The organism is Microbulbifer mixtoriginis (SeqCode) (genome assembly GCF_052466865.1).
In genome coordinates, this window is sequence record NZ_CP174293.1 from 1,710,357 (window position 1) to 1,763,963 (window position 53,607).

At 46.4% G+C, this 53,607-nt stretch carries 76 protein-coding genes (2 of these 76 running past the window's edge); 72 read left to right on the top strand and 4 right to left on the bottom strand.

Annotation, left to right across the window (positions count from 1 at the left end; all coding sequences use genetic code 11):
• The 20 genes from ACJJJA_RS07710 to ACJJJA_RS07805 all read left to right on the top strand — a co-directional run.
• On the top strand, nt 1-682 hold the 3' end of the coding sequence (locus tag ACJJJA_RS07710; RefSeq protein ID WP_444904219.1) for an IS4 family transposase. Its footprint begins 683 nt before the window's first position; the window shows 682 of its 1,365 coding nt (coding positions 684-1,365); its start codon lies off the left edge, out of view; it ends in the stop codon at nt 680-682.
• A gap of 62 nt (nt 683-744) precedes the next feature.
• On the top strand, nt 745-1,845 hold the full coding sequence (locus ACJJJA_RS07715) for a saccharopine dehydrogenase family protein (protein ID WP_444904220.1): 1,101 nt from the start codon (nt 745-747) through the stop codon (nt 1,843-1,845).
• A 270-nt stretch (nt 1,846-2,115) separates the two neighbouring features.
• Nucleotides 2,116-2,523: a phage tail terminator protein gene (gene gpU / locus ACJJJA_RS07720; RefSeq protein ID WP_444904221.1), complete on the top strand. Its 408-nt coding sequence runs from the start codon at nt 2,116-2,118 to the stop codon at nt 2,521-2,523.
• 26 nt (nt 2,524-2,549) lie between these two features.
• Nucleotides 2,550-2,963, top strand: coding sequence for a phage tail tube protein (locus tag ACJJJA_RS07725; protein ID WP_444904222.1), 414 nt, complete (start codon nt 2,550-2,552; stop codon nt 2,961-2,963).
• Nucleotides 2,964-2,965: 2 nt separating this feature from the next.
• Nucleotides 2,966-3,391 carry a phage minor tail protein domain-containing protein gene (locus ACJJJA_RS07730; protein WP_444904223.1) on the top strand — a complete coding sequence of 142 codons (426 nt, stop codon included), beginning with the start codon at nt 2,966-2,968 and terminating at the stop codon, nt 3,389-3,391.
• Nucleotides 3,391-3,657 (top strand): phage tail assembly protein T, encoded by a 267-nt coding sequence (locus ACJJJA_RS07735; protein WP_252084517.1) that lies wholly within the window; start codon nt 3,391-3,393, stop codon nt 3,655-3,657. The genes ACJJJA_RS07730 and ACJJJA_RS07735 overlap by 1 nt, the downstream gene beginning before the upstream one ends.
• Nucleotides 3,658-3,660: 3 nt before the next feature.
• Nucleotides 3,661-5,877: a hypothetical protein gene (locus ACJJJA_RS07740; protein ID WP_444904224.1), complete on the top strand. Its 2,217-nt coding sequence runs from the start codon at nt 3,661-3,663 to the stop codon at nt 5,875-5,877.
• A gap of 3 nt (nt 5,878-5,880) precedes the next feature.
• Complete coding sequence (locus ACJJJA_RS07745) at nt 5,881-6,276, top strand: hypothetical protein (protein WP_444904225.1); 396 nt, start codon at nt 5,881-5,883, stop codon at nt 6,274-6,276.
• A gap of 2 nt (nt 6,277-6,278) precedes the next feature.
• Nucleotides 6,279-11,120, top strand: coding sequence for a Hint domain-containing protein (locus ACJJJA_RS07750; protein ID WP_444904226.1), 4,842 nt, complete (start codon nt 6,279-6,281; stop codon nt 11,118-11,120).
• Between the two features lie 8 nt (nt 11,121-11,128).
• The gene (locus tag ACJJJA_RS07755) at nt 11,129-11,512 is read left to right on the top strand and encodes a hypothetical protein (RefSeq protein WP_252084521.1); all 384 of its coding nucleotides are present in this window, start codon (nt 11,129-11,131) and stop codon (nt 11,510-11,512) included.
• Between the two features lie 316 nt (nt 11,513-11,828).
• Nucleotides 11,829-12,119 (top strand): hypothetical protein, encoded by a 291-nt coding sequence (locus tag ACJJJA_RS07760; RefSeq protein WP_444884524.1) that lies wholly within the window; start codon nt 11,829-11,831, stop codon nt 12,117-12,119.
• The gene (locus ACJJJA_RS07765; RefSeq protein ID WP_444904227.1) at nt 12,103-12,225 is read left to right on the top strand and encodes a hypothetical protein; all 123 of its coding nucleotides are present in this window, start codon (nt 12,103-12,105) and stop codon (nt 12,223-12,225) included. The genes ACJJJA_RS07760 and ACJJJA_RS07765 overlap by 17 nt, the downstream gene beginning before the upstream one ends.
• Before the next feature lie 85 nt (nt 12,226-12,310).
• The gene (locus ACJJJA_RS07770; RefSeq protein ID WP_444904228.1) at nt 12,311-12,814 is read left to right on the top strand and encodes a hypothetical protein; all 504 of its coding nucleotides are present in this window, start codon (nt 12,311-12,313) and stop codon (nt 12,812-12,814) included.
• Nucleotides 12,807-13,292 (top strand): hypothetical protein, encoded by a 486-nt coding sequence (locus ACJJJA_RS07775; protein WP_444904229.1) that lies wholly within the window; start codon nt 12,807-12,809, stop codon nt 13,290-13,292. The genes ACJJJA_RS07770 and ACJJJA_RS07775 overlap by 8 nt, the downstream gene beginning before the upstream one ends.
• A gap of 85 nt (nt 13,293-13,377) precedes the next feature.
• Nucleotides 13,378-13,935 carry an alpha-ketoglutarate-dependent dioxygenase AlkB gene (locus tag ACJJJA_RS07780; protein ID WP_282953155.1) on the top strand — a complete coding sequence of 186 codons (558 nt, stop codon included), beginning with the start codon at nt 13,378-13,380 and terminating at the stop codon, nt 13,933-13,935.
• 79 nt (nt 13,936-14,014) lie between these two features.
• The gene (locus tag ACJJJA_RS07785) at nt 14,015-14,485 is read left to right on the top strand and encodes an SMI1/KNR4 family protein (RefSeq protein WP_444904230.1); all 471 of its coding nucleotides are present in this window, start codon (nt 14,015-14,017) and stop codon (nt 14,483-14,485) included.
• Between the two features lie 88 nt (nt 14,486-14,573).
• Nucleotides 14,574-14,960, top strand: a complete 387-nt coding sequence (locus tag ACJJJA_RS07790; RefSeq protein ID WP_444904231.1) for a hypothetical protein — start codon at nt 14,574-14,576, stop codon at nt 14,958-14,960.
• 97 nt (nt 14,961-15,057) lie between these two features.
• The gene (locus ACJJJA_RS07795) at nt 15,058-15,402 is read left to right on the top strand and encodes a DUF7957 family protein (RefSeq protein WP_444904232.1); all 345 of its coding nucleotides are present in this window, start codon (nt 15,058-15,060) and stop codon (nt 15,400-15,402) included.
• 91 nt (nt 15,403-15,493) lie between these two features.
• Nucleotides 15,494-15,787 carry a hypothetical protein gene (locus ACJJJA_RS07800; RefSeq protein ID WP_252084522.1) on the top strand — a complete coding sequence of 98 codons (294 nt, stop codon included), beginning with the start codon at nt 15,494-15,496 and terminating at the stop codon, nt 15,785-15,787.
• A 103-nt stretch (nt 15,788-15,890) separates the two neighbouring features.
• A complete protein-coding gene (locus ACJJJA_RS07805; protein ID WP_444904233.1) occupies nt 15,891-16,199 on the top strand; it encodes a hypothetical protein in 309 nt (102 codons plus the stop codon).
• A gap of 441 nt (nt 16,200-16,640) precedes the next feature.
• Here ACJJJA_RS07805 and ACJJJA_RS07810 read toward each other — a convergent pair whose 3' ends face one another.
• On the bottom strand, nt 16,641-16,982 hold the full coding sequence (locus ACJJJA_RS07810) for a helix-turn-helix domain-containing protein (RefSeq protein WP_444884993.1): 342 nt from the start codon (nt 16,980-16,982) through the stop codon (nt 16,641-16,643).
• A gap of 214 nt (nt 16,983-17,196) precedes the next feature.
• Between ACJJJA_RS07810 and ACJJJA_RS07815 the strand changes: the two genes are divergently transcribed.
• From ACJJJA_RS07815 to ACJJJA_RS08070, 52 genes are all read left to right on the top strand, one after another.
• Nucleotides 17,197-17,406: a hypothetical protein gene (locus ACJJJA_RS07815; RefSeq protein ID WP_444884992.1), complete on the top strand. Its 210-nt coding sequence runs from the start codon at nt 17,197-17,199 to the stop codon at nt 17,404-17,406.
• A 117-nt stretch (nt 17,407-17,523) separates the two neighbouring features.
• Nucleotides 17,524-17,913: a LexA family protein gene (locus ACJJJA_RS07820; protein ID WP_152451359.1), complete on the top strand. Its 390-nt coding sequence runs from the start codon at nt 17,524-17,526 to the stop codon at nt 17,911-17,913.
• A complete protein-coding gene (locus ACJJJA_RS07825) occupies nt 17,914-19,167 on the top strand; it encodes a Y-family DNA polymerase (protein ID WP_444884991.1) in 1,254 nt (417 codons plus the stop codon). It abuts the gene before it with no gap.
• Nucleotides 19,168-20,281: 1,114 nt separating this feature from the next.
• Nucleotides 20,282-20,581, top strand: coding sequence for a hypothetical protein (locus ACJJJA_RS07830; protein WP_444904234.1), 300 nt, complete (start codon nt 20,282-20,284; stop codon nt 20,579-20,581).
• A 96-nt stretch (nt 20,582-20,677) separates the two neighbouring features.
• Nucleotides 20,678-21,034, top strand: a complete 357-nt coding sequence (locus ACJJJA_RS07835; RefSeq protein WP_444904235.1) for a hypothetical protein — start codon at nt 20,678-20,680, stop codon at nt 21,032-21,034.
• Between the two features lie 162 nt (nt 21,035-21,196).
• Complete coding sequence (locus ACJJJA_RS07840; protein ID WP_444904236.1) at nt 21,197-21,868, top strand: type I restriction enzyme HsdR N-terminal domain-containing protein; 672 nt, start codon at nt 21,197-21,199, stop codon at nt 21,866-21,868.
• A 76-nt stretch (nt 21,869-21,944) separates the two neighbouring features.
• Nucleotides 21,945-22,229 (top strand): hypothetical protein, encoded by a 285-nt coding sequence (locus tag ACJJJA_RS07845; RefSeq protein WP_444904237.1) that lies wholly within the window; start codon nt 21,945-21,947, stop codon nt 22,227-22,229.
• 138 nt (nt 22,230-22,367) lie between these two features.
• On the top strand, nt 22,368-22,562 hold the full coding sequence (locus tag ACJJJA_RS07850) for a hypothetical protein (protein ID WP_444904238.1): 195 nt from the start codon (nt 22,368-22,370) through the stop codon (nt 22,560-22,562).
• Between the two features lie 422 nt (nt 22,563-22,984).
• Nucleotides 22,985-23,371, top strand: coding sequence for a hypothetical protein (locus ACJJJA_RS07855; RefSeq protein ID WP_444904239.1), 387 nt, complete (start codon nt 22,985-22,987; stop codon nt 23,369-23,371).
• A gap of 100 nt (nt 23,372-23,471) precedes the next feature.
• On the top strand, nt 23,472-23,747 hold the full coding sequence (locus tag ACJJJA_RS07860) for a hypothetical protein (RefSeq protein ID WP_444904240.1): 276 nt from the start codon (nt 23,472-23,474) through the stop codon (nt 23,745-23,747).
• Between the two features lie 78 nt (nt 23,748-23,825).
• Nucleotides 23,826-24,224, top strand: coding sequence for a hypothetical protein (locus ACJJJA_RS07865; protein ID WP_444904241.1), 399 nt, complete (start codon nt 23,826-23,828; stop codon nt 24,222-24,224).
• 94 nt (nt 24,225-24,318) lie between these two features.
• Nucleotides 24,319-24,564 carry a hypothetical protein gene (locus tag ACJJJA_RS07870; protein WP_444904242.1) on the top strand — a complete coding sequence of 82 codons (246 nt, stop codon included), beginning with the start codon at nt 24,319-24,321 and terminating at the stop codon, nt 24,562-24,564.
• Nucleotides 24,565-24,681: 117 nt separating this feature from the next.
• The gene (locus ACJJJA_RS07875; RefSeq protein ID WP_444904243.1) at nt 24,682-24,972 is read left to right on the top strand and encodes a hypothetical protein; all 291 of its coding nucleotides are present in this window, start codon (nt 24,682-24,684) and stop codon (nt 24,970-24,972) included.
• A 168-nt stretch (nt 24,973-25,140) separates the two neighbouring features.
• Complete coding sequence (locus tag ACJJJA_RS07880; RefSeq protein WP_444899925.1) at nt 25,141-25,383, top strand: hypothetical protein; 243 nt, start codon at nt 25,141-25,143, stop codon at nt 25,381-25,383.
• 112 nt (nt 25,384-25,495) lie between these two features.
• Nucleotides 25,496-25,861 carry a hypothetical protein gene (locus ACJJJA_RS07885; protein WP_444904244.1) on the top strand — a complete coding sequence of 122 codons (366 nt, stop codon included), beginning with the start codon at nt 25,496-25,498 and terminating at the stop codon, nt 25,859-25,861.
• A gap of 164 nt (nt 25,862-26,025) precedes the next feature.
• The gene (locus tag ACJJJA_RS07890; protein WP_444904238.1) at nt 26,026-26,220 is read left to right on the top strand and encodes a hypothetical protein; all 195 of its coding nucleotides are present in this window, start codon (nt 26,026-26,028) and stop codon (nt 26,218-26,220) included.
• Between the two features lie 91 nt (nt 26,221-26,311).
• Nucleotides 26,312-26,614 carry a hypothetical protein gene (locus tag ACJJJA_RS07895; protein WP_444904245.1) on the top strand — a complete coding sequence of 101 codons (303 nt, stop codon included), beginning with the start codon at nt 26,312-26,314 and terminating at the stop codon, nt 26,612-26,614.
• Between the two features lie 128 nt (nt 26,615-26,742).
• On the top strand, nt 26,743-27,189 hold the full coding sequence (locus tag ACJJJA_RS07900) for a hypothetical protein (RefSeq protein ID WP_444904246.1): 447 nt from the start codon (nt 26,743-26,745) through the stop codon (nt 27,187-27,189).
• A 71-nt stretch (nt 27,190-27,260) separates the two neighbouring features.
• Complete coding sequence (locus tag ACJJJA_RS07905) at nt 27,261-27,551, top strand: hypothetical protein (protein ID WP_444884524.1); 291 nt, start codon at nt 27,261-27,263, stop codon at nt 27,549-27,551.
• A 115-nt stretch (nt 27,552-27,666) separates the two neighbouring features.
• Nucleotides 27,667-28,059 carry a hypothetical protein gene (locus tag ACJJJA_RS07910; RefSeq protein WP_444889686.1) on the top strand — a complete coding sequence of 131 codons (393 nt, stop codon included), beginning with the start codon at nt 27,667-27,669 and terminating at the stop codon, nt 28,057-28,059.
• A 105-nt stretch (nt 28,060-28,164) separates the two neighbouring features.
• Nucleotides 28,165-28,545, top strand: a complete 381-nt coding sequence (locus tag ACJJJA_RS07915) for a hypothetical protein (RefSeq protein ID WP_444904247.1) — start codon at nt 28,165-28,167, stop codon at nt 28,543-28,545.
• 573 nt (nt 28,546-29,118) lie between these two features.
• The gene (locus tag ACJJJA_RS07920; protein WP_444904248.1) at nt 29,119-29,517 is read left to right on the top strand and encodes a hypothetical protein; all 399 of its coding nucleotides are present in this window, start codon (nt 29,119-29,121) and stop codon (nt 29,515-29,517) included.
• A gap of 73 nt (nt 29,518-29,590) precedes the next feature.
• The gene (locus tag ACJJJA_RS07925; protein ID WP_444904249.1) at nt 29,591-29,875 is read left to right on the top strand and encodes a hypothetical protein; all 285 of its coding nucleotides are present in this window, start codon (nt 29,591-29,593) and stop codon (nt 29,873-29,875) included.
• Nucleotides 29,876-30,385: 510 nt separating this feature from the next.
• On the top strand, nt 30,386-30,745 hold the full coding sequence (locus tag ACJJJA_RS07930) for a netrin-like domain-containing protein (RefSeq protein ID WP_444904250.1): 360 nt from the start codon (nt 30,386-30,388) through the stop codon (nt 30,743-30,745).
• A 73-nt stretch (nt 30,746-30,818) separates the two neighbouring features.
• Nucleotides 30,819-31,094, top strand: coding sequence for a hypothetical protein (locus ACJJJA_RS07935; RefSeq protein WP_444904251.1), 276 nt, complete (start codon nt 30,819-30,821; stop codon nt 31,092-31,094).
• 547 nt (nt 31,095-31,641) lie between these two features.
• Complete coding sequence (locus ACJJJA_RS07940; protein ID WP_444904252.1) at nt 31,642-31,860, top strand: hypothetical protein; 219 nt, start codon at nt 31,642-31,644, stop codon at nt 31,858-31,860.
• A 184-nt stretch (nt 31,861-32,044) separates the two neighbouring features.
• Complete coding sequence (locus ACJJJA_RS07945) at nt 32,045-32,443, top strand: hypothetical protein (protein WP_444904253.1); 399 nt, start codon at nt 32,045-32,047, stop codon at nt 32,441-32,443.
• A 108-nt stretch (nt 32,444-32,551) separates the two neighbouring features.
• Nucleotides 32,552-32,827 (top strand): hypothetical protein, encoded by a 276-nt coding sequence (locus ACJJJA_RS07950; protein ID WP_444904254.1) that lies wholly within the window; start codon nt 32,552-32,554, stop codon nt 32,825-32,827.
• Between the two features lie 41 nt (nt 32,828-32,868).
• The gene (locus tag ACJJJA_RS07955; protein WP_444903084.1) at nt 32,869-33,297 is read left to right on the top strand and encodes a hypothetical protein; all 429 of its coding nucleotides are present in this window, start codon (nt 32,869-32,871) and stop codon (nt 33,295-33,297) included.
• Between the two features lie 104 nt (nt 33,298-33,401).
• On the top strand, nt 33,402-33,764 hold the full coding sequence (locus tag ACJJJA_RS07960; protein WP_444904255.1) for a hypothetical protein: 363 nt from the start codon (nt 33,402-33,404) through the stop codon (nt 33,762-33,764).
• Between the two features lie 525 nt (nt 33,765-34,289).
• Entirely contained in the window at nt 34,290-34,733 is a 444-nt protein-coding gene (locus ACJJJA_RS07965) for a hypothetical protein (protein WP_444904256.1), read from the top strand.
• Nucleotides 34,734-34,805: 72 nt separating this feature from the next.
• Nucleotides 34,806-35,989, top strand: a protein-coding gene (locus tag ACJJJA_RS07970) for an IS3 family transposase (RefSeq protein ID WP_444902689.1) whose coding sequence is annotated in 2 segments (ribosomal slippage) — nt 34,806-35,088 and nt 35,088-35,989 — 1,185 coding nt in all. Because the reading frame shifts where the segments join, the coding sequence is not laid out codon by codon here.
• Between the two features lie 92 nt (nt 35,990-36,081).
• A complete protein-coding gene (locus ACJJJA_RS07975) occupies nt 36,082-36,417 on the top strand; it encodes a hypothetical protein (RefSeq protein ID WP_444904257.1) in 336 nt (111 codons plus the stop codon).
• Between the two features lie 85 nt (nt 36,418-36,502).
• Nucleotides 36,503-36,874: a hypothetical protein gene (locus ACJJJA_RS07980; protein ID WP_444904258.1), complete on the top strand. Its 372-nt coding sequence runs from the start codon at nt 36,503-36,505 to the stop codon at nt 36,872-36,874.
• Nucleotides 36,875-36,988: 114 nt separating this feature from the next.
• Nucleotides 36,989-37,528 carry a class I SAM-dependent methyltransferase gene (locus ACJJJA_RS07985; protein ID WP_444904259.1) on the top strand — a complete coding sequence of 180 codons (540 nt, stop codon included), beginning with the start codon at nt 36,989-36,991 and terminating at the stop codon, nt 37,526-37,528.
• 571 nt (nt 37,529-38,099) lie between these two features.
• Nucleotides 38,100-38,495 carry a hypothetical protein gene (locus ACJJJA_RS07990; protein ID WP_444904260.1) on the top strand — a complete coding sequence of 132 codons (396 nt, stop codon included), beginning with the start codon at nt 38,100-38,102 and terminating at the stop codon, nt 38,493-38,495.
• Between the two features lie 94 nt (nt 38,496-38,589).
• Nucleotides 38,590-38,991 (top strand): transposase, encoded by a 402-nt coding sequence (locus ACJJJA_RS07995; protein WP_444904261.1) that lies wholly within the window; start codon nt 38,590-38,592, stop codon nt 38,989-38,991.
• Complete coding sequence (locus ACJJJA_RS08000; protein ID WP_444904262.1) at nt 38,940-39,782, top strand: IS3 family transposase; 843 nt, start codon at nt 38,940-38,942, stop codon at nt 39,780-39,782. The genes ACJJJA_RS07995 and ACJJJA_RS08000 overlap by 52 nt, the downstream gene beginning before the upstream one ends.
• A 500-nt stretch (nt 39,783-40,282) precedes the next feature.
• Nucleotides 40,283-40,750: a hypothetical protein gene (locus ACJJJA_RS08005; protein WP_444904263.1), complete on the top strand. Its 468-nt coding sequence runs from the start codon at nt 40,283-40,285 to the stop codon at nt 40,748-40,750.
• Nucleotides 40,751-40,873: 123 nt separating this feature from the next.
• Complete coding sequence (gene lepB / locus ACJJJA_RS08010; RefSeq protein WP_444904264.1) at nt 40,874-41,524, top strand: signal peptidase I; 651 nt, start codon at nt 40,874-40,876, stop codon at nt 41,522-41,524.
• 288 nt (nt 41,525-41,812) lie between these two features.
• The gene (locus ACJJJA_RS08015; protein ID WP_444904265.1) at nt 41,813-42,649 is read left to right on the top strand and encodes a hypothetical protein; all 837 of its coding nucleotides are present in this window, start codon (nt 41,813-41,815) and stop codon (nt 42,647-42,649) included.
• 136 nt (nt 42,650-42,785) lie between these two features.
• Nucleotides 42,786-43,214: a hypothetical protein gene (locus ACJJJA_RS08020; RefSeq protein ID WP_444904266.1), complete on the top strand. Its 429-nt coding sequence runs from the start codon at nt 42,786-42,788 to the stop codon at nt 43,212-43,214.
• Nucleotides 43,215-43,326: 112 nt separating this feature from the next.
• Nucleotides 43,327-43,638: a hypothetical protein gene (locus ACJJJA_RS08025; protein ID WP_444904267.1), complete on the top strand. Its 312-nt coding sequence runs from the start codon at nt 43,327-43,329 to the stop codon at nt 43,636-43,638.
• Nucleotides 43,639-43,825: 187 nt separating this feature from the next.
• The gene (locus ACJJJA_RS08030) at nt 43,826-44,188 is read left to right on the top strand and encodes a hypothetical protein (protein ID WP_252085146.1); all 363 of its coding nucleotides are present in this window, start codon (nt 43,826-43,828) and stop codon (nt 44,186-44,188) included.
• Between the two features lie 170 nt (nt 44,189-44,358).
• A complete protein-coding gene (locus ACJJJA_RS08035) occupies nt 44,359-44,748 on the top strand; it encodes a hypothetical protein (RefSeq protein WP_444904268.1) in 390 nt (129 codons plus the stop codon).
• Nucleotides 44,749-45,496: 748 nt separating this feature from the next.
• Nucleotides 45,497-45,964, top strand: coding sequence for a GNAT family N-acetyltransferase (locus tag ACJJJA_RS08040; protein ID WP_252085148.1), 468 nt, complete (start codon nt 45,497-45,499; stop codon nt 45,962-45,964).
• Nucleotides 45,965-46,396: 432 nt separating this feature from the next.
• Nucleotides 46,397-46,912, top strand: coding sequence for a hypothetical protein (locus ACJJJA_RS08045; protein WP_444904269.1), 516 nt, complete (start codon nt 46,397-46,399; stop codon nt 46,910-46,912).
• A gap of 421 nt (nt 46,913-47,333) precedes the next feature.
• Complete coding sequence (locus tag ACJJJA_RS08050) at nt 47,334-47,858, top strand: P-loop NTPase family protein (RefSeq protein ID WP_444904270.1); 525 nt, start codon at nt 47,334-47,336, stop codon at nt 47,856-47,858.
• 377 nt (nt 47,859-48,235) lie between these two features.
• The gene (locus ACJJJA_RS08055; RefSeq protein ID WP_444904271.1) at nt 48,236-48,607 is read left to right on the top strand and encodes a VOC family protein; all 372 of its coding nucleotides are present in this window, start codon (nt 48,236-48,238) and stop codon (nt 48,605-48,607) included.
• 171 nt (nt 48,608-48,778) lie between these two features.
• On the top strand, nt 48,779-49,117 hold the full coding sequence (locus ACJJJA_RS08060) for a hypothetical protein (protein WP_444904272.1): 339 nt from the start codon (nt 48,779-48,781) through the stop codon (nt 49,115-49,117).
• A gap of 184 nt (nt 49,118-49,301) precedes the next feature.
• On the top strand, nt 49,302-50,045 hold the full coding sequence (locus ACJJJA_RS08065) for a sporulation protein (protein WP_444904273.1): 744 nt from the start codon (nt 49,302-49,304) through the stop codon (nt 50,043-50,045).
• A 146-nt stretch (nt 50,046-50,191) separates the two neighbouring features.
• Nucleotides 50,192-50,461: a VOC family protein gene (locus tag ACJJJA_RS08070; RefSeq protein WP_444885616.1), complete on the top strand. Its 270-nt coding sequence runs from the start codon at nt 50,192-50,194 to the stop codon at nt 50,459-50,461.
• 106 nt (nt 50,462-50,567) lie between these two features.
• On the opposite strand, the gene ACJJJA_RS08075 is transcribed toward ACJJJA_RS08070, so the two are convergent.
• The 3 genes from ACJJJA_RS08075 to ACJJJA_RS08085 form a co-directional block, all read right to left on the bottom strand.
• Complete coding sequence (locus ACJJJA_RS08075) at nt 50,568-51,620, bottom strand: NAD(P)H-dependent flavin oxidoreductase (RefSeq protein WP_444904274.1); 1,053 nt, start codon at nt 51,618-51,620, stop codon at nt 50,568-50,570.
• A gap of 237 nt (nt 51,621-51,857) precedes the next feature.
• Nucleotides 51,858-52,595, bottom strand: coding sequence for a TIGR04219 family outer membrane beta-barrel protein (locus ACJJJA_RS08080; protein ID WP_444885614.1), 738 nt, complete (start codon nt 52,593-52,595; stop codon nt 51,858-51,860).
• Between the two features lie 209 nt (nt 52,596-52,804).
• Nucleotides 52,805-53,607, bottom strand: the 3' portion of a protein-coding gene (locus ACJJJA_RS08085; RefSeq protein ID WP_444888434.1) for a LysR family transcriptional regulator. Its footprint extends 70 nt past the window's final position; the window shows 803 of its 873 coding nt (coding positions 71-873); its start codon lies off the right edge, out of view; it ends in the stop codon at nt 52,805-52,807.

A 53,607-nucleotide genomic window follows, 5' to 3' on the forward strand; every position in this document is an offset into this window, starting at 1 on the left:
TTGGGACTATTTGACCAAACAGAAGTCCATCGGAAAATACACAGTAGGTATCCCCAAAAGAAATGGAGAGCCAGAAAGGGAAGCTAAGGTCAGTGTATCCATTGCAGAAGTAAGATTGCAGGGAAAAGGAAAATCAAAACGACCTCTTTCTATCTACGCAGTTTTTGCTAAGGAATTAGGCCCACCAGAAGGCAAGAAAGGTATTGAATGGATGCTGCTGACCGATCTTGCAGTTGAGGACTTTAAGCAAGCAAGGATTATCATTGAGTGGTATCGAAGTCGATGGGAAATTGAAACCTATTTTAGAGTGGTGAAAGGCGGATGCCAGATAGAAAGTAATCGCTTTAGAACCGAGCAGCGAATGCTGAACTGTATTGCAATCTATATGATTATTGGGTGGCGTCTACACTCCATGACAACACGAGCACGAACGCTTCCTGATACATCGTGTACGAAAGTCTACTCTGAAAAAGAGTGGCGTATGATATGGATAATGCAGGCTAAAACCTCCCCACCAAGTGAAGCTCCAAGTATGAGAGATATAACTCGTATGCTGGCAGGACTTGGAGGCTTTCTGGGGCGGAGCGGCGATGGTGAGCCTGGAGTTAAAACCGTTTGGCAGGGGTACACTAAACTTCTCCATTATATGGAGGCAGCGGAGGCTTTAAATGGACTTAAATGATGTGTATAAAACACAGGCGCGGCGTTATGCGTCAAGAACCAAATGTTATGCTCGAAAATTAAATGAAATCTGAAACCATGACACCCCTATCAAGCAGTGGCAGAGTTCTAATCGTTGGTGGCTACGGTCAGGTTGGGCGATCAATCGCGGAGCGACTTGCGGTCGGCTTCCCTGATCGCGTGACGGTAGCTGGCCGCAACATGGACAAGGCTAAGGCTGTCGCTGCAAAAATTGGCTATGGAACCGAAGGACGAGCGCTCGACATTTTCGGCTCAAACGATCCGAGTGTGCTTGCCGATGTATCGCTCGTGATAGTCTGTCTCGACCAGACAAATACTCGGTTCGTCGAGCAGTGCCTCTCGCTTGGAATCCACTATATCGATATCACCGCAGATTACACATTTCTATCAGAAGTGGAGAAGCTTGATAATCTCGCTAAACAGGAGGGCGCTGCAGCAATACTTAGCGTTGGAGTTGCACCAGGGCTTACCAATATGCTTGCTGCACATGCACGAGATCAAATGGAGAGGACGGATCGGATTGACATTCTGCTTGAGTCTGGGCTTGGCGATCGCCATGGCCAGGGTGCGATCGAATGGATATTGGACAATCTCGATGTCTCTTATCAGGTGATGGAGGGTGGTCACACCATTCCTGTCCGGAGTTTTGGCGACAGCACAGACCTTCGCTTAGCAGGGCAGGACCAAAAACTCCCAGCCTATCGGTATAATTTCTCCGATCAGCATGTGCTCAGCCGCACCCTGAATGTCCCCTCGGTCTCCACATGGGTGCGCTACGACAGCCGCTTTGCCACATGGCTGTTTGCCGTGTCATCGCGTATTGGTCTTGGAAGGCTGCTGCGGAGGCCGGTCTGGCGGAAAAGCGTGGTTTGGCTGTTTATGAATCTTCATATGGGCACTGATATCTGCGGCATTTCCGTAAGGGCAGCCGGTCGGAAGGGGTCGGAGCCCGCCGAAACAATTGTCGGCGTTACTGGCCGCAAAGAGGCACTGATGACCGCGATTGTCACTGCCGAAACGGCTCGTCAGGTTCTATCGAACAATCCAGCACCGGGAGTGCACCATAGCGAACAGGTGATTGCACTAGATCCGGTCGTCACTGCACTCAGGAATGAGCTGCCGGATCTCGTTGTCGCACTGTAGGATTAATCTCCTTGGGGGGAGGGAAGATGGCTACTGTGGGCGGTAATCAGAACACCCAAAGAGAAATAGATTTATTTCGAATTTATAAGTAAATGACACATAACAAGTGACTATAAGTAAAGCTGTCCATTTTTTTGATTTGCATGGTTCTTTGAGATTTAGGTAACTATCAAAGAGAAGATTGTTAGTTCAGTAAGCATTGCTGCACTTTAAATAGACAAACCCGCACTAGCGGGTTTTTTTATGCCCAAAATTCCTAGAGGTTCTCCAATGACCCAACGCATGGCAATCCGCGATACCGTTTTAAGCAAGCTGCAAACTCTATCCAGCTACACATTTCCACCCCCTGGCACCACAGAAGAAATCGATCCAGAAAATCTACCGGCCATTGTGGTGGGCTTTGCTACTGAAAACACGGAACACGAAATGCATGGCGGTACAGGTCGGCAGTTGGACTTGACTGTCGCCGCGGTTGTGAAGAGTCGCGGCGATGTGTATGCCGCACTGGATCAGGCGGCCGAAGATATTGAGCTTGCATTGCAGGACTCTGATTTAGACAGAACCTGTGACTTATTCCTACTCAGCCAAACCCAGTTTGCCCTGGATCAGGACCACCCACTGGGCGAGGTTCGATTGACCTATAGGGCCCAGTATTCCACTGAACCCACAGAACTTTAATTGAGCTACCCACAGAGGGCACAACGATGGCACAAGGTTATAAAACAAAATTTTCCCGCAGCGATGATGGCAACTCCTATACGCCAGTAGCTGGGATGCTGGATATTGATCCTGGTGAGGAGTCACGCGGTTCTGTTGAAATGACGCCGATTGATGGCACCAGTGGGTATATGGACTATGACCCCTCTGGCTTACGTGATGCCGGCGAGGTATCCATTACTTTGATCTGGAAAGAGACAGATAGCGGCCAGCAGGCACTGCGGGCAGATTACGACTCCGATACCAATAAGTATTACCAGATTGAATATCCTGAAGGTACTAAGGTGGAATTCACCGGCCATATTACCGGCTGGGGTAAGGCGGTGCCCAAAGATGACAAGATCACCCGCACCGTGAAGTTCAAAATCTCTGGTAAACCCACAGTAACCGCAGGCAGCTAACAATGAATTTGGTTCCTACTCCTATTTTAGAATCCGAAACAGTTGTATTTGGACAGCAGGAAGTGGAGTTGTTTGAGCTGAGCGCCTACCACCGCTGTGAATATCTGCAGAAGACTACCGAAGATATTCCATTGCCGCAGGATGAAGAGTTACCGGAAACTGAGCTGGAAAACTTTGGCCAGCTTTGGGCGTTTCGTGCAGGGGAGGTGAGCAAAAAATTACTGCTGGTAGCCTATGCCATCTGGATGAAGCCGGATTGCCAGGCATCACTGGAGCAGATCCATCAGGGCTTAATCCGCAGCGTTACTCCTAAGTTGATTGACCGGCTCTATATCCCTGCTGCCAAGCTGTCCGGGCTTTTCGTCGATGTCCAAACTGAAAAAGCGGATAGTGAAACAGAAAGCGAGGAAACCGAAAAAAAAGGCTAGTGCCGGGTTTTCACTTTGCCCGGCAGCTCGCACGGGATTTTAACCGTCCCGACTATTTCAATATGTTGCGCTCCATGAGTTCTACCGAGTTTGACCACTGGTATGAATATCACTCGGAGCGTCCCCTAAATACCGAAGTTCAGCAGTGGCAGCTAGCCCACATTGCCGCCGGCACCCTGGGAGGCAAAGTCTCTAACTTCCTACCTCAGCCGCACAAGCCCAAAACCGTGCAGCAACAAATCGCAATCTGGAATTCCATGAGCTGAGCAATGGCAAAACAAACTTCCATGGCCACCATGGTGGCGAACCTGGAGCTACGCTCCACCCAATACAAGCGCGAGATGGCCCAAGCGGCCGCGCGCAATAAACAACTCACCCGTGAAATAAAATCCACCAGTGCCGCTGGGGATGTGTTTGGCCGCTCCATGCGTGGTGCCGCCCAAGGGGTCGCCACTATCGATGGTCCTTTGGGCGGTGTTTCCGGTCGAGTCGGTGCGCTTAATGGCCTGTTGACCAGCGGTGCCAGCAGCTGGGCATTGTTTGGTGCAGGGGTTGCCGGTGTGACAGCCGTGTTCTATCAGAGCATTCGCGCTGGTGAGGAGATGGAGCGGCAGCAGCTCAAAATCGAGGCGCTGCTTAAAGCCACCGGTAGCGCCAGTGGTCGCACAGCACAACAACTGGATGATCAGGCTCGATCGGTTGCCCGCGCTACCCTGGCCAGTGTCACCGGCATTCGTGAAGCCCAAGGTGTGCTCATAACCTTTAAGGGCGTGCAGGGGCCTGTCTTCGATGATGCTATCCGGTTGAGTCAGGATTTATCGGCTGTGATGGGTGGCGATGCCAAGAGTGCCGCTTTGCAGCTCGGTAAGGCGTTAGAGGAGCCATCCACTGGCTTGACCGCCCTGAAGCGCGCCGGGGTCAGTTTTACTGAGCAAGAAAAAGAGCAGATTAAAACCCTGGAGCAGTCTGGCCGTGTGGCAGAAGCCCAGCGCATGATTTTGCTTAAGCTGGAGCAGCAGGTCGGCGGTGCCGGTGCGGCTGAAGCTGGAGGTCTTACCGGTGCTACTGATTCTTTAGGACAGGCCTGGCAGGAGTTTTTGGAAGGCCTCAGTGAAACCAGCGGCTCGACCAGTATCGCCACGGCAGGGATTCAGAAGCTCACCGGTGTAGTGGATACCCTGCGTCGAGGGCTTGCACCCACTGAGGAAGAAGAGCAGCGCAATCAATTTGCCAAGCTGCACAGCCAATATGTTTCGCATCAGCATCTTCTGGCCAAGGCAGAAGCTGAAGGTGTTCAGGTTCAGATAGAAATCCATCGCTACAAATCGGAGCAAATACGCCGCCAGCTCGACGAACTGCAGAATGCACAAATAGCCGCACAGAAAAAGCGGCAGGAGGAAGAGCGGAGAGCCGAGGAGGCTGCCGCAGCGGCCAGGGAGCAGGCGGACCGCGATCGCATCGCCCAACAGCGTGCCATGGCGGAAGAGGCCGGTGGTGCTCAGTTAATCCAGCTGGATCAATTCCTGGCTGACCAGCAAGGAAAAATCCAACTCGACCATGAGCAGAGGCTACAGCAAATCGCCGCGCTTCAGGTTGCCGAGGAGGAACTGACAAAGCGGGGATTCGAATCTATAGAGGCGCTAAGGGCGGAATATTCTGAGCGCGAGACGGCCCGCTATCAAATGGCGCTGGCAGAAGAGCAGGCACGGTCAGCCAATGATGGCGGGGAAGGCAGTCAAGTCGGGGCTGACGGCCTAACCGATGCGGAGCGCCAGCGAATCACTGCACGCTTAGAAACGCTCCAGCTTTCCTGGCTCACCGAAATGGAACAGCTGCAGGTTCAGCAGGATGAAGAAATGGCCCTGCTGGATCAGGCCTACGCCAAAAAACTTATCAATCATGATGACTATGAGCGCAAGCTTACTCTGCTGGAAGGTAAGCACGCTAAGCAGCGGGAAAAGCTCGAACAGGCCAGCAGCAAGAACCGTTGGAAGGCGTTCGGCGGTGCGATGGATATGATGCTGGGTATCTCCAATACCGGCAGTAAAAAACTCTTCAAGATTCAGAAAGCGCTCAGTCTGGCCAAAGCTGCCGCAACCCTCCCGAGTGCAATTATCGAGTCTTATAACAACAGTGGGGGGTATCCCTGGGGTATTCCTGCAGCGGTCGCAATGGCTGCAGCTGGCGCGGCTCAAATTGCTCAAATCAAAAGTGCTTCCTTTGATGGTGGTGCTAGCGCTTCCAGTGTGAGTACTGGCGGTGCGGTAGCGAGCACACCATCAGAGAGTTTTGCCGCTTCTAATGATGACGGTTTTGTAGAGGGCGATTCACAACAGCCTGGCACGGTTGTGAACCTGACGATACAAGGCGATTTAATCGGAGATAACGCACAAACCATTGCCGATAAATTAACAACCATGTTTGCGGAGCAGGATTTGGTAGCAATCCCCGAGGATAGTCGCCAAGCACAAATACTCAGGGGATAGAAAATGCTAATTCAATACACACCTACACGGTTATTGGTGGGTGATGGTAGTGATTATCAGATTGAATCAAAACTGAAGCGTTATGACTGTAACGATCGCCCCGAGGGTAAAGAACACACATCGCTCAGCGGTAAAACAGAATACACAATCTACCGTCTCGAAGAGGAATATTCTTGTCAGACAGTACCGCTAAGCCTCACCCATACAGAGTTAGCGCGTTGGCGAGAGTTTAAAAGAAGCTGTGCTTTCGGTGAATTTTTCACCTTCGATGCTTATGGCACTGCGGTTATGCCCGATTTTCCCCAACAAGTTCAACTTAAATATAAATCCTTCAAAGAAAAGCGCGAGAAAGACGGCCGCTTTATTTTTTCTTTTACTACCGTTCAAGTCATCGCTTAACTATGCGCAACAACTCAGAAACTTTTGACCTGCACAATCAGGCTGCACAGCGTGAGCTGCGCCTGGTCATCGAGATTGGTTTTGATCTGCCGCTGTATATCACCAGCCACAACGATATTCCCAGTCTTCCTGCCAATGCCGTGCTTGGTGCACTTAAAAAATGCAGTGCCACCAGCCAGAGAATTATTCCTGAACAAGGGCGTGCAGAGATTGGGGCTATTTCCTTTGAAGTGGTGGATATCAATGGCCAGCTGTCTTATGTGCTCCGTGATGAGCTGGAACAAGGGAACGGCATCAAGGGTCGCACAGTACGTTTGTATCAAGGCTTTGCCGGGCTCGACTGGGATGATTTCCGTTTGGAGCAAACCCAGATTGCCGAGGAATCTATTGCCTACGCCGAGGGTGTTTACCGGGTGCGCTGCCGGGATATTCAGCGGGAGATGCGCCGCGATATTTTTGTGCCCAATAGCACGCGCCTGGCGGCCAATTTCTCCAAGACAGCCAGCACCTTGTGGGTATTCGATACCAGTCCTTTTGAACCTAATCCCCATACCGCGGCTTATGGCGATGCCCCTAACCAATCGGTGTATTACCTAAAGATTAAGTATCAGGACGGTTTTGAGATTGTGCGCGCCACCGGGAAGACAGAGAATAGTTTCACCGGCTGTACTCGTGGCTTGTTCGGCACTTTTGCCCGTGACCATACCTTGCCAGAAGAAAGTGGAGACGAGAGCGGCGTTGAGGTGGAGGAATTTGTCTATCTGGAAGGCCCTGGTCCCCAGCTTGCCTATGCGCTTTTAACCGGGAAAATTCTAGGCACCAATAACTTACTGCCCAGCAACTGGCACCTGGGCATAGATCCCGCCTTTGTGGTGTTGGATGAGTTCGAAAATATCGGGGCAGATTGGTACAAGCCCAGTGACCACCGCAAGGGCAAGATCCTGCGCTTTGACGGCCTGGAAAAGACCGATGGCAAGAAGTTTATCGAGACTGAAATCAATTTATTGCTCGGTGCCTTTATGCCGGTCAATGCCGCCGGCCAACTAGGGTTTCGCCGTATGGCCGGGGTGCTGGCTGAATCCGGTACAGTGGCTACCATCACTCCCGATGATGTTCACAGCCTGGGGGAATTGAAGTACAACTTAGCCGGGGTAAAGAATGCCTTCTCGGTGCAGTGGAGTTGGTTTGAACAGCCGGGCTTCGATGGCAAGTTCCTGCGTTCAAATAATTTAATTGATGCAGATTCTATTTCCATCCATGGCGAGGCCAAGCCGCTTGCTCTGAAGTTTCGTGGGCTGCACAATTCCCGGCATACCTATACCACCCTTAAAAATACCTTTGATGCCCTGCGCGATCGGTTCGCCGGGCCTCCCCTTACACTGCGCCTGGGATTGTTGCCCAGCAAAAACGATCTGGAGGTGGGCGATATCGTGCGGGTTAGTCTGCCGCAATTGCGCGACCACTCGCAAAATGTGTCGGGTGGTATTTTAGATCGCGCCATGGAGGTTCAGCGCTTCAATGTCGATCAGGTCAGCGGAGCGGTGTCCGTTGATTTGTTTGGCAGCTACCAGCCTGCCTCTGCGGTGCCCGACCAGCCCAGCGGCAGCAGCTCCAGCGGAGAGCTTCCCGACAGCTGGTATAGCGCAGAGGGCACAGAGATGACCGCCGCCGGCCTCGCTGTCGATGCCAGTGGCTTCCTCACCGCTAACGGCACCCTGTACGGTACGGATAACAGCCGCACGATATTTTATTACCTGGGAGACTTAACCATCCCCGCAGGCCGCACACTTTTTGTCAGTGACAATGTTGAATTACATGTGCGCGGTGTTCTGCAAATAGACGGTACTTTGCGCGGTGTCCCTAGTAATGGGGGGCGTGGTTTTCTGGGCTCTTGTCGCGGTGGTGGTGGGCGCGTATCTGGAATTGGCGCCACCAACCGCACTATGTACAACCGTATTCGCGGCCAAATTGTGGTCGGTCGCAATGCCGTCATGCCACCGCTCAATATTGAGAATAATGGCGGAGAGCTGCAAGGTATCCCCGAGGATATGCGCGGTACCGGCGGTGCCCGTGGCGGAAATAGTTATTACTACCTGCGCGGCGATCAGAGCTATGAAAATAGCGGCTACGGTGGTTCTGGCGGGCAGGGTGGGGCGAGTGTGGTTATCGTCGCACGGGGTATCGCCTTGGGTGTGAGTGGAACCATTAATACCTCTGGGGGCAATGGCAGTGGTGGCAGTCTGGGAACTGGTATCCAGAAGATTCCCGGCGGTAGTGGTGGCGGTGGTGCGCCTGGCGGTATTGTTTTATTAGTGGACGGTACCCAAAACCCCATGCCGGTACTGACCAATAGCCGCATAGTGGCCTGTTATGGCAGCAGCCCGAGCAGTCCCGGTACTGCCGGCCAGGGGGGCACCTGCTTAGGCACGGCGGCCGCGCGCGTATTATTTGTGCCCAAATCCCGCACGCCCTACCCAGATCCAGAAGATCCCGCGCTAGACCCAGACTTACAGGCTGCGCTAGAGGCTGCAGAGGAAGCCAAGGCTGATGCGCAAGAGGCCCTTGAAGATCTCGGCAATATCTCTGCAGATGGTGTGTTGCATACCAATGAAAAACTGCAGCTGATCCGCGAATACAGCCAGCTAATAAACGATCAAGTGAAGCTGGATGCGCTGGCCAGTAATTTCGGCACTGCGCTCGATGCCAAACGGGCGGCGTTTACGAATGCTTTGACCGCGCTGACAAGCTATCTGCAAGGGTTAACCCCGGCCTGGGATAACCGCCAGGAAAATACCCCGGTAAGCCGCACCCTATTTGATAGCAATTGGACCTACGCCTACGACCAAAAAACAGCACTGCATAATGCTGTAGTGGAGGCGACCCGCAGCAAAGCCTTTGACGCTACCCGCAATATCATTGGCTTTGACGAGGCCAGCGGACAATTCACCGATAACGGTATCTTGATCGGCAATATGCAAAGCGTACGCAAGGCACAGTTGCGCGCTCAGCAGGCTTCGGGCTCGGTGTTTTTTGAGGCGTTTACCGATACCACGGCTGCCGATGATTGGGTGGTCTATGCCGGGTCTGACTCAGGATACCTTTACGAAGTGAGGCCGGATACCGACAAGGATGTGGCGGGCGGAAATGTGTTGCGCGTCGGCCAGGATGACAAGGCCTCCAATGCTTGGCTTGAGTATAGGGAAAGGTTTCCTTTCGACCCGGACAAGCTGTACCGGATTAAATTTCGGGTGTGGGTGGGCTCTGGGGGCGATGCAGACCGGTCGCTGTATCTGGGTATTAATTGCTTTGATAAAGATGGCAAGAGGGTCAATGCTAGCGGCAGTGAGACCCATTCGGGCTCTCATTATATCGCTGCGCCTGGTGTAAAGGCGTCTGGTGCGGGCTGGAAAGAATACACCGCATATTTTCAGGGCCGAACGACGGGTAATGCTAGTTACCAATCTACCGTGGGGCACAACACCATAGCCCAGCCGGCTCAGCTGCAGGCGACCGTCAGACAGTTTACGCCGGTGATTATTGCTAACTACGACGCGACCAAGAAAGGGGTGACCCAGATTGATTATGTGCGCATCGATACGGTTGAACCAACTGGCAACGGCCTTTATTTAAAGATCAATAGCAATTCGAGCCTGGGCGATAATGCCAGCCCGGGGGAAGCGCGGTTGTGTGGCTTTGATGCAAATGGCAACCCCGATGGCACTCTGCCGGGCTGGTTTTACTGGGGTGGCAAGCGGATAAAAATTCCACCGGTGGAATTAAATCCAAGTCTTGGAGGCCTGTTTTATATCGTCACCGAGACGGATGGAGTTTGGATTTCAGCGGGTTCGGCCTTGTCGGTATCCATTGAGCGCGGAGCCTATAGATACCACTATTACGATGGCGCTAGCTCAACAACCAAACGCGGCTATTTCTCATCAATAGAGAACAAGCTGATTATCGGAGAGATTTTCCTTTCTGGATCGGAAGTCGTTAAAAGCGGTGGTATTTACCAAAATCCGCGGCCATTGGGTGGGTTCTCTGCCTATCTCAGCGGACTTAATGAAAAAGGCGCTATCAATGAACAGCGTAGCCTTCCGCATATCCAGTCCGGTATCTCTTCCATCACGAGCGGGGGCGCGCCGCTTACCGCGAGAGATGACGGCTCTACTGCGAAAATCACGGTTGCCTCGCATACCGTGCAGTATGGATTTGGGGCGGTCTCCTATAACAGCGGCAGCATTACCGGCCTGTCATTTTCCAGAAAATATTATGTGTATTGCGATGATGAAAACTACGCAGGCGGCGCGGTAACTTACAAAGCCACCACAAGTTTTACCGTCCTGGCTGCAAATACCCATCGCCGCTATGTAGGCACAATCACGACCCCGGCGAATGGTGGTGGCGGGACCATACCGACAGATCCCTGGTGCGTAGACTATGACACTTTGCTGCCGGATGGCCGCTATGTGCGAGACCTACAGCCTGGGGATTTGGTGGAATGCATCGATGTCGGCACCGGTGAGCGCGGCGTATTCCCGCTGCGCGCAATGGGTTCCGGTGAGGAAGTGTGTTACAGCCTGCGCACCCCTGAAGGTGCGGAAATCTGGCAATCGGAATCCACACCCATGGACCTGCCGGACGGCTCAATCGTGCGCACCCCGCACATGCTAGGCAAGCCGGTGTATGTGCTGTGCCATGGCGCTTCTCAATTATCGACGGTTACAGAAATCCGCAAACTGGGCCCGCGGCGCGTGCTAAAGCCTGATTTTGGCGATCGTATGTTTTTCGCCGGGCGCCAGGCAGAGCTAACCATGGCAACCCACAACGCAAGACAAAAACCATAGGAGGCACCATGCCCAGCTTTTCCCCGAAAACCGTGCCAGGCCTTGAAGCCTGGCAGTTCACCTACACCATCGACGACGGCCACAGCGCCGGCACTATTGTGCGCGCAACGGTAACGCAAACTACCGAACCGGCATCCACTGAAGCCAAAGCCGCCGCCGTTTTAAAATGCACCATCGCGGTGATTGATGACCAAAACAAAGTACAGATTGACGGCGCTGGGGACGAAATGCGTAGCGTGTATGTAACGACCAAAACCCTGCAGACCGATGCGGGGCAGGCCATCAATGTTGCCGACCATGCTGCCGATCTTGTAGCCGACTGTATTGTTGAAGTGGCGAACCGCCTAGCGGTGCATAGCTCGATTGCGGCTATGGCGATTCCGAGTGGGTGATACTGGCTTCGGTTTTCAGTAGTGGAGAGAGCGTGTCGCCGGTGCGAAGGCCCGAATTATAGAGCCATGGCTTACATCTACAGAAAGGTCCCCCTAACTTATTGATTTAATTATGGGTAAAATGTGTTCAAGAGCGGGAAGTTGAACCAGGCGTCTTGAGCCAGTGGCTCACTATCCCTGGTTACTATTTAGACAGTGGTTTATAACCTGCTGTAAATAAGGACTTTTTTGTGGAGCTTGAAGGCTCCATCCCAGAAATAGTAGCCAAATGGATAGTGAGCCACTGGCTCTTTAATAAACTGTTATAAGTAAGAGTATGGGCAAGAAATTACCTCCAGAAGAACTAGAACTCTACAAAGCCATAGATGAAATTTTATGGTGTGACTGGGACCCTATTGGTGTAAATGACATGCCAGAAGCTCGCGACGAGTATCAGAGTTATCTGCCACATATTTTTCGTCTTGCGGTCGAGGGTAAAGATGCCGAGCATATATCCTCGTCACTGGTAGCAACAATAGAGGGCAATATTGGTTTGGGTGCTAGCAAAGAGCATTGTCTTAGGGTTGCACGCAAAATTGTCGGTGCTAAAAATGAAATTATTGGGTAGCGTCACTTATAACAAGGCCAAGCAGCAACGCGCACTGCGTGCGCTGGACAGCTTTTCCGCGGCTTCGCCGCTGCAAAGCTTCCGCTGTTGGCAGCGTTATACATGAATGAGCTCCGAGCATGAACCCAAGGTTTCTTGAATGTACAGAATGTAGTGAAAGGCATTATTTCCCTTCAGAGGATAGGGCCTATTTGCTTACAGATGATACGTGTCAGAAAGCCGTTAAGGACTCCGATATATTAAGCATGTTATTAACTCCAGCATGGTGCTTCATTTGTAACAAGCCATCTTGGGTAGAGGAAATTCCTTCTCTTCGATTTCTCGAAAATCTCTCTATAGTTATTAAATCCGGCGAAAAAATTGAATTTCCCTTTGATAATAGCTTTATGTCCGAACAAGAAGCACTTTCTCTATTAAGAGATTATTGTAGATGGCTCGCAAAGCGGCGCACTAAGGGGAAATGTGTAGAGTGCGCAGGGCAAAAATATTCGTTGCTTGGCGAAGAACATGAAGTAAGACTGAAACACGAGCACTGTGATTATGGTGTGTTTAAGCCCGGTTACATGTTTTTTAGTAGTAATGGTCCAATGCAAACACGAATGTATAGCGTTGAGGGTAACCCCCTTGGAAGGTTGTCCCATTGGGATGACAATCTAGGTGGGTGGTCCTTAATTAAAGATAATGGCAATGTATAACAAACGCGTGCATTTGACCTCCACTTCGCTGCGGCAAATGACGCGGGCGTTATGTGAATGGAGAGTTATGGCATTAACAAGCCTATCATTACAGATCATTCTCGAAGGTGGAGATACTTCCAACGCTATCGAGTATTTTCGAAATCTGGAATCACCAGATATAGAAAATCTATTTGTTTCTAGTACGGGCTATGAGGCGTCAAGAATCGAGCTGATTTATATAGAGCCAACAATGGATGAAGATTTATTTGATGATAGGCTAAAAGGAAAGCTTACCAAGGCTACAAACTGGCTTGCTAAACAGCCCGCTGATCTCCTCGAGTGCATAGGCCATATTTGTAAAGCTTCCATTTTAATCGGCGGATGGCTTGATGATGGAAACCAGATGGAAAACCTGGTATTGCCTCCTAACTTTCTTCTGCAAGTTTCAAGACTTGGGATGCCTATCGAGTTTCTAATCAATGACTATCATCGCTAATCACATAACAAAAAGGTGCATGTGACAGCCACCGCGTTGCGGCGTCTGCACATGACCTTAGCGTTATACATTTTACGAAAATAATATGATTCACGGTTTAACACACATAGAAGAGTTTATCTCCAAAGAAGAAGAGCAATTTCTACTAGATTCTTTGGATAATGAAGTATGGCTTACGAGTTTAAAGCGACGAGTGCAGCACTATGGATATCGATACGACTATAAGGCTAGGTTCGTTGATAGCTCTCTTTATCTCGGGGCACTCCCTGAGTGGTCTGCCAAAATTCTATCTCGCTTACATGCCAAAGAGTTTATTTCAGAAACCTTTGACCAGCTTATCGTCAATGAATACGAGCCAGGTCAAGGAATATCAGCACATATTGATTGTGTGCCATGTTTCAAGGAAACAATTGTTTCTCTAAGTATTGGATCACAAGCAGAAATGGTATTTGGCAATAAACAGGTCGAGAAGCAAACCATTTTGTTAAATCCAAGATCGGTAGTAATACTCCAAAAAGATGCTCGGTATAAATGGACGCACAGTATTCCAAATAGAAAAAGTGACTTAATAAACGGGCAGAGAGTTCAAAGGTCGCGCAGAGTTTCTTTGACGTTTAGACAAGTAATCAAAAAAAATGTATAACAAGGCACTCAAGTTGATGCCAAAAGATCCGCTTTTAGCACAATTTAGTGCGGCGTTATGATTTTAAAAGAAATGAACAATGATTAAGAAAATTTTCGAGCAACTAGACTCTTCCTTTAAAGAAAATTTCAAGGATGTTTTTGATTCTCTTCAGCCGGGAGCGTCCGAAAAAGATCTAAAAGAGCTTCAAGAGAAATGCTTCAAAGGTAAAGATTTGCCACCTGATTTGGAACTTCTTTACAAATGGCACAATGGCCAAACTGGATATGGCTCACTGAATCAAAATGATAATCGGACATTTCTACCGATTGACGAAGTTATTGATGCATGGGAATTTTTAAATGGTTCTATGACAGATATACAGGGGCCAATGTCAAAGTCCTGGATTCCAATTGCTTACAATGGTGGTGGAGACTACTTGGTCTATGAATCAGAGGGCGAAAATGCCGGAATGGTAATTGCGTACTGGCATGACGATGACAGTCGTAAAATAGAATATCGTGGGCTTCAAGAATGGCTCACAGCAGCATTAGAGGCATCAAGATCATAACAAGCGCATGTTGTACGCCGCTATCGCGGCCGGACGGCTTACGCTACGCTCCAGCCGCCGCAAATACGAACGTTACATGCCCTAAATCATGAGTATCTACGAAGAAGAATTAGAAGGCAGAGAGTTCGACTGGTTCGCTATAGATAGTGAAGGAAATATCGGCTTATTCTCTACCGCTGGCGAAGGAAAGATTCCAGGCCCAGTAATGGAGGCTTACTCTGAGCATGATAATATTTCAGAACAACTCGAATCGCCCAATTGGGGGAGTTCTGAAGTTTGGTCAGATTATGCTGTATTGGGGCTATATGTCTACGATTGGGATCTGCCCGGTGGGCCATATAAGCGAGTGCGTGCGCCGTCTAAAGCTATGAGTGACGAACTTAAAACAAAGTTATTAAACATGGGTAGCCTTTACAGCATTTCCACTAAGTTTGTGGAGCTAAAGGAAATATCCTGTGTGCTACTCAGCATGTAACAAGTGGGTGATGTTCGTTCCAGCCACTGCGTGGCTTCCACTGGACGGTCCACGCTTTGCGCGGCCCGCCGCATACCCAGGGCGTTAGGCGCACGAAATGATCGAGTTCGAGAGCAAGCAAATAGTAATAGATGGGAAAAAGTTTTCTCTCCCACGCTCTATTCTTGATGCAGAAGAAATAAATGGAAAAATCTTTGTGGTCTACGACTACATGGAATATCCAACTGGCGAGGCCGCAAATAATCTAGTGTGCCTTGATAAAAGTGGCACTGAATTATGGGTGGCAAAGAACCCCACCAATCAAGGCAATGATGGGTACACTAATTTCAGTCGTACCACAGTCTCTGAGGCTGGTTTTATCGCCGTAAATAACTTTGCGGGCTATGTTTGCCAAGTAAATAAAACAAACGGTGAGCTGGGTCATGTACAGTTCACTAAGTAATCGCCTAACAAGGCCAAGCAGCATCGCCCCTACGGGGCTGGACCTCGCTACGCTCGGCCGCTGTTGGCGGCGTTAAGCACCAGAGAGAAATATGGTCCAGGCTATTGATCTAACAATGTTGCTAACCATCTACGGAGGTTCCGCGTACTTGGCATATCGCTATGCTTTGCGTGGCCTACTCGCTGGCGTCATCTTAGTTTGGTTTGGTGGTATTCTCTCAATGGAGGTCTTGATGCTTCTTGATCCAGACTACAGTCCCGGGGTGTTGGGAGCTGCAAAATTTCTTTTTGGTGGGGTGGTTGGTTTACTTTGGTGTGCCCCTTTTTATGCAATTAACATTGCGGTAAAAAAACTAATTAAGCGCAAGGCAAAAAGGCATGCTTAACAAAGCCAAGCACGGACGCCAGCAAAGCTGGCTGGACCTACATTCCGCAGCTTCGCTGCTTCATTTCGGCCCGTGTTGGCGGCGTTATGCAGAATAGAAGACGATGAACTTTGATGAAGAAAAATTGATTCAATGTGGTGTGAAGTTGGCAGAAATGCATGATTTGCCCGCGCCTCCCCATGAGCTTTTCAGAAGAAAAATTCATGAGCTTCTTATTGAGAGAGAAAATTACGAAGGGGCATTGAAGGGGATTATCACACGAGAGGAGGCTGCATTACTGGTGTTACAGCATTTCCAAACATTAATCTGTCATAGTGCAGGAAAAAACGAAGTGTCGTTGGTAGAAGACTGGAGTAGTTTAGTTGAGCCCGTTACTTCGGCATTATTTGTGAAGTCAACTGGAAAGGCATAACAAGTTGCGTCAGAAGGACGCAGCGAAGCTGCGCCTCTGCGCAAGGCGTTATCATTTGTGGCTTTTGAAAATTTAGGGGCAGCTCATGTTTCATTTACTTGATCAAGCTCAATGGTTGTATGAAAAGCGTGCTGCGAATTGTCCTCACTGCGGAGCTGCACACGAGGAACGAAGATTTGATTGTCATCTTTGTCACATTGATTTCAGTAGCGATGAAATAGAAAAAATGGATGAGCAACGGATAATGAGTTTCAAGCGTTCCGCAATTTCTGGTTTGATATTTTTCCCTATATTTATCGCTCTCTTTATTTTGTTTCTAACTAATTACCGGTAGTACATAATAACAAGTTGCTGCATCCGACCACCTACACTCTGCTCGCTTTGTACTGTACGCTACGCTAGCACAAAGCGGCTCCATTCCGGTGGCGGCTGAGCAAGGTGTTATTGCCTCCCTTTCCAAAGCTGATAACTACTCTCAATCACTCGGTGAATATGCCGACGAAACTCCTGCGGCAGCTGCGCATATAGACGAGCTATAAGTGGCGGAAAGGGAATCTGTGCAAAGTGGTGCAGGTTCTCGGCTCCGTACACCTCGGCCAAAGTAATCCCCACCGCCTCACACCAGGCCGGCAGTAGCTCCGCCAGTATCTTCTGCTTGCCTGTTTCCATTTTCGAAACTTGAGATGGCCCCAGCCCCAGCTGCCTGGCCAACTGTGTGATCGTCATCCCCTTCAATTTCCGTGCGTTGCGCAGGCGTTTGCCCAGTGTCCCGGCCTCAAACATCTAGCCGTTTCAGCTACTCCTGTAATAACAAATTTTCGATTTTCGAAATAAAACCGCATTTTGCATTGCTAAATTAGAAATAATCCAGAATATCCGTTTATAAGTTGAGAAATAGTTAGTAGTGTCCCGGTGTTTGTCGCCAAAAGCCCGAATAAAGTGCTGAATTCGTTCGGCGGCATTAGTGAGGATTTGTAGTTCCTACAGGAGGTGGACCATGCCAATGACTGCTCACATTCAACAACTTCACCACGTCAACAATCTATGTGCCGGCCTGGAATGGGTCGCGGATTGTCCCAATCAGAGTGCGCGCACCGCCTTGCTGCAGCTGATTGGTGAGGAGGTGGGGTTCGTGCTTCAAGGCGTTATCTGCGCTTATGAGCAAAAGATCCCAGGGGGAAGACCTGCAGTTGAAGAGCCTGCCTGATTGCTTTGTAGAGCCGGTGCCGTGAGTGGTACCGGCCTCATAGTCATCCATTGCCCTTGCCGGTTGCTACCCTCTAGCAATAAACTGTATGTATATACAGTATCTAGGGTTTCCAGAATGAAGCTTTCCCCACTCTACGGCCACGGCATTGCCTGTGGCTTTCCCTCTCCCGCCGATGACCACAAGGAGGCGGCCCTCAGCCTGGATGAGCACTTGATCAGCAAGCCGGCGGCGACCTTTATGGCGCGAGCGAATGGGGATTCCATGATGGGGCTCGGTATCTTCGATAAGGATTTATTGATTGTCGATCGCTCGCTAAAGCCTACCCATGGCGATGTGGTGGTGGTGGCCCTGGATGGCCAGCTCACCTGCAAGGTGCTGGACCAGCAGCAGGGGCGGCTGCTCTCTGCCAATGATGACTACGCCCCGATCCCAATTTGGGAAGGGCAGGAATTGATTGTGGAGGGGGTGGTAAAGGCTTCGGTGCGTTACCACCGGCCGCGCTGAATGCTAGTACTGGTGGATTGCAACAGCTGCTACGCCAGCTGCGAGCAGATATTCCGGCCGGACCTGCGCGGGCGCCCAGTGGTGGTGCTCTCCAATAACGACGGCTTTGTAGTGGCGCGCTCCAAGGAAGCAAAGCTATTGGGCATCGGCGACCTGGAACCTTTCTTTAAGGTTCAGCACCTGCTGCGCGCACACCGGGTGGCGATCTTCTCCAGCAACTACCCACTGTATGGCGATATTTCCCACAGGGTAATGACTACTCTGCGCGAGTTCGGCCCCAATGTGGAGGTCTATAGCATTGATGAGATGTTCTTGGACCTGCACGGGCTGCAAGAGGATTGGCAGGACTACGGCCGCAAGATCCGTAACACGCTCTGGCGCAATATCCGTATGCCTGTTGGTGTGGGTATCGCCCCCAGTAAGACACTGGCCAAGCTCGCCAACCGCGCGGCCAAGAAAATCCTCAAGTGCGATGGTGTCTGTGCGCTGGACACGCCGGAGAAGTGGCAGTGGATGCAGCGCCGTACCGCTGTGAATGATGTGTGGGGCATAGGTCGCCGCCTTACCAAGCGCCTAGCAGATTTCGGCATAGAGACGGCCTATGACCTGGCACAGGCCAACCCAAAAATCTTGCGCCGCCGTATCAATGTGAATATTGAGCGCACTATTGAAGAATTGAACGGGATTGCCTGTCTGGGCCTGGAGGAAGAGCCCCCAGCGAAGAAACAGATCTATTGCACCCGCTCTTTTGGTGAAAAGCTCACCGAGCTAGCGCCGATACTACAGGCCGCCACCCTCTACGCCAGCAGGGCCGCAGAGAAACTGCGCGCGCAGAAGTCGCTGGTAAAGTCGATCCATCTATTCCTGCACACCTCACCCCATGAGCCCAACTACTACAGCCGCAGCGCCGTAGTGCAGACCCCATACCCCACCGACGACACGCGGGTAATTGTGCGGCTGGTGAGAGAAACTATTGCCGATTTATACCGCCCCGGCTGCCGCTTTATGAAAGCAGGGGTTGGGCTAATCGAGATAATCCCCTGCGCGCTCGGTCAGGGTGATTTGTTCACCCCTGGGCAATCGCTTAGGGCAGGGCAGACCATGCAAGCGATGGACCGAATCAATAAAAAGTTTGGTCGCGGGACTTTGTTTCTAGGGGCCGAAGGCATCCAGAAAAAATGGAAGATGCGGCAGGCGTTTACATCGCCTGCCTATACCACTCGGTGGGGGGATTTGCCCAAAGTGACAACATGAGATGATTGTACCAATTAGATCCCGAGAGCTTTGATACTTTGCAAAGCCTCAACAGGTTGAGTTTAGGGTGCCTGTATAAATATACATGAATTATTTAAGCGCCAAAAAATGTCTAAGATTTGCTCCTAACTCATTGATTTATATAGAGCAAAATTGAGTAAAAACAGGTAGTTTTCTTAGACAGCGATTTCCCGGAAAGCTAGCAACCACGGGGGCTGGAGGTTGTTTTATAAACTACTGCTGCATCATGGGGGTGTGTTCGGGTTTCGCGGCCTTAGTCTTGTTTGCGGTTTTTGGCATTTTTCTCTAAGAAAATCAGTAAGTTACAAAAGTGTTCGCAAACCCCAAGAGCTCCGCAGGAGTGGCGGTCGGCTCAGATTGGGGTAGGGGGCAGGTTTCCTGGGGGCTTAATGAGCAGAAGCGTTCGATCAAATAATGAACGGCAAGCCCAAACCTGATGTTCTTGAAGCATGCAATCGGGGTAGATCTGAACAGAAAGGTCCAGGCCAAAGTTCGAAGAGCTTCTTTATAGGGGGCGCAGAATAGCAGAGTGGAGGACAAACCACTATGGATGGCTTATCAAGCGCTGGAGAGATGGCTATTAGCGACCCTGTGATTTTATGAGAACTTTAATAGAGAAGCGGGATGTTTTGCTTTTGAGGTAAGGGCTTTCACTTTTCTTTACTCCAAAAAGACTGTTGTTGAATTTTTCAAGGGGGGTATCCGACTCTTCAAGACCGTGTACTAAGAAAGCCAATTTTCTACTTGGTAGTGCATCCTTCCAGTTAGGACATGTGTGCATAGTAGGTTGGTGAAATACAGTACTGATAGCTAAGCCCTGCTTCGTATACCAGAATTCAAAAGACGCTTCTCCTATTTCTAGGGAAAATTCTATAACTTGTTGATTTTTAACGGATGTGAAAAGTGATATAAAGCAGGGAGAGCGTGGAATTATAAAGACGCTGCTATATATCTACCTGTTTTATTTTGTGACACTCAATGTAGTTCTTTGACTTTACTAGCTTTTTAAGTTGGCTTTGATTGAGGACAGCAGAATTATATAGAAGGGTGATATGTAGACGCTGCTTTTGAATTAACTGTTATGTTTCGAATCATGGTTAAAGAAGAACTTAAGATCGCATTACTTGAAGCCGCTAGTTACTTTCGGTCTCGTGGTGTCCGCGAATGGGAACTTGAAGCCCTAGGAACGGTAAATAAAATAGAGAGAAATGACTTTAGCTTTTTAGAAGATCTTTGGATTAAATATGCACCAACTTGTGATATTGACGATTTGCTGGTCACAGAATATGCAACCGAAGATGAAGATAAGGTAAATAAGCTAAACACCCAGTTAGCAGAGATCGCAAATAAAGTGTTTGCGTTACTAGAAAGAGTAAAGTGTGAAAATACATAACAAACAGCAGCACGATCGCCCGCAAACTACGCGGGCTGGACGGCCTACGCTTCACTTCGGCCGCCCGTGTGCAGGGCGTTAAGCATCAAGACACATATGCCTAAAAGAATTCAGCCCTTTTTTATCGTTTTGGCCATTGTCAGCGGCGGCTATGCAGCGACATCTGCTGTCTTGGGTGAAGTGATTGCATATCAGAGAGCTGGACTATCCGAGACTATTAATGCTTCAGATAATCCGGAAAAATTCTGGGGTGTAGTACTAATGTATACGGCCATAGCCTTTGTCTCTGCCACCCTTGGGGTGAAATCCTATTTCCATCCTAGAATACAGGCGTTTCTCAACTTTGGAATGGAGACGAAGCTTTCTCGAGTGCAAGTCATATTCATCTTATCCTTTACGTTCGCTGTGTTTATGAGTATTACTTGGATGTCCGGTGTCCTAGCAAATGCTTAACAAACGCAAGCAGGATACTCCGGCCCTTCGGGCCTCCGCGGGACGCCCAAATCTGTGCACCTTTTGCGCGGTCGCTTCGCTCCCATTATTGCGCAAAAGGCGCACAACATTGGTCGCCCCTGTTGCGGGCGTTAGCTGCTGAAGCACGAATTGAGACTTCAAATGGAAGAGAAATACCACTCAAAGCTAGAAAAGAGTTTTGCAGAATATTTAGTTACTTTGGGCTATCCCAAAGATTCTATAGTCTATGAGCCAGCTTTTCTTGCTACTGATGGTAAGCGCGCTTACAGGCCAGATTTTGCGATTGTTGACCCTGTCAAAAAAGAACGATTGGCAATTATAGAAATTAAAGGTCGCCATTTAAAAGATACTGAAAATACTTACCGTCAGTTGACTGCCTATAGCAAGGCTATAGAGAAAGAACGCATACCACTATTTTTAGTAACTGAATCAGATTCACAACAGAGTCTCTTTCCATTTGATCTTTATGTGTTTAGCGAGGAAGGTGCGTTAATAAAGTCTGATTTCGCCTTGTTTCCCACTTTTCCAGCGCTAACAGCAGATGAGTCTGCAGAGAGGAAAATAGGCATCAGGAAGGAGAAGACTGAGACAATAGAAAGCTTTCAAACAGTTTCTTGGTCTCTCGCAGGTGTATTGCTATCAGTTGTAGTCGCCGATTTTATTTTTGCTCAATATGACATGGAGCTGCTAACCATGGAGAGAATGGCTTTATTGGGAGCATGTGTTGCCTTAGTCGTAATTCCGTTCGCACAAAAATTCAAAGGGCTCGGCATCGAGTGGGAAAAAGCCAAGAATGAACAAGATCGCAGCTAACAAAGCGCTGCTAGGGACAAACCTACGCTGCGCTTCGGTTTGCCCCAGAGCGCGGCGTTATAAATAGGACTAAGTAATGAGTAGCGAACCAAAAGAAAAATCAAAATTGCTGAAGGTTATTCAATCTATTTGCTCACTATCTATAGTTGCCGTTATTTGCTACAGCATAATCTATGGAGTTGAATTGGTTTCTTCAGCTATTGCTGTGTCCGCAATAGCTGGCCTTGTATTACCGACTATTATTTCCGAGTCTACCGTGGGTATCGTTGAGATTTTAACTGGTGTTTTGGAAGCCTTCGTAGAAGGTTTGGTTGGTGCCGTTACGGGTGTGCTTGAGGCTATTGGTTCAATTTTTAGTTAGCATCATAGAAATTTATAACAAGTTGCTGCATCCGACAGCCTACACTCCGCGCACTTTATGCTATACGCTACGCTAGCACAAAGCGGCTACATTTCGGCAGCGGCTGAGCAAGACGTTATACCTCATGAGGCAGATCCGGTGAGTAATGAACCCGAGTGGGTAACTAGAGGAAAAAGTATCAAAGGCCTAATTAAAGAACTCCAGTCCTTTGAAGATCAAGATTTAGAGGTTCGTCTATCAATTGATGGCGGTGATACTCATCATTGCATTAGTCTTGTCGGCAAAGTTGACGGCAAAGCAGTCCTCATGAACTGCGAAGACAGCGATGAATAATAAAGTAAGGTATAACAAGTTTGGCAAGCGGGACAAATTAAAGCGTGGCTTCGCCACAATTTGCCCCTTCCAAAGGCGTTAAATGCCCACAAGACCTATGAAACACGAACTTTGGATGGAAGATGAAAATTCGCAGACATTTTGCCTAGCGGGCCCCCATGGTGACAGTGCACGCAATATGCAAGAGCCCGGAGCAAAACTTACATGGACATGTGAGGCTTCATCATATTTCGAAGCAATGACAAAGTACTATGCGTACATGGGGTGGGGAGAGTACAAAAGTGACTATCCCAAAGAAGATAAAAAAACATATTCGAAGTTAGGCTGGAAGTAATATGTATTTAACAAGCAAAGGCAGCATCGCCCTGCGGGCTGGACGCGCTAACGCGCGCCGCTGCTTTGGGCGTTACATGCCCTAAATCATGAGTATCTACGAAGAAGAATTAGAAGGCAGAGAGTTCGACTGGTTCGCTATAGATAGTGAAGGAAATATCGGCTTATTCTCTACCGCTGGCGAAGGAAAGATTCCAGGCCCAGTAATGGAGGCTTACTCTGAGCATGATAATATTTCAGAACAACTCGAATCGCCCAATTGGGGGAGTTCTGAAGTTTGGTCAGATTATGCTGTATTGGGGCTATATGTCTACGATTGGGATCTGCCCGGTGGGCCATATAAACGAGTGCGTGCGCCGTCTAAAGCTATGAGTGACGAACTTAAAACAAAGTTATTAAACATGGGTAGCCTTTACAGCATTCCCACTAAGTTTGCGGAGCTAAAGGAAATATCCTGTGTGCTACTCAGCATGTAACAAGTGGGTGATGTTCGTTCCAGCCACTGCGAGGCTTCCACTGGACGGTCCACGCTTTGCGCGGCCCGCCGCATACCCAGGGCGTTAACTTCGAAATACGATGAAATATATATCTGGCGAATCAGTAGAGCTATACGACATTGTCGAAAGCAATGAGGGTGGAACTTGGGTTCAAGCTATAGTCGTTTTTATTGCTGATACAAAGAAAGCAGCTAAAGAATGCCAGTGGCTTTTAGATGAAACACCTGAGTGGGCAGAGGATTCGATTGCTATCTGCTGGAATTACTCTCAAGAACTAGAAGACATCGATGATAGATTACTGTTCACCGATACAGAAAATAACGATGAACTTAGGTTTATCAGAAGACAAAGTTAACAAGTCAAAGCACACGGACCTTCGGCCTGGCGGCCTCGGCCAGTGTTTGAGGCGTTATGCATCGGATAAATTGATTTCATGAAAGTTGTAGCATTTGGCCCGGAACATACAAAAGACAAACATGAAAGTGATATTTTCAAAGTTAGTGACGATGAAAATGGTTTAACAATTACTGTAGATACGGTTGATGTAAAGGGAAGCCGTATGTACCTCATTGTAAATTTTGAATTCGTTCGCGGCTATCGCTATCTAGATGAGGGCGATCTAATGTGCTACTGGGAAAGTGATGCTTTTACTTCACCTGTTCACGTCTTTCAAGTTTTGGCTGGCGGTTGGAGCAATGGAGAAGCTTGCGAGCCTGGGGTGCTAAATGTAAGTAAAGCTATAGACATTAAAGAGTGGTTTGTAGGTACTACAAATGGTTGCATTTCTATACTTTCTGATGCAATCCCAACGATCGTGAGTAAAAATGCATAACAAGCACCGGCACAATCAGCCACTTCATGGCTTGGACTTGCAACAAGTTACTCGCCCGTGCGGTGAGCATTATGTGCCTTAAAGGAAGCTGAATGTGAGCTACTTAGAGTTAAAAGACGATAAGTTCTCTGAGAAAATATCTTTAAGAGACTCATGCGAATTGATGTATCAGTTTGTTCTAGAAATACATAAGCGCGGAGAGGTGGATACATCATGGCTCCTTGGCTCTCTAGGTGTTTGCGGCGATGGCTCCAGCACTGATCCAGCTCAGTTGTATGACTATATAAGCGTTTTCAGTGAGCTAAAGAATCAGCGCAAGTTCTTTGATAGTAATGGCTAAGTCAAAGCACATAACAAGCGGCTGTAGTTGCCCCTTCGGGGCTGGGACGGCTTTTCCGCTGCTTTGCAGCTACAAACCCGCCCCTAAGCCGGGCGTTATGCATCTTAGAGAGTTGAAGTGAATAGTATAGAAATGGAAGAAAAGAAGAAATTTCCTAAGGAAATCGCAATTGCATTGGCTGTCATCGGCGTACTAGTTTCACTGGCTCCAATTGCCATTCTTCAAGAAACGGCAGCAGTTTTACCCGTAATATTTGGCCTTTTAATGAACTTCGTTCTTATACCTTCCATATTTCTACTGTTTGGTGGGATCCAGAAACTACGTGATAGGCAGTTCAATTTGTGGAGCGCATACTACCTTGGGCTCTTTGTTGCGATAGTTTTGGCGGCACGGAAGCTGGTGGCGTAGTAGCCATGCATAACAAAGCCGGGCAGTTTGCTCCAGGCCTTCGGCCCGCCGCGGGACAGCTTACCTTGTGCATGTTTTGCGCAGGTCGCTGCGCTCCCATTTTTGCGCAAAACACGCACAAGGTAAGCTGCCCCTGCCGGCGGCGTTAAGCATTTTTGATAGATAGTTATGGAAGAAATTTTAGGTGGAACAATTCGGGTTGTTGGCAGGTTCCTGTTTGAGGTTGTGTTTGGCCTCATCATAGATTTACTGTTCCACATTCCCGGCTACTATATCTGCAAGCCATTTTCGGGCAATGGCCAAGAACCAAAGCCAGGCTGGGTCTTTCTGTTCAGCATTATCTTTTGGGTGGTAGTAGGGTTGTTAGCTTACGGCGCCTATTCGCTGCTTGGTGCGGAACCCAATGCTTAACCAGGCCAGGCTGTACACTCCGGCGCTACGCGCCTCCGCGGGACGGCCTACGCTATGCGCTGCGCCCATTAGCTGCGCAGGCCGCCCCAGCTGGCAACGTTAGTGTTCAGCTATGAAAATTTTCATCGTATGTTTATCATTATTTTTCGCGGAAGTCGCAATGAGTTCGTCTAGCTCAAAACCACCAGTCGGTATGAGTAAAGAAATCTGGGAAAAGCATCTTGAAAGAGAAGCCAAGGCTGAAAAAGATCGCCAAGATAAGTTCCAAAAAGTGTTAAAAGATAATCCTCCTGAGCCACCTTGGATAAAGTATCCAGAATATTCTAGTAACGATATATTCTGGCGTATGGGTGAGGGTGAAACGTACCTTATGGAGTATTTCTGGCCTTACTTAAGATACGCTTCAGAGGGAGAACTCAAAAGCTATAAAGAAAAGTATCCAGAGCCAAATGGTTGGTCTGGCTGGTACGGAGAGTGAAAACACTAACAATCGCAGGCAGTTTGCTACAGCCCTTCGGGCTTCCGCGGGACGCCCAACGCTGTGCACATATTGTGCTGGTCGCTGCGCTCCCTTTTTAGCACAATATGTGCACAGCATTGGTCGCCCCTGCTGCGGGCGTTATACCTCATGAGGCAGATCCGGTGAGTAATGAACCCGAGTGGGTAACTAGAGGAAAAAGTATCAAAGGCCTAATTAAAGAACTCCAGTCCTTTGAAGATCAAGATTTAGAGGTTCGTCTATCAATTGATGGCGGTGATACTCATCATTGCATTAGTCTTGTCGGCAAAGTTGACGGCAAAGCAGTCCTCATGAACTGCGAAGACAGCGATGAATAATAAAGTAAGGTATAACAAGTTTGGCAAGCGGGACAAATTAAAGCGTGGCTTCGCCACAATTTGCCCCTTCCAAAGGCGTTAAGGCTCAATTTTGAAAATCGTCATTTTCCTGATACTGCCGATATTAAATGCTCTTGCGTGGAAGTATATAAGTATTGCAGCTGAGACTTTGAGGCAGCTCAAGCTGGGTAAAGAGCCAGAGATTGACCCAATGCAGAGTGCTATATTACCTGAAATAATAGCCATGCTAATTTTGAGCTTTGTGTCTTACGTAATCGTAAATATATTTAGTCCTGCAAATAGCGTTAAATTTGTCGCATCAGGGCAGCTGGTATTCTTAATATTTCTTGTCCCTTTCACATTAAAACATTGGTGGGGGCTTAGGCAGGTTTAGCCTTAACAAAGCCAGCAACGGCGACAGCTTTTCCGTTGCTTCTTTTGTGGCTTAACGCTACGCTACCACAAAATAATCAACTACAAAGCTGCGCATTCTGGCGGCGTTAGGGCTACAAAGGAATCGAGATGCGGAGTGAATTTCAATACTTCATGAACCAAGATGATCATGCGGTCTTTGACGAGTATCTTCGTAGCATTGATGGAGTCAGCATCAAGCAGGGGAAACACTTCGATGAGATTCTACTGGATGATGGCTTCATCCAATATGAACGAAGTCTCCTAGAAGACAGAGTTCTTACTTCCGGCCGCATTGCAATTGCTTCAACTGATTTGGACGGGGCTTACAACTTCTCGTCGCATCAGGCAGTTGAGTCACTGTACAAAAAATTAAGAAATTGGCTCAAAAAACGTAGCGTCAACTCTCTGGTTTGTTTCAACGAGAAATCAGAGAACCCTACGACCCAAGCTGTAAAAAGCTTTTGGCTGGGACCTGGCGCTGAGGCAACATTAAATGATCCAGCTATTAAGCTAAAACAATTTAAATCGGGCAATGTCGTATTTAAGCTGGCATAAAGCCCTAACAAGGCGCTCAAGCAAGGACGCAGCAAAGCTGCGCCGCTTAGCTTGGCGTTATAAGTAAGAGTATGGGCAAGAAATTACCTCCAGAAGAACTAGAACTCTACAAAGCCATAGATGAAATTTTATGGTGTGACTGGGACCCTATTGGTGTAAATGACATGCCAGAAGCTCGCGACGAGTATCAGAGTTATCTGCCACATATTTTTCGTCTTGCGGTCGAGGGTAAAGATGCCGAGCATATATCCTCGTCACTGGTAGCAACAATAGAGGGCAATATTGGTTTGGGTGCTAGCAAAGAGCATTGTCTTAGGGTTGCACGCAAAATTGTCGGTGCTAAAAATGAAATTATTGGGTAGCGTCACTTATAACAAGGCCAAGCAGCAACGCGCACTGCGTGCGCTGGACAGCTTTTCCGCGGCTTCGCCGCTGCAAAGCTTCCGCTGTTGGCAGCGTTAGCTGTACGAGAGAGTCATGCGAAGAAAGCAATTTCTTACAGAATTCCTAGGTGCTCTCGGCGCCAAAGAAATTCAATGGCAGAAGGAGACGGATGCAAGTATTTCTGGAGCAGTTATTTACGAAATTGATGACCCAGAAGAGGTTCAAGAGTTCATCTGGCACGTACAAGAGTCAGAAGCACCGCCTGAAAATGTTAGAAAGCTAGTTGAGCTTCTGAATGAGAAGAACCTGTTGAGTATTGATAAAATTAGTATTTCAAGGAAAGAACTAAGAAGTTTATATAGTAAAAAGCAGGGGCGAATTGTATCGGAGGGTGAGTTCATATCTATTTTAAAAGCTCTGGTTTCAATTGAGGTTTCAATGGTAGATGAAGGAAGAGAAACAGATGTTTACTTCATCCATGAGTAACACAGCTAACAAGTGGCGGCACAATCGCCACACTTCGTGTGGCTGGACAAAGCACTGCGCGCTTTGCCTGTGCGCCAGGCGTTATGTGATCGAGACTCCAGGGACATGAAGAGTATTCTGATAGTTGTTTTTTTAGTGTTGGTAGCTGGCTGTACCAGTCGGATTGCTATGCTGCAAACGGATAACCCAGAAGAAAATGAGTATAGGTTTATTTTTGGCAAGATGATTCTTGACTACGATAAGGCTAAATCAATGAGCCCTGAAGCGCGAGCAGCAAACTATGAGAATCAACTTAACCTCATTTTAAGAGGTGACAAGAACACAAGTAGCTGCTCTATTGTTCCTGGCACAGTTAATTTTGGCGAGCCAGGCTCTCAGGGCACAGCTAGAGTGCACTGCAAAAATCCAGTCAGCGTCCAAGTTCAAGAGGATATATTTAACCGAGATGGCTCTCCTTTCTACTCTTATACTTTGCCCAATGAGTAGCATGCGAGCAAAATCACATAACAAGGCGCTCAACTACACTCCGGCCGCAAGCGGCCTCCGTCGGACAGCCAAAAGCATACTTCGCACTGGCTGCCGGTTAGCTTAGCGTTATGTGCCCCAAACATGAGAGATATATTTTGAGCAAGTGGCTCTATTTGATTTTTGTTTTCGTGCTCGCTGGTTTGCTTTACCCGGCAATCTATCTGTTTGGCCTTGATGGCTTTCGAGACGGCATCCTATTCAAAGTTCCCACATTAATTATCTACGGAGTTCTAGCAGGGTTCTTTCTGTACCCCTTCATTGAAGGCTACAGGCGATACAAAGCTGGGAGTAAGCGCGTAGCCTTGGTTATGCTCGTTTCTGGTATTATCTTTCCCGTCGTAAGTGGAGCGTTCTTAATAGTTCTCTTTGAATCAATGTTACGCGTAGGAAACAGTAGTGGGCATAGCAGCACATAACCAGGCCAGGCAGTACGCTGCGCGCCTCCGCGGGACAGCCCACGCTATGCGCTTCGCGCAAAAACAGCGTGGGCTGTCCCTGCTGGCAACGTTATGCATATCTAGAGAGTACCAGATGAGTATTGACTATATTTTCTTACCATCAAAGAAAGCCGCTGATGAAGTTTTAACTCTTGAAGATATAGAAGTTATTGAGGATTATGGCAAAAGTAAGCTTGAAGTATTAGCAAAAAAATTATTCTCAGATTTCAAATTCGAAAATGAACTAGGTAGGAACAGCAGTCGTGATATTTCCTGTGAACTATATGTCACAGAAGGGTCTATTCACACAGGAATGAGCGGTAAAGGGGATATTTGTAGAGAAATTGCATGCGCTGTTGAAATCGCATCTTTTCACAATTTAATAGCTATCGATATCCAAACGACTGAGCTCTTAAAACCAGGGGCATCATTTGGTAGTGCGTATTCTTCCTGGTATAAAAAAGTTCTTGCAAATGAAACACGAGATACATAACAAATTTAGGCACAATCGCCTTCGGCTGGACGCGCTTACAGCGCGCCCGTGCTAAAGGCGTTAAGTTTAAAGAATGAAAAATATAGAAATAATTGAGAAGTTTGAAAAACTTGAGCGAAGTCTTAGATTCTATCGGTGGAGTGGAGTTGCAATCTCTTTTCTGATAATTGGCTTTGGATTCTTTCTAATTAGTAATCCAGAATTAGGAAATCGGGATAAGTTTATTGTAGGCAATGTAATTGTCCCCATTGGAGCGGGTATATTAGGTTCTGCATTAGGTAGTTGGTCTGGCACACCAGCCCATAAGCTGTTGAGAGAAGCAATCTCAAATCTGCATCTTGATCGTGACCAAACTTAACAAACACAGGCACGATCGCACCTACGGTGCTGGACCTTCGCCGCGTTGCGGCTTCGACCCGTGCTGTGCGCGTTATGATTTTTTATGCCTAGAAAGATACAAAGAATAGGATTAAGGCACCACGGGGCTAAGACGGTTGAGTTAAATGATTCCGTAGATTGGGAGTCAGTGGTAACCGAAATTTTCATCGGTTTTCTGCTTGGAGTCTTCGCTTATATGGGGTATGTAGGTGGAATTCTATTGCTCTTTGTCCCGTGCTTCATTGGATCAGTTATTTGCTTCTACGTAGTACTAAGAAGTGCGGTGTTGTATTTCTGTAAAAAATCGAAGAAGAAGCCTACTGATGGCCCAAAATCATAACAAGCGGCTCAAGTATGCAGGCTGCGCCTGCCAGACTCGCCGCTTAGCCGGGCGTTCAATTCTATAAGGAAGATCGTGAAGTATTTGATATCAATATTTCTGCTATTCGTATCTAGTTACACGTTCGCTTGTAAGTGCGCTCCAGGAGATATGGATAAGTGGTACTCCGATTCTATAGAAGTGGCTCATGTGAAGATTGTCGGAACCTCTTTGGAAAACGACCCTGAAAGGGATCAAGAACGGGTTAGGATCAAGTATCAAGTCATTGAGCAATTCAAAGGTGACGATTCTGAAACTGGCCATGTATATGAAGGTCTTCATAACTGTGCTCTAGGAGTAAGAACTGGAGCAAAGTATATTTTTTACATCAGAGAACATAGGCTTATCTCCAGGTGTGGAGGTAGCCAAATGATTTATGACTGGACAGATAAAGGAAAACTAATTCTGGAACAGTTACGAGATAAAGAATTGAACAAGGGCCAGCAACGGACCGCAAAACCTGTCACTTAAATTGCATTCGCAATTACGTGCCAGGCTCTGCGGCCGCTGTGGCCGGCGTTATGTATGAGCAAAGGATGTAGTTATGGATGAGTTAATTGGAGAGATTGGGAAGGGGTTTTTCCGGGGTATAGGATATATCTTGGCGGAAATATTCTTCGGCACCATCTGCTACTGGACTGGCTGGCCTATCTGTAAGCTTGTCACGCTCGGTCGTTACCCTTCACCAAAACAAGTTATCTATCTAGAAGGTAATAGCGGCAATAATCATGGTTTTTGGTGCAGTGTCACTGGCCTTGTCGTATTAGTTGCAGCAGGCTTGTTTGCCACGGGACAATTTTATAATGCACAAAATACATAACAAACAGCAGCACGATCGCCCGTAAAAAAAGCGGGCTGGACGGCCTACGCTATGCTTCGGCCGCCCGTGTGCTGAGCGTTAACTTTCCAGGAGCATCGAGATCAAAGCGAGTGAATTTCCAGAATTAGTTGGTTCACTATCAAAGGAGTGGAAGGTGTACTTCTACGAGTCACTTGCACACAATCTGACCGTATCCGCTAGGCTAGTTTGGTCAAACGATGACACCTCGGATTCTGAGAAATTAGATCAGCTAAAGTGGCTTAATGAGATTCAGCACCGTGTGACGTCAAAGATTCAAGTTGAGCGCACTAAGCGGCATGAATGGCCAGAATTAGAGTTTATAGAGATGGCCAATCACTATGTAAAGTTGTGCCCAGCCATTTCAGGCATGGTTGCCGGCGCAATTTCAAAATCATATGAGCATGTAGCTAGTGTCAAAAGTTAACAAATCAATCAACTTCGCGCCTTCGGCGCCGGACAGCTTACACTACACTTCGCTTCGTTACAGCTGCCGGTTATTGAGGCGTTATGTGAGTACGGCAAAAAGATGAGTGGATTTAAATGGGCAGACTTATCAGAATTTGAGCAGAGAAATTATCTCTTTAGGTGGTTCTGGTCTGAAATACGTGAGGAAAGCGAAGTTAATCTTGTCAATATTCTCAAAGAATATCCTCCTTTGGCTTTGTTAATTCCGGAGATAGTAAAAGATGTCGCGGAACTCTTATGTGTAGAAACTGATGAAGTAGAAAAGCTTATAGTGCGTTAAGATCAGTTGTGATGTTGGTAGCGGGCACAATAAATGATTATCAACGAGCACATAACAAACCGCTCAAAGTTCAGCCGCGTTGCGGCTTGGACCTCCGTTTCGGCGCTCGTTTTGGGGGTTACGCTACACTACCCCAAAAAGTTCGCCTCCACTACGGCCCTTTAGCGGGGCGTTAAGCATAAGCATGATTAAATATCTTTGGATTCTCATAGCATTTACTTTTTTGCTGTCGGCTTACAACTGGTACGAAGAAGGTTATTTCAGTTTTTTGGGCTTTTGCGTAGCAAACCTTGGCGCTGTAGCTACGCCAATATTGGCTACTCTGATCCTGCAAGGTGTTTCTAAATTATCAGGCTTGCCCGATCTACCATTCAAATTTTCGGCCGTCCTTGCTGTGGTCTTAAGCCTGGTTGCATATGCTTACTACGCCTTGAACGGTCGCGCTGAAAACTCAGGCACATCAGCCGCACAAATGCATGTTATCGTGGCACCAATAGTGCTCTTGTCTTTTACTCTGTTAACATCGTTAATGGCTTTGGTGACAAGCGTTGTATTTAAGCTGTCGGAGGGGAAAAATGCTTAACAAACACAGGCAGCAGATTGCTCCGGCCCTTCGGGCCTGTGCGGGACGGCCAACGCTACGCTTCGGCCGCCCCTGCTGTGGGCGTTAGAGCTCAATACGGAATTAGCTATGAGCAATGAAAGAAGAAAGATAATAACTCTAGAGATATTGCCTTTAGCGCTGACTGCCATTATTGCTGTCACAGCTTGCTTATCCACTTACTTCACGTATCAAACAGCAAAAATTGCATCAGGGCAGGAAAGCAGAGAAAAAAGAAAAGAGTTTATTGAGTGGGTTACTCTTTTAAAAGGTATTGCAGAGTCAGTAAATAAATTAGAGCAAGAGGCTGCATCTAAATCCGAGGCAGAATCAAGTTCTAACAAGCAAAGGCAGTCGGACGGCTAACGCCGCCCGCTGCTTTGGGCGTTAACAGTCTTAATGGAATTATGAGCATAGTAGAGGTTTTAGAAGAAAAACTACTTGGGAATTTTTATTCTCGAGTTAGTCTTGGAGATACATTCGACCTCTATTTTGGTCGTTTCTGGCTTATATCACATAATGTTGTTTGTCCTGATGAGGGTGCTCTTAACGAGATGATTTCTGCGTATCATCCAACTAATGAAGCTATAGACAAAGATGATATTGCTAAAGGCACAATAATTACAGCGTCTCTTCGTAAAAAGATAACTTCTGTTTTCATACATTCTGATTCAAGTTTAGAGTTGGGGCTGGAGAATGGAGTAAAATTAAAATTTACAACTGATACCGATGTTGTAGATTGGCAATGGGCAATAACTGAGAATGCACAAGATCCTTACCATGGGTTTATTGTTGGTGTTCTTAGCTCGGGGGAGGTTCAGCTTGGCAACTGTTAACAAATCAAAGCACGCGGACATGGTAAAGCTGTCACCTTTTTTGTTCCAAAAAAGCCGCCAACTTCACCATTCCGGTGTTTGAGACGTTAAGTGTTGTCGAAATTATGAGCATTAAATTGAAAAAATTACTTTTATTGCTCCTGATTGTTCCATCCGGTTCTCTTTGGGCCGGTATGTGCTTTCTAGGAATCTCTATATTTTTCCACGGAATGTTTAGAGATTTTGGATCGTTTTTCATATCTTTACTTTCTCTCATTGGTTTATTTTGCGTGGTTACAGCTATTGTTGCATCAATCCGGTATCCAAAGATTAATGCACTATCAGTTTATTCAGCATTACTTGGTATTGCGGCAATAGTAGTTGGTGTATACATTGGGGTTCCGTTTGCACCGCTCCTGCTAGCCTCGGCGGTTAGCTTAATGGTTGGTGGAATTTTCCTTGTAGTTGAGTACGTTAGGGGCACTTAACCAGGCAATGCAGCTGCGGCGTTATGTTGCCATTATGTGAAGAGTAGCAATTTCAATGCGATTTTTACTTTTAAGTCTTTCGATATTATTGGCCACAGCATGTGCGCTCGACTTACATGAAAACTTCCAATCTCATATGAGTAGCGCGGTTGGAGAAAGCATTGACGATCCTCACAACTGGGCTAGAAAAGACCGATTTGTTAGAGCTGTAGAGCTGCCCGGAGGGAACATTGAAAATGAGTACAAATTTCGAGCCAGCTGTAGATACTTTTATGAGTATGAACCATCCTCTCGGGTAATTGTTGGGTGGCGTTATGAAGGCAAAGAGGCAGATTGTGCTATCGCCCCATAGCTCCGTAAACAACATAACAAATGCAAGCAGTATGCTACGGCCCTTCGGGCCTCCGCGGGACGCCCAACGCTATGCACATTTTGTGCGGGTCGCTGCGCTCCCAGTTTCGCACAAAATGTGCATAGCATTGGTCGCCCCTGTTGTGGGCGTTAAGCCAAGCCAGAATTGAAGCTATGAATAAAATCGAATTACAGAGAAAAGCTAAAGCTAAAAACGGTAAGGTTGAGGCCTACTGGTTTGAGAACGAGAGTATCGGGTTACAGAAAACATTATTTCATCGTATAACAATACCTCTAGAACCTTTTGATTCAGGTTTTGAGTACGAGGAGCAGCCACTATCAACTGAAATAGTCTTGGACTGGTACGAGTTAAACTTAGAGAATGCAGCGGAACACGATGGGGCTAATTTATCACACGAGTCATACCCAGAAGCAGAAGGCTCGGTTTATGTCGGTTGTGCTCACAATTGGTGTAATGTAAAAGAGCTAGTGTTTTCTAAAGCAAATGATGGCCGCTATGACATAAAAGGTTCCGTTGTCGTTGAATTTGAGAATGAGGGTGTGGCTCAAAATGAGCCGTTCACTTACGAAACAACAATCGAGGTAGTCACGGCTTAACAAGCGGCTGCTGTCGGACTGTGATCTTGCCCCGTTTTAACGGACACCAAAGTCAAACAGACGAGGGGTCTTATGCCGAAATACAACAAACCTAGAAAGACTTGGCAGTATTCAAACGAATTCAAAGTGAAAGCGGTAATGCTTAGCTTGATAGAGGGTGTTCAAGTTAAGGAAGTGGCCGAAACTCTCGACATTCACCCTTGCATGCTGTCACGATGGCGAAAAGAGTTTCAGGAGGGGAAGATTGTGGCAGATAAACGAAGAAAGCTTACTGGTGTAGTCTCTAAAGCAGAGAAAGAACTTTCTAGGGTAAAGCGTTTAGAGGCGGAGAATCGTAAATTAAAGCAGGAGCTTGATTTGTTAAAAAAGTGGCAACGGTTTCTTGCGGAGGAACATCAGCAAGATATCGATTTATCCAGAGGTTCGGATCAGAACTAGGTATCAAAAGAACTTGTCAGTGGCTGGGAGTATCGCGCAGTGGTTATTATGATTGGCTGAAGAGGCAACGATCGCATCGAAAACACCAAGATGATGATCTAAAGATTCAGATTCAAAAGATTTCGGATGACTCTGCAGGGCGCTATGGTAGTCCAAGAATTTGGAAAGCCCTGCTGACCAAGGGATATGAAGTTAGCCGTAAGCGCGTAGCCCGGCTGATGCAAGAATTAGGAGTCGTAGCCAGAGTTACGAGAGTGACACGTAGGGCACCAGGCATAAAGCGTTTCCTAGCCTCTGGGGAGAATCTTAGACCGGATGGAGCTGTGCCTAAAAGCAAGAATCAAGTTTGGGTTGCTGACATAACCTACCTAAAGGTTAATGGTCAATGGCAGTACTTGTCAGTGGTGATGGATTTGTATTCTCGCCGAGTAATCGGTTGGAGTTTAGATACGAAAAGAACAACAGAATTAACCCGAAGAACCCTGATGAATGCTGTAAGGAAAAGAGGATCACAGCCGGGATTAATATTACACACTGACAGAGGTGTAGAGTACAGAGGGTCCGAGTATCAAAAAGAGTTGAGAAAATATGGAATCCAGCATAGCTTGAGTAGAGCGGGTAAATGTACGGATAATGCCCATATGGAGTCGTTCTTCCATAGCTTAAAAGCTGAACTGATTAGAGAAACTAGATTCCAGACAATGAGCCATCTAAAGTATGCTTTGGCTCGATATATTAATGATTTTTACAACCGTAGGCGGCTGCATTCAGCTCTAGGCTATCAATCACCAATGGAATATGAGCGAATAGCAGTATGAAAAGTAGTGTGTCCGTTTTATCGGGGCAAGATCACTGGTTTTCCGCTGCGCTCCAAACCAGCCGCAAATGCGGGCGTTATGTACCATGAGCTATGTCAGAAAAAAATAAAGAAGTATTAAAAAAAGCTGATCGCGCATTTGCAATGGCTGTAGGTGTAGTACTTTCCGTATTTTCATTAATTTTGGTTCCACTATTCTTCCAAGAAAACGCCAAAGAAATGGAAGTGACTGTTTGCTGTGTGGCTACAACATACACAGTACGTGGCTCAGGTACTCTACTTGTCGAGGCTCACTTGAAAAACGGAAAAAAGGTATTTGTTCATTGGAGTAATGATTTTCCGATTAAGCAAGGGGGTGTCGCACTGGTAAATAAACAACGACCTGTATTGGGTGGTAATGAGGTGTACACCATGCGGGGGTACAAATAATACATAACAAGTGGCGGCAATACGCAGCCTTTGGCTGCCGGACTCAGCGCTATGTGCTTCGCCGTTGCGCCAGGAGTTATGCATCATGAATAAATTAGCACTCATCATACAGGCCTTAGCACTATCGGCATGTGCAACTTATAAGGTTGTCCCCGAAAGTAATCTGAGTAAGGTTGAAAATCCTACTGAGGCCGTCAGGGTAGCGAAAGTAAATGAGTGGCCAGAGGGCAATCATTGCTTTGAGCCAATTTTGTACGTCCTCACACTAGGCATTATCCCAACTCATTGCATTAACACATACAACGTTTCATCTGGTCCTCAAGTGCTTGGCCAGGTTAAAGTTACATCAATGCAAGGCTGGGTAGCTCTTTTCATGGCACCGTTTCCAGCTTGGCAGTACGGTTACGCCACAGAGGTTGAGTCTGAAATCAAAGATATGGTGCAGGTAGCAGAGTAAAATGCATAACAAAATGCTCAACTACACTCCGGCCGCAAGCGGCCTCCGTCGGACAGCCAAAAGCGTACTTCGCACTGGCTGCCGGTTAGCTCGGCGTTATGCACTGAATCTAATATGAAATCTGATTACAAGTGGCTTGACAGCTGGGTAAAAGAGATAAAGGGGAAGTCAGTTCTAGAGCTTGGTGCAGGTACGGGTATAGATACGCAGATTCTTAGATCTATTGCGAGTAAACTGATAGCGACTGACTTGGTGCGAAATGATCCGTTGGATATTGAAGAGCTAGATCATAGCGAGCCATTGCCATATGAATCGAATAGTTTTGAAGTGGTCGTAGCAAGTCTTTGCTTACATTACTTCGATTGGAATAAAACTGAAGAGATAATATCCGAACTTTACAGGGTATTAACGCCTGGTGGTATGTTAATAGGCCGAGTAAATTCGAAAAATGATACCAACTACGGAGCAACTGGTTACCCTGAAGTTGAATCGAACCTCTTCATTGTAAATAATCAAGCTAAGCGTTTCTTCGACAAAGCTGGCTTAAGTAGGCTCTTCAACAAGAAATGGGATATCTCGTTCATTGTGGAAAAGACTATAGATCGCTATAACATGCCGAAAACTATTTTGGAGTTTAGGGCTACCCGTGCATAACAAACGCAAGCAGGTTGCTCCGGCCCTCCGCGGGACACCCAACGCTATGCATATTTTGTGCAGATCGCTGCGCTCCTAGTTTTTCACAAAAGGTGCACAGCATTGGTTGCCCCTGTTGCGGGCGTTATGTTTCATAGGAGTAAAAATTGGGTAGGGAGAAGCCTAAGAATAAGATTGCTCTTTTCGGGCTTTTGTCTTTAGTGGCTTGGTCCGTTATCGTTTTCGTCTCGGTAATCTTTTGGGCTAGCAGGATAGCTGCATATGGGTTGGCTAGTTCTTTCGCACCCTCCAGGTTTTATGAAGTGGTCGTATGTTTCGGTATGCTTCCTGCTTCAGTGGCCATTCTCTTTGGGGGCATTGGTTTGTTTTACTCGCCGAGGGGTGTTGCCCTATTATCTGTTGGGTTAGGGTCGGTCGTATTTCTATTGTCATTTGCCTTTGCAAGCTCGTTGGTTTTATCGTAAATGAAACATAACAAGGCAATTAACTACGCCACTTGCTACGAAAGCTGCCGGACCTCAACAAGCTAAGCTTGTTCCGGTCCGTTATCGCGGCGTTACAAGGAATAAATATGCGCACTACACTTATTTTCATCTTTCTCATTTACATTGCTAGCTACTCTAGCGCGAGAACAGTGATAGCTAACGAAGAAAAAGCTAGAAATGAGGTGCGGATTACCCAAAATAACACCATCGGTTTCAATGCAGCTGTCGAAGATGTTAAAGGCTACGCTGTTTTAGAGCTAACTCTTCCAGCAAAAATTGATGGTGGGGAGTATCAGTATAGTGAAGCGATTCTCTCTAATGGCATAGACAATATCGCAAAAACGCCGCTAGAAAAGTTTGACATCAATCAACAGGAAATCATTGGTATACAAATTAACAAGAGCATTGTTAGTGTTGTAACCTTTAGTGTTACTTACACCAATACCATTTATATAGTCGAGTGCCACATCAATGCCTTGTAACAAGTTTATCAACCATCGCCACTACGTGGCTGGACAGCCAAGGAAACCTTCCCTCATTGAGTAGACGCCTATCTTTTAAATAGGATAGGAAAAAATGCCGAAAATACTGAGTGGAGAGCGGGTTGTTGAATATTCAACAGAGTTCAAAGTTAGAGTGGTAGCTCTCACTAATCAACTGAAAGTAGATACGACTACTATCGCCAACATTATTGGTTTGCATCCAGTAATGGTGTATAGATGGCGACAGAAAAGTAGAGAAGGCAAGCTGGTCGAGAAGCCCAGTCGTAGAATAAATATGACAAAGACAACGAAAACTCAGTCTCAAACCGATGATAAAGAGATAAGACGTCTAAAAAAGCAGGTTGAGAAATTGCAAAAGGAGAATGATTTCCTAAAAAAGTGGGAAATGTACCTGAAAGATCCAAAGCTGAAAGATTCTCGTTCATGGCTCTTAATCGATCAGACTTTGGTGTCAGGTACTTATGTAGATACTTGAATGTTTCACCCCAAGGGTTTTATAAGTGGCTCAACCGTGATGAGAGCACTCGAGACATAGAAAATAGACGAATTCTTGGGTGTATCGAAGCTATCTATGCGCAGCATGATGGTAATTATGGAAGTCCAAGAATTAGCGCAGAGCTGAAAGCTAATGGTGAACGAATAAATCACAAGCGCGTTGAACGCCTTATGAGAGAGGCTGGAATCGTGGGGAAAGCTGGAAGGATCTATCGTCGACGCCCTTTGCCTGGAAATCCTTGCATTAAGGTTGAAAATTTACAAAGAGAGCATGGTATGCCGATTAAACCAGACTCTCAATGGGCTGGTGATGTAACCTATCTGAAGATCAATGGGCAATGGCAATATTTAGCTGTGATTATTGATCTTTACTCCCGGAAAGTGTTGGGTTGGGAGCTGTCGGACACTCGAACTGTTGAGCTAACACTGTCAGCGCTAAATAAAGCTGTCCGTTGCAGAAATATAGAATCAGATCTAATATTTCACAGCGACAGAGGTTCTGAGTACGGTGCTTATGCATACCAAAACCGACTCAAGGAACTGGGTATTGAGCCGAGCATGAATCGTCCAGGATTTATGAATGATAATGTGTATGTAGAATCATTTTTTCAAACACTGAAAACTGAGAGTTTCAAAGGATTTAATTTTGAATCCGTTGAGGAGCTAAGAACCAACTTATCTTGGTATCTTGATAGGTACTATAACTTTAAAAGAAGACATGGTTCACTTGGGTTCAAAAGCCCAGATGAATATGAAAGAATGGCCGCATAAGATGAATATAAGGTGGCGTCTACTTTAAGGGGGGAGGCTTCAAGCCTACGGCTCGGCTGCCGGTTATAAAGGCGTTATGTGTAGGCATGACTCAAAGTCCATTTGAAATAGGTACAATGACCAAATACGCCATCTATTTATTTTTAGCCTCCCTTCTCTACATGGCATGCGCAGGGGTGGCAGGTACAGAGATTAGTGGCGATACAGGGTATTCTATCCTCCTTTATCTCTTCGGATTTTCCCAGCTTATTCCTATGATTACTGGCCACCCAATGAGAGTCCCGTATAGCGGTGAAATACTACTTAAGGGGCAGCACTCTTTTCAGCGGGCTGGTTTAGCATGCATTTATTTACTAATCAAATTATGCGGGTTAAGTTTTGCGTTCTAAACAAACAACACATAACAAAACGGTCAATGGCGCCTGCGGCTGGACAGCATTAAGCGCCGCTTCGCAGCAATGCTGCCCATTACCTCAACGTTATGTGTTACGGATGCACCGATGAAGAACTATAAATTTGAAATTTTCGCCGACTACTTTCAGATATATCTGATGGATGTTGAGGCCGACGAAGACACTTCAGATATCTGGACAGAGCAAGCATTAAATATAAAGCTTGGCATCCTGGCAAACACTCTCGCTATCAGCACGTTCAGAAACGTTGATGTTCCTCTAGAGGTTGAGATTCACGATAGCCAGCCTGAAATTAGCCTCGAAGAATGGGATCATGCTTCTATAGGTTATTTCACAGTAACATCGGGGCAGTGCGCTGTTTTTGGCTGCAGCGATTATCTACCTGATGCAGCAAGAATCGAAGTAGCGTCCGGTAAATATTCGGCTATTTCACTCGCGAAGGGCCTCGATTCAATAATCGAAGAGTGGGAAGATGCAGATGATTTATATAAAATCATTCTGTGGCCCTCAGCCGCCAGTGAATGTAAGGCACTAAAGCACTATGAACACACATAACAAAACGCTCAACTACAATCCGGCCGCAAGCGGCCTCCGTCGGACAGCCAAGAGCGTGCTTCGCACTGGCTGCCGGTTAGCTCAGCGTTATGTGAAACCAAAGCTCAATTCAGGAGTAATTCTATGAAAAGTTGGGTTCTAAAATCATGGAGGGAGAATAAACCATTTCTACTCTTCATTGCCCTAATGTGTGTTTTTCGCAGTGCTGTAGCCGATTGGAATGAGGTTCCAACTGGCTCAATGAAACCAACGATCGTAGAAGGTGATCGAATTCTCGTTAATAAACTAGCCTATGATGTTCGAATACCTTTCACCAATATTTCCTTATTAAAGCTTTCTGACCCTGTCAGGGGAGATATTATTATTTTTGATTCAAAGGCGTCGGAAAAAAGGCTAGTTAAGCGTGTCGTCGGTGTTCCTGGTGATATTGTTGCTTTGAGAGACAATGCCTTATTCATAAATGGAGAGCCTCTTGCATATAAAGAAGTTGCCTCCACAGCTTCAACGGTAGACAAACAGGAAAACTTGTTAGGCGTGGAGTATCTTGTCCGTATCGGTAAGCGCGGCTCTCCGTTGTCTAATTTTCAGTCAGTTGAAGTTCCTATCGGTTATTATTTAGCACTTGGAGATAATAGGGATAACAGTGCTGATTCCAGAGTCATTGGTTTTGTTCCAAGACATGAGATAGTTGGTCGATCCAGAAGCGTTGTATTATCGTTCAATTACGACAATTTCTATATTCCGCGTAAGAACCGTTTTTTCCATACCCTATGATTTTAAGAGGAAGTTGTAACCATGAGCCCCATATATGCAGTACTCATATTTTTTATAATATGTGCCGGAGTTTGTTACTCCGTAGCTAAAAAGAGAAAAGCTAATGTTCCATTTTGGGTGGTAATGGGCTGCCTGTTTGGGCCTTTGGCTATTCCATTTGTGTTTTTCTCCAAGCCAAAGACTAATGCACCAGCGTGAATGTCTATCACATAACAAACACAGGCAAGCGGACTCGCTGACGCTCGCCTGTTGCTGTGGGCGTTAAATATATCTAGCTCAGGGAAGCAAATGAAAATTCGATCCCCTTTTGTCATAGCCAGCTTATTGATACTTCCCGTCATAATTAGTCTTGGGATACTTTTCGTCTATTCCACAGACTCTTATGTATCAAAAGGTGAATCTCCAGTTGCGACAGATTTCATATCATATAAAGAAGATACTCGAATTCTTTACAAGGATGGAATGCAAGAAGAAGCAGCTATTACAAGCCAAGTATTAGATAAAAGTATAAATTCTATTGAGCTTGTTCACGGTAAAGCTTTCACGGGTCTAGTTCGCATCCATATATGCAACAGTCCGAAATGTTTTACTAGATACACTGGACTTAAAGGTGTTCTTGCTGCAGTTACTGATAAGGGGTTGTTTTTGGCCCCTTATGTTTTTAAGCAAAAAGACTTCCCTAAATGGCTTATCCACGAACTCTCACATCTGCATCTGTTTCAACAAATATCAACTGTTGGCGCATTGCGAATCCCGCAGTGGTACCATGACGGTTTAGCTACATATGCTTCTAATGGTGGCGGTGCTAGTAAAGTTCCAGAGACAGAGGCCGCCGATTTGATGTTGTCGGGAAAGTTTATTTTAACTAGAGATCACGGAGAATTTTACAAAACCAGGTGGCCGTTAAGCTATCAAGCATCAACTGATGCGTGGTATCAGCAGCACATGGACTATCGCCAGGCGTCAATGTTTTATGAGTATTTACACCCAAAGGGTGGTAAGGCTTTAATTAGAGAGTTGGAGTCTGGTTCCAGTTTTGGTAAAGCATTTAAGAAAGTGTATGGTACGGCACCAGAAGAGCAGTTTGAATTGTATTTAGCTGAACTGCAGAAGAAAAGCATTTAACAAAGCTATGCACCGGAACAGCAGTCTTTTGCTGTAATTTATGCACTACGCTACCGCTTCGTTAACATAAATTACAACTACAGCCAGCTGTCCAGTGATAGCAGCGTTATATGGCCAAACCACCATTGGAGAACGAATGAGAATATTTCTAACTTCACTATTTGTATTGGTTTTGTCGGCGTGCGGTTCCAATATGCCAGCACCATCTGTATCAGAATATGTCAAAACAGAAGGCGGCGGCTTTCTTATGGAACGCAATGCAGGCGTCAAGTACGCAATGATATATACCCTGCTCAAGCCCAGTGAATCTGCCACTTCCTATAAAGCGGTTTTCGAAAGCACTATCCCAAATGGCAGACCGGTTTATGCTGAGGGAGCCATTGAGCCTGGCACATTAGAGCTTCAGTTGCAGTCACCAGTAATACCTGGCGTTAAAAACAACCAAACATATTCAGTTTCGCTAACTCTTTTCGAGGGTGAAACGCAGCTAACCACGCACAATGACCAGGTTAAGTTTTCGTTGCCTTCCAATATGTTGTCTCAATTTGGGGTTGCAGAGCATTGAGCCATATAACAAGTTGCTCAAGTACACTCCGGCCGCAAAAGACACGGGCTCCGTGGGACAGCCTACACTGCGTTTCGGCAGCCCCTTAGCAAGGCGTTATGCGTAAATCAGTATGAGCATTTTATATTGGCTGGGCTTAGGTGGCTTGGCCGTTATTGCCTTCTACTTATTTAAGAAGTGGAAGGTGCGTTTGGTTGAGTGGAAGCCTGAGGAGGTTGCAAATCTCCTTGAGTCATGGATCAAGGATGATGTTGACTACAAACGCTGGGATTACTTTGAGGCCTGTGAGATTGCTAACCCAAAATTAGAAGTAATTCGGCAGCGAGCTATTAAAGCAATACACATAAATTCACCTTATATCGAAGTTTGTGGCCGGGATGAAGGTAAACTAAATGAAAAGGCAAAGAACTATTTAAGGAGCTAAGAAAGCAATGCTTTTGATTTATTATTGGCTATCCACAGTACATAACAAGTTACCGTATCCGATCACCTACACCCTGGGCGTTTTGTGCTGTACGCTACGGTAGCACTTTCCGGTGCCTGCTGAGCAAAACGTTATGCGATCACGTTTTTTGAACCCTGAATTTTTCTAGATATTTGAGAAAGAAAATATGGCAGACTACCCAGAAGCGCTCGACTATATGCTGGCGGCATGGAACGAGCCTGACTCTACCAAAGTGCGCGATCACCTTGAAAATGCCCTAAGTAACAATGTCCGGTTTGTTGATCCGTCCATTGATGTCTCTGGTATTGATGGATTTGAAAAAAATGTCCATGAAGTGAAATCAAAGCTTCCAGGTGCGGTTTACTCTCGAACTAGCGGAGTAGATTCTCAGCATGGGTTTCATCGCTACCATTGGGCTATACATCAGGAAGGCAAGTTACTTATGGCTGGGTTTGATGTAACAGAAATAGATGGGCAAGGAAAAGTATCTTGTGTAATAGGTTTTTTTGGTGATATCCCTGATCGCTAGTGGCAATGGTATTGTGTGCGGTAGTGGAAAGGCGCATAACGAGGCGTTGAACCAGGCGTAAGGGGTTTGAGGGGTTTTTTGATTTAAGTGCTAAAGTAATAACTTTATTGTGCTAACCGGCTTCGTACCAGAACACCCGCGCAAGTTGGCTTTACGTTAAGTGAATAGCTATGAATCGATTTCTAATCACTCTTGTATGTCTGGTTGCTTCTAGTTTGGCGTTTGCTTGTACCGCTCCTAAAATGGGGTCTGAGTTTGATAAGCTCATTAAAGTAGAAAAGATTGCATCGAATACATTCCAGGCGACTATTTCTATGAATGCTGAGGGCTTAAATTACGGAGCTGAAGCAACTATAGAATACTATCCGGAAAATTCTGAGCATAAGTTCGGTGAATATTCAAAAAGAGTTCATTTAAAAGAAAGAGGCACTGAGTATGTTTCTACTTTCGAGCTAAAAAAGATTGAAGGGCATATTCCATTCTTACGAGTGTTTTGGTATCCAGAAATGTGTTGCCTGTGTGGTGCTTACGGTAAATCAAATGACCTTGCACTTGAGTGAACCACTTAACAATGCATGTTGTCGGACTGGTTTTCTGTTCCACTCTAAACTAGCCATAAATCGTGGTGCTGGTTTTTGCCGTCGTTTAGTGTCACATTAAAATTAAGGGAAATTAAGAGTGTTGCATTGGATTAAAGCTGAATATTCTGGTGTGGATTCGTTCTTAGAGGTACCTCACTGGCTCTATTGTGAGATTTATATGAGATCTTTTAATTCGGCTCAAGGATTAAGACACACTATTAATGGCAAATAAGGAAAGCCAGTTCTTTAGCTTTTGTCGAAGAGGTCGCTCATTTGGGGTTATATTTGCGGCTGCAATTTTGGTATGTCTTATGGGAAGTTTTATTTCCCCAGCCTTCCACATTTATCAACTGCTTGTGCTCCTCAAATTCACCTTATGGAGTACAGTTAACTTCCCTAGATTTATGACTAAACAATTGGGAATTCTCAAAAGGTAGGCGTCTACTCAATGGGGGAAGGTTTCCTCCGTTAGTATTTACGGGCTTCCTAATTTCTAGTGTACTGTGGTTTATAGTGAAGCTTGGAGTAACTCAGGGCTCTAGCTCGGACGGTCACTTTAGCGGAGGTGATTCTGGAGGTTTTGGAGATGGAGGGGGTGGTGATGGTGGGTGTTAAATCAGTTAACGAGGGCATGTTGTTCGCCGCTATCGCAGGCGAACGGCTTATGCTTCGCTTCACCCACCGCATGTGAATGTTATGTGGCAAGCTGCAAACGAAAGGTTGAGAGATGGAATTACAACTGCTAGCCGAGAATAAACAAGCGCTACCAATTGTTGCGGAGTGGTATTTTACGGAATGGGGTTACCTAAGGGAAAGCAATAGCCTGGCTAAAACTCGAGAATCGCTTTCTGACTACCTAAACACCGATAAAATACCACTTCTCGTTATAGCAGTTGATTCAGGAGAAATCTTGGGTGCGGCACAGTTGAAATATTGTGAAATGACTATTTACCCAGAAAAGGAACATTGGCTCGGTGGTGTGTATGTTTCCAAGTCCCATCGCGGAAAGAAAATCGCAGAAGCAATCATTGACAGAATCATCTCACTAGCAGAACAGCTTGGTGTGTCGAAGCTCTATCTCCAAACGGAGCATCTAGACGGCGGTCTTTATAGTTGTTTGGGTTGGAATCCAATAGAAAAAGTTACTTATTGCGGCTTAGAAGTCCTTGTAATGGAGAGAGAGCTCACCGTATAACAAGGCAATGAATCAGATATTTTGAAGTATGCTTCCGCTGCGCTATAGCACGTATTTAGAATGCCGGTTATAGTGGCGGTCAATTTTTGGAAGGATTGTAGTTGCTGCAAGCTTCAATCTCTACCTGAGTACATTTCCCCAGAGAGTTTTCCTTCAAACTGCTAGTGCAGTTTCATTCAAGTGCCTTTCTTTTAAATCAATAAGTCCTACAAGCCTGATGCTCCATTGTGGAGTGCTAATCAGATAGTTAACTGGTAAGGAAAATATGCTATTTTACCCTGCAAATTTACCAGGCTGTAGCCAGTCAAAAATGGTTGGCAGGGAGCCAGTTGGTTGATCAGCCCGCTTTGACCGTAAATGGTCTGGCTGCTCCTGTTGGCAATGTTAATTGGCTATGTGGCTGATAGAGCCAAAGTTTAGGAATATGAATGCATGGATAATGTGAAGTGGTACAAAAAACCTGAGATGGTTGTTGCTTTCTCAGCTCTATTAATTAGTTTCGTTACGGCTATAGTTAGCATGTATTCTGCTTATGTAGATCGTGCTTATGCTCGAGCTTCTGTTTGGCCAAGATTGGAAATACATCGTAATTTTAACACCACACGTTTTGAGTATAGTGTAACGAATAGTGGGAATGGTCCTGCTGTAATTAAGTATGGGATAGTTCAATACAAATCTGAGCCTATCAAACTTTGGAATGACATTCCAAATTTACCTAGTATTACTCAATCACACATTAGCAATAGAATACTGTCGCCACAAAATACGGTTAAGCCATTATCATATACAGGCAAAGAATCAGATAAACTTGGCGAAACCGATAAATTTATAGGTATAGAGCTCTGTTATTGTTCAATCTATGAAGAGTGTTGGCTTATTGACAAACTTAATGAGCCCAAATCTGTTAATGGCTGCTTGGTTGACAAAACAGTAGCTTTCTCGGAATAAGAAAATTCTTAACAGCATCAATCGTGATTCCAAGCTCGGCGACTTTATTGTAAAGGGTACAATAAAGTCGCCAAAATTATGCCACAAACTATATTGACGCTATAAGCTAAGAAATTACTGACACCGTTTTTAGTGGTTGTTTATTTCTTAGTTTTTAGGCTGGTATCTCCAATGCCTAGAGGGAAGGTGACCAAAGAGCAGTCCGGTGAGGTATTTTTATCAGGCAAGCGGTTGACATTGAGTGATGCTTAAATCAAGATGATTAAATGAATACAATTTCAACGCAACTAACTGCTCGAATTATTCTTATCATTCCATAAGAATGGTGGGATTGTTGATGTGTTGCTAATTTATCAAACCCGCCAAAGAGGCGGGTTTTTTGTTTCTGCCTTTGGGGGTTGCACTAGATGAAGGAACTGGAATGAAAAAAATAGCAATCTTTGGCAAGCCAGCTAATGGGAAATCTACTTTAGGTAAAAAGCTAGCGTCAGTAACGGGTATAAAATTGTATGCTTTGGATTCCATTTTATATCAGCAGAGTGGTCAAGAGGTAGATCTTCATAGCTATGAAGAGACTCACGGGAGCATTCTCGCTTCCGAAGAGTGGATTATTGAAGGCTTTGGGCCAATAAGCTCATTGGATTCTTTTAATAGGCGTTTAGACGAAGCCGATACGCTTATTTATATAGATTTACCTTACTTTGTTACCTATTGGTTGGTGACGAAGCGGCTCTTTATAGGAATGTTTAAGAAACCAGAAGGCTGGCCTAAAGGGAGTTCCATTTTAAAGGGAACGCTTGAGAGCTACAAAATATTAAAGTTCTGCCCAAAATTTTGGAATGATAGATTTTTACAAAGGTTGAAAAAGCTATCGGCAAATAAAAAGTTGTATGTTATTCGATCGATTTCTGAGTTGAATAGCTTCGTTGAGAAAAATGTGCAATAAATCACATTTAGTAATGTGGTACAAAAATATCTATATCCGGATTTTCTGAAAGTATCAAAAATTTTTTCCTTCAGTAGGCTTCTGGTTGAGTTTGAAGCGACATCTGTGGGTAGGCCTGAGGTTGTCAGTGAGAGTATTCATTTATCAGTTTTCGAATTTTAAAGTGATGAAACCTATAAAATTAATGAAAACGATTGCTTGGATTTTCTGAATCTTAACTTATGTTTTATAAATGTTGATTTAACGAGCCCTTTTTTATGTAATTTCTATATAATTCTAGATAGAGTATACATTGTATTTATAGTACGCTTAATACAGAATTGTCTGTTACATGTTTATTTCGGATGTTTTGAAATCACAACTAAAGGTGTGTATTCATGATAAAGATCAGGAAGCCCAATTTGCAGTTAATTTATGTTTCGGATATACAGCACTCTACTGAATACTATCAGAATTTATTTAATTTTGAACCCTACTTTGTAAGCCCTAGATATGTAGTTTTTAAGGTTGATGGGGTTGCGGATTTTGCTATTTGGTCAGGTGGCGAGGCTCCAGAGCATGAGTCTCCAAGATTTGCAGAGATTGGTATTAATCTTGAGACTGATAACGAAGTGAAAGAGCTTTATAAAGAGTGGAAGGCTGATGCTGGGATAAACATATATAAAGACTTATATACAGATGTCTTTGGCGAGACCTTCTTGGTTAAGGATCCTGATGGTCATGTTATCCGTGTATCTTCTGCGGACTAAATGCTACTGTTTGTGGGGTTAATGTGAACTCAACACACTGTCCATAAATGTGAAAGGTTTACCTGCGTTTTTATTGTCCGTAGTGATTTTTTCGAATGTATATTGGGGTTTATTGTGGTGCGCTAAGAGCCAGTCAATTTGCTGCTTTTAAATACATAGGTGGAGAAATTTATGCTTCAGGTATTGATATCGGCAGGTGTGGTTTTTATCTTGTTAAAGTTCCTTGAGCGGGGTAAAAATCGAGGGTTGGATGGGTTTGCATCTATAGCTTTTGTTCTTGTGCCGGCATTGTTGATCTTATTGGCCAATATTGGAGTTGGGATAGTTGGAGTTGATAAGCGTTTTTTGGTTCCGCTAGCGCTTTTGTATTTTATCGTGCCTTTGTTTATGCTGCGTCTGCAATTTGATTTATCTTGGGGTCGGTCATTTTTATATAGCTTTTTCGTTTTCTTGGTTGTGATAGTTGTTGATAGTTTGTTTTACCTGATGATCGGTTTTATTAGTAGATGATAGTTTTCCATTGGTTTCTATTCTTGGTAGAGAGATTATTTATTTAAGTGAATATGCAGAGTAATCATTATTAGGCTTAGGAAGATTTTTTCTGTCGCTGTGCTCCACCTGTGTGATCCTACTTGTTTTATCGTAGGTGCTGTGTTTAGTATTGGTCGATGAGTTTTAATTGTTGGTAGAAATTATGTTGCAGAAGTTAAAGGCCTCTCTGGGAATTGGTGCGGTTAAGGTTGATACGGTACTGGAAAGCGCGAGTGTATTTCAGGGAGGGCTAATCACGGGGAATGTCCATGTTCAGGGGGGTGATATTGAACAGGCGATTGAAGCTATTAACTTAAAGCTTTGTACCGAAGTGAAAGTTGAAAATGACAATGGTACTAGCCATGTCAACATGATTTTGAGCGCTGTAAGAATTATGGAGCCATTTACCATTGGTGCTGGTGAGGGTAGAGAGATTCCCTTTGAATTCAAACTAAACGATGAGACACCCATCACTGCATTGGTGGCTCGAAAGAATCAGTGTCGGGTTTGGTTGGAAACGGCACTGGATATTGATTTTGCCATTGATCCTAAGGATCGAGATTATCTGGAAATAAAGCCCTTGCCGGTGGTGCAGTCTATTATTGCAATGATTGAGAGCGAAGGCTTTGATTTGGTGAAGACAGATGTTGAAAAGGGCTATTTGAATGGGGGCGCTTTTTCTTCTAAATCTGGGTGCTACCAAGAAATTGAATTTAAGGGCGGTGGCTTCTTCGGGGCGAAGGAAATAGAACTTTCATTTATTTTGGATGGTGAAATGGTGCATTGCCTGGCCGAGATTGACCGTAGATTTGGCGGGAGCGGTGATGAATATCGGTCTTTCTGCCTCGGTATCAATGCCAGTGATAATGAGGTTCAAACTGCGGTTGGGGCAATTCTCTCCCGCTGACCTCGATTGTTATGTAACTTTCGGGCGATAGCCTCAGATGATCAACAATAAACCAAATGTTGCCGGGTAATAGCCCGGCTATATTTTGATTCGCTGCTCCTAAAAACAATATCTTACGTCAATTACCCTAAACAGGAGTGATTGTAGTGATTTCACATATTTCACTTGGTGCCAATAACCTGGAGCAGGCTCGCAGTTTTTATGGTCGGTTAATTAGCTTACTTGGGGGTAAGGAAATTTATGCGTCTGGTAGAGTGGTCTTTTGGGAATTTCTCAACGCCTCTACGAAACTCGCGCTCACTGTGCCTTTCAATAATGAGTCTGCCAACTTTGGTGATGGCACTATGGTTGCTCTTAAAGCCGAAAATAAAAAGGAGGTTGATCGTATTTTATGGCTCTTAGCTTGGGTGCTGTGAGCGAAGGTGAACTTGGCCATAGAGACCCTGGAGCCTTCTGAGGGGCTTATTTCCACGATCTGGATGGAAATAAGATAGCGATCTTTTCCCGCTGATGCCCTTCAGCTTATTTTGTGGCTTCCAGTTCGGCCACCAGGGTAGTAATCAGCTCTGCTGCGGGTAGTGCCCGGCATAGAGGGGCTCCCTGGCCGGCCCATTGCACGGCAAAGCTATCATTGCCTGCTGTACTTGAAGCGTTGGCGAGCGCTTTGCCAGCACTGTAGCAGATTGGGTAATCAGGTCTTGTCGGGGCGTTGTGGTTTAGATCAGTGTAAAAGCGGTTGGAGATACCGCGAGCAGGGCGCCCAGAGATATTCGCAGTAACAGCAGTGTTATGGGCGTGCTCACTTTTAAGTGCTTTTCGGTAGTTTTCGTCAGCGGCGGACTCTGGGCAAAGTATAAATGCGGTTCCCATTTGCACAGCACTGGCGCCCAGGGAAAGAGCCGCATGTATTCCGGCTCCATCCATAATGCCTCCTGCAGCAATAATAGGCAGGTTGCTTTGGCAGCAAAGCAGGCGAACCAAAGCGAGTGTACCTATTTCCCGGTCTTCCTCAGGTACAAACACCCCTCTATGGCCACCGGCTTCTATACCTTGAGCAATTAAGGCATCCATTCCCGCTTCTTCTGCGGATTTTGCTTCCTCTGGGGTTGTAGCGGTGGCAATCAGGGTGATACCAGCATTTTTTAAAGCATTGATTGTGGCTTGATCGGGCAATCCGAAATGAAAGCTTACCACTGCGGGCTTTTCCTGCAGGAGCATCTCAAGCATCTCGCGGTTACCAAGAAAGCTTGGGTAGGGTTCGTGTAATGTTTGTGGAGGTGTTGCCCCTAATTCTGAGAAATATGGAGCCAGGAAATTGAGCCAGGTGTCCTCACGTTGGGCATCTGCAACTGCGGGTTGATGACAAAAGACATTGACGTTGAAAGGGTGCTGAGTAAGTGCACGGGTTTGTTGGATTTTTTCGGCGGCTTTTTGCGGGGAGTAGGGGCCGAGCCCGATGGCGCCGAGTCCGCCCGCATTGGAGACGGCCGCAGCCAATTCAGGGGTAGATACACCGGCCATTGGTGCTTGAAGAATGGGGTGGGAAATTCCTAGTGTTTGCAGAAAAGGTTGCACTGCCCGCTCGCCTCGCTGTTCATGCTCAAAGGAAACTCTGGAGAGTTTACTGTGTTTCTGCGGCCCTCAGGAATACCTAGCGGGATATTAAGCGGTGATGTTGAGAGAGGTTCGTGCTTCGCATTCTGGTATCTCAAGGGGCGAAATTATGAACCCACCTTAGGGGAATTCCGGCGCGCTAGCTATAGCGTGCCGGAAGTAATTTGCGAATCGATGTGAATGATTCAGGGCTTGGGCTTACAGGTGCAGGTTGAGGCCAATATAGGCCCCTTTGATTTCAATATCGCTTTGCAGGTCATCCAGCTCATCGAGGTTTAAGGTCATTACGCGGTAGCCGGCCTCAATCGCCAGGTCCACAGCAGGTACGAAATCCCAGCGAACTTTTGCAGTGAAATCTGTGAGAGTATCGCCGCGATAAGCTGTGCCATTGCCCTGAGCAATAATGGACCAGCCGCTAAATGGCAAGTCAAACCGGGCCATTCCGTAAGCCATTGGCAGGTAGCCAGTTAGCTGGATATTTTCGGCGCGGTCTTCACTAATGGCGGTAAACTCACCGTCATACTTACGCGCGGTAATTCCCAAGTCCAGATTTACCCAGTTATCCAGAATTTCGTAGTAGAAGGTGGCGTCGGTATGGGTGAGGTCGAGATCGGTGTTGATGGTTGCGCCGATCTGGAAGGTTTCATCGTCGAAAGTCACAGTGCTTTGCAGTTCAGCGCTGCCATCGGTATCAATATTGCTGTGAGCAAGCATGATATTGGGTACTAAGGGGATCGGGTGCTCCAGTGCGGCCTGGATAAAGGTGATGTGGTCCTCGCTGAGGGAAAGCTCATCTACATTGAAATCATCTTTACCAATATCCCCGTTGTAATTTGGCAGCCAGGCACCGATGCTGGCATCAAAACCGAGAACTGTATCCGCGTTGGCGGTAGCGCTGCCGAGAAGGGCGCACAGTGCAATAGCAGATTTCTTCATGAGCTTCTCTCCGTGATAAATTTGTCGCGGAGTGTACAGGGTTATTTTTTTTCTGTTGCTGTAAGTTGCACATTTTTACAAATTTGTCGGCCAATAGAGCGAGCTGACGTTTATAAGATGTTTCTGTTTCCTTGAAAAAGTGTGAAGTCATGTCAGAAAAGTGGCATGAATTATAAAGAATCTCGATCAACCAATTGCCAAATAGAAATTCACGAGTTTGCTTCAAAAAGCATCTGCTGCAGTGCGCTGGCAGCATTGCTGAGCGTGCGGCCACGATGGCTGATTACGCCGAGGTTACGCAGGACCTGCAATTTTTTTACCGGTAAAACCGCCAAACTCTCATCCACCAAGGTTTGGGGTAAAACGCTCCAGCCCAGTCCGACACAGGCCATCATTTTGATCGTCTCCAAAAAGTTGGTGGCGAGCTTGGCGGTGAGCTTTAAGCCCAGGGCGTCGAACTCCCGCTTGATCAGCCGCCCGGTATAGGTGTTGAGATCCGGCAAGATCGCGGGGTAGTTGGCTAGGTCAGCCAGTTCCAGCTCAGGGATTCTGGTGAGTGGGTGGCCGGGTGCAGCCACTACCACACAAGGGTCTGGCCAGATAACTTGTGCGTTTAGGTGGGGGTAATCCTTGAGGGCCAGGGTAACTACGGCCAGTTCGTACTTGGCGGCCATTAGGGCTTCGTAGGCCTGCTCAGAATCTACAAAGTCGATATCCAGGGCAACCTGTGGGTAGCGATTGCTGAATTCCTTCAGCACTGGCGGCAGATGGTGCAGGCCCACATGGTGGCTGGTGGCGATACGCAGGCTGCCGCTGACATTATTGCCCAGGGCGCGCAACTCTTGCTCGGTATCGCTGATTTCGTTGAGGATATGGCGGGCACGGGGCAGTAAGGCGCGCCCGGCATCGGTTAGTTGCAGGCGCCGGCCGATGCGGTCAAACAGCGGGGCTTGCAACTGCTGCTCCAGGGCTGCGAGGCGCTTACTAGCCGCGGGCTGGGTCAGGTGCAGCT

Coding starts and splice junctions, on each gene's coding strand:
- ACJJJA_RS07905 (WP_444884524.1), top strand. CDS start 27,261: ATGGGCAAGAAATTACCTCCAGAAGAACTAGAACTCTACAAAGCCATA.
- ACJJJA_RS07785 (WP_444904230.1), top strand. CDS start 14,015: ATGATTAAGAAAATTTTCGAGCAACTAGACTCTTCCTTTAAAGAAAAT.
- ACJJJA_RS07990 (WP_444904260.1), top strand. CDS start 38,100: ATGCGCACTACACTTATTTTCATCTTTCTCATTTACATTGCTAGCTAC.
- ACJJJA_RS07800 (WP_252084522.1), top strand. CDS start 15,494: ATGGTCCAGGCTATTGATCTAACAATGTTGCTAACCATCTACGGAGGT.
- ACJJJA_RS07760 (WP_444884524.1), top strand. CDS start 11,829: ATGGGCAAGAAATTACCTCCAGAAGAACTAGAACTCTACAAAGCCATA.
- ACJJJA_RS07975 (WP_444904257.1), top strand. CDS start 36,082: ATGTCAGAAAAAAATAAAGAAGTATTAAAAAAAGCTGATCGCGCATTT.
- ACJJJA_RS07790 (WP_444904231.1), top strand. CDS start 14,574: ATGAGTATCTACGAAGAAGAATTAGAAGGCAGAGAGTTCGACTGGTTC.
- ACJJJA_RS08020 (WP_444904266.1), top strand. CDS start 42,786: ATGAGAATATTTCTAACTTCACTATTTGTATTGGTTTTGTCGGCGTGC.
- ACJJJA_RS07725 (WP_444904222.1), top strand. CDS start 2,550: ATGGCACAAGGTTATAAAACAAAATTTTCCCGCAGCGATGATGGCAAC.
- ACJJJA_RS08060 (WP_444904272.1), top strand. CDS start 48,779: ATGCTTCAGGTATTGATATCGGCAGGTGTGGTTTTTATCTTGTTAAAG.
- ACJJJA_RS07985 (WP_444904259.1), top strand. CDS start 36,989: ATGAAATCTGATTACAAGTGGCTTGACAGCTGGGTAAAAGAGATAAAG.
- ACJJJA_RS07945 (WP_444904253.1), top strand. CDS start 32,045: ATGATTAAATATCTTTGGATTCTCATAGCATTTACTTTTTTGCTGTCG.
- ACJJJA_RS07730 (WP_444904223.1), top strand. CDS start 2,966: ATGAATTTGGTTCCTACTCCTATTTTAGAATCCGAAACAGTTGTATTT.
- ACJJJA_RS07805 (WP_444904233.1), top strand. CDS start 15,891: ATGAACTTTGATGAAGAAAAATTGATTCAATGTGGTGTGAAGTTGGCA.
- ACJJJA_RS07900 (WP_444904246.1), top strand. CDS start 26,743: ATGCGGAGTGAATTTCAATACTTCATGAACCAAGATGATCATGCGGTC.
- ACJJJA_RS08050 (WP_444904270.1), top strand. CDS start 47,334: ATGAAAAAAATAGCAATCTTTGGCAAGCCAGCTAATGGGAAATCTACT.
- ACJJJA_RS07855 (WP_444904239.1), top strand. CDS start 22,985: ATGAGTATCTACGAAGAAGAATTAGAAGGCAGAGAGTTCGACTGGTTC.
- ACJJJA_RS08025 (WP_444904267.1), top strand. CDS start 43,327: ATGAGCATTTTATATTGGCTGGGCTTAGGTGGCTTGGCCGTTATTGCC.
- ACJJJA_RS08065 (WP_444904273.1), top strand. CDS start 49,302: ATGTTGCAGAAGTTAAAGGCCTCTCTGGGAATTGGTGCGGTTAAGGTT.
- ACJJJA_RS07740 (WP_444904224.1), top strand. CDS start 3,661: ATGGCAAAACAAACTTCCATGGCCACCATGGTGGCGAACCTGGAGCTA.
- ACJJJA_RS08040 (WP_252085148.1), top strand. CDS start 45,497: ATGGAATTACAACTGCTAGCCGAGAATAAACAAGCGCTACCAATTGTT.
- ACJJJA_RS07820 (WP_152451359.1), top strand. CDS start 17,524: ATGAAGCTTTCCCCACTCTACGGCCACGGCATTGCCTGTGGCTTTCCC.
- ACJJJA_RS07910 (WP_444889686.1), top strand. CDS start 27,667: ATGCGAAGAAAGCAATTTCTTACAGAATTCCTAGGTGCTCTCGGCGCC.
- ACJJJA_RS07915 (WP_444904247.1), top strand. CDS start 28,165: ATGAAGAGTATTCTGATAGTTGTTTTTTTAGTGTTGGTAGCTGGCTGT.
- ACJJJA_RS07860 (WP_444904240.1), top strand. CDS start 23,472: ATGAAATATATATCTGGCGAATCAGTAGAGCTATACGACATTGTCGAA.
- ACJJJA_RS07965 (WP_444904256.1), top strand. CDS start 34,290: ATGAATAAAATCGAATTACAGAGAAAAGCTAAAGCTAAAAACGGTAAG.
- ACJJJA_RS07840 (WP_444904236.1), top strand. CDS start 21,197: ATGGAAGAGAAATACCACTCAAAGCTAGAAAAGAGTTTTGCAGAATAT.
- ACJJJA_RS07925 (WP_444904249.1), top strand. CDS start 29,591: ATGAAAAATATAGAAATAATTGAGAAGTTTGAAAAACTTGAGCGAAGT.
- ACJJJA_RS07885 (WP_444904244.1), top strand. CDS start 25,496: ATGAAAATTTTCATCGTATGTTTATCATTATTTTTCGCGGAAGTCGCA.
- ACJJJA_RS07980 (WP_444904258.1), top strand. CDS start 36,503: ATGAATAAATTAGCACTCATCATACAGGCCTTAGCACTATCGGCATGT.
- ACJJJA_RS07940 (WP_444904252.1), top strand. CDS start 31,642: ATGAGTGGATTTAAATGGGCAGACTTATCAGAATTTGAGCAGAGAAAT.
- ACJJJA_RS08015 (WP_444904265.1), top strand. CDS start 41,813: ATGAAAATTCGATCCCCTTTTGTCATAGCCAGCTTATTGATACTTCCC.
- ACJJJA_RS08000 (WP_444904262.1), top strand. CDS start 38,940: ATGGCTCTTAATCGATCAGACTTTGGTGTCAGGTACTTATGTAGATAC.
- ACJJJA_RS07750 (WP_444904226.1), top strand. CDS start 6,279: ATGCGCAACAACTCAGAAACTTTTGACCTGCACAATCAGGCTGCACAG.
- ACJJJA_RS07920 (WP_444904248.1), top strand. CDS start 29,119: ATGAGTATTGACTATATTTTCTTACCATCAAAGAAAGCCGCTGATGAA.
- ACJJJA_RS08005 (WP_444904263.1), top strand. CDS start 40,283: ATGAAGAACTATAAATTTGAAATTTTCGCCGACTACTTTCAGATATAT.
- ACJJJA_RS07745 (WP_444904225.1), top strand. CDS start 5,881: ATGCTAATTCAATACACACCTACACGGTTATTGGTGGGTGATGGTAGT.
- ACJJJA_RS07780 (WP_282953155.1), top strand. CDS start 13,378: ATGATTCACGGTTTAACACACATAGAAGAGTTTATCTCCAAAGAAGAA.
- ACJJJA_RS07935 (WP_444904251.1), top strand. CDS start 30,819: ATGGATGAGTTAATTGGAGAGATTGGGAAGGGGTTTTTCCGGGGTATA.
- ACJJJA_RS07960 (WP_444904255.1), top strand. CDS start 33,402: ATGAGCATTAAATTGAAAAAATTACTTTTATTGCTCCTGATTGTTCCA.
- ACJJJA_RS07865 (WP_444904241.1), top strand. CDS start 23,826: ATGAAAGTTGTAGCATTTGGCCCGGAACATACAAAAGACAAACATGAA.
- ACJJJA_RS07765 (WP_444904227.1), top strand. CDS start 12,103: ATGAAATTATTGGGTAGCGTCACTTATAACAAGGCCAAGCAGCAACGC.
- ACJJJA_RS07880 (WP_444899925.1), top strand. CDS start 25,141: ATGGAAGAAATTTTAGGTGGAACAATTCGGGTTGTTGGCAGGTTCCTG.
- ACJJJA_RS07955 (WP_444903084.1), top strand. CDS start 32,869: ATGAGCATAGTAGAGGTTTTAGAAGAAAAACTACTTGGGAATTTTTAT.
- ACJJJA_RS07995 (WP_444904261.1), top strand. CDS start 38,590: ATGCCGAAAATACTGAGTGGAGAGCGGGTTGTTGAATATTCAACAGAG.
- ACJJJA_RS08035 (WP_444904268.1), top strand. CDS start 44,359: ATGAATCGATTTCTAATCACTCTTGTATGTCTGGTTGCTTCTAGTTTG.
- ACJJJA_RS07775 (WP_444904229.1), top strand. CDS start 12,807: ATGTATAACAAACGCGTGCATTTGACCTCCACTTCGCTGCGGCAAATG.
- lepB (WP_444904264.1), top strand. CDS start 40,874: ATGAAAAGTTGGGTTCTAAAATCATGGAGGGAGAATAAACCATTTCTA.
- ACJJJA_RS07930 (WP_444904250.1), top strand. CDS start 30,386: ATGGATAAGTGGTACTCCGATTCTATAGAAGTGGCTCATGTGAAGATT.
- ACJJJA_RS07755 (WP_252084521.1), top strand. CDS start 11,129: ATGCCCAGCTTTTCCCCGAAAACCGTGCCAGGCCTTGAAGCCTGGCAG.
- ACJJJA_RS07950 (WP_444904254.1), top strand. CDS start 32,552: ATGAGCAATGAAAGAAGAAAGATAATAACTCTAGAGATATTGCCTTTA.
- ACJJJA_RS08055 (WP_444904271.1), top strand. CDS start 48,236: ATGATAAAGATCAGGAAGCCCAATTTGCAGTTAATTTATGTTTCGGAT.
- ACJJJA_RS07810 (WP_444884993.1), bottom strand. CDS start 16,982: ATGTTTGAGGCCGGGACACTGGGCAAACGCCTGCGCAACGCACGGAAA.
- ACJJJA_RS07815 (WP_444884992.1), top strand. CDS start 17,197: ATGCCAATGACTGCTCACATTCAACAACTTCACCACGTCAACAATCTA.
- ACJJJA_RS08045 (WP_444904269.1), top strand. CDS start 46,397: ATGGATAATGTGAAGTGGTACAAAAAACCTGAGATGGTTGTTGCTTTC.
- ACJJJA_RS07825 (WP_444884991.1), top strand. CDS start 17,914: ATGCTAGTACTGGTGGATTGCAACAGCTGCTACGCCAGCTGCGAGCAG.
- ACJJJA_RS07830 (WP_444904234.1), top strand. CDS start 20,282: ATGGTTAAAGAAGAACTTAAGATCGCATTACTTGAAGCCGCTAGTTAC.
- ACJJJA_RS07715 (WP_444904220.1), top strand. CDS start 745: ATGAAATCTGAAACCATGACACCCCTATCAAGCAGTGGCAGAGTTCTA.
- ACJJJA_RS07845 (WP_444904237.1), top strand. CDS start 21,945: ATGAGTAGCGAACCAAAAGAAAAATCAAAATTGCTGAAGGTTATTCAA.
- gpU (WP_444904221.1), top strand. CDS start 2,116: ATGACCCAACGCATGGCAATCCGCGATACCGTTTTAAGCAAGCTGCAA.
- ACJJJA_RS07835 (WP_444904235.1), top strand. CDS start 20,678: ATGCCTAAAAGAATTCAGCCCTTTTTTATCGTTTTGGCCATTGTCAGC.
- ACJJJA_RS07795 (WP_444904232.1), top strand. CDS start 15,058: ATGATCGAGTTCGAGAGCAAGCAAATAGTAATAGATGGGAAAAAGTTT.
- ACJJJA_RS08080 (WP_444885614.1), bottom strand. CDS start 52,595: ATGAAGAAATCTGCTATTGCACTGTGCGCCCTTCTCGGCAGCGCTACC.
- ACJJJA_RS08030 (WP_252085146.1), top strand. CDS start 43,826: ATGGCAGACTACCCAGAAGCGCTCGACTATATGCTGGCGGCATGGAAC.